The following is a 57,671-nucleotide window of genomic DNA, read 5'->3' as shown; positions in this document are numbered from 1 at the left end:
GGCGCAACAAGGACATGATCATCCGCGGCGGCGAGAACATCTATCCGCGCGAGCTTGAAGAGTTCTTCCATACCCACCCGGCGGTGGCCGAGGCGCAGGTGGTGGGGATCCCGTGCAGCAAGTATGGCGAGGAGGTGGTGGCGTGGATTCGCCTGCACCCCGGACGCAGCGCCACGGCGGATGAACTGCAGCAATGGTGCAAGGCGCGGCTGGCGCATTTCAAGGCGCCGCGGCATTTCCGTTTTGTCGATGAGTTTCCGATGACGGTCACGGGGAAGGTGCAGAAATTTCGGATGCGCGAGATCAGCATCGAGGCGTTGAAGGCGTCACCGCCCGGCGGGTGACGACGGGCACCTGCTCCACCAGTTCCTAGCAGGAGGTGTGCGGGCGAACGGCGAACGCTTTTTCGATCGGGTATTGCAGGTCGATGAGGTCTGCACTATCGGCATCCAGCTCGCTCAGTTCGAAGGCAGGTCCTGTACCGAGCGTGCCGGGCTGCAATGAAGACAAGGCCAGTGATGGATGCGCGTCATTCGGGTTCGAGCAGCATCACCCATTTCTCGACAGTGTTGGCTTTTTCAGCTTCTTCGTCCGAGACTTCGATGCCGAACTCTTCCTCGACGGCGCGCATGAGTTCCTCCCAGTCTTGCTGCGTGAGTTGCAGATCCAGATAGAAGTCCTTGCCTTCAAGGGCAGTGTCTGGTTCGAGCGCTAATGCGTCCTTGGCGACTTTCAGAAATCGTTGCTTGGTGTCTGACATGTCAGCGTGCTCCTGTGACGGTACCTGGAAGCAATTTTTTAATATGTGCTGCCAGCGCCCACAACTGGCAGAAATGCTAGGTACGGCAGGTATTGGTCAGGAGATGGATGAGCCCATTCGTGGGCTCGTCGTGGCTTATTTGCTGGTTTTGAAATCGAGCGCCGCGCAGGCGGCGCTAGGTGGCACAGGCGCAATATGTTTAATGGCGAACCCACTTTACCGACAGCGGGTCTACCCTTAAGCCTTCACTGGTGGCTCCTGGCTCGGTGGGTCCCCCACCGTCGGCGGTACGGTCGGCTTGATCGGCAGCTCGTCCGGATCTTCTTCCGGCACGGGCGGCGGCAGGCTGGGGTCGTCGATGTTGGGGTCTGGTGTTTCCGGTGGAATGGGAATGTTCATGGCCTGACCTCGCAGGGGGAATGAATACGCGGTATAGGCTTAGATGCGTATCTGCGCCGGTTGCTCAATTTTTTGGGCCTAAAGATGTGGTTGCTACGCTACGGGTGCCTGAAACCAGGCCCGGCGATGGGAGCAGACTGATCAAGTCCTTTGCCTCAATGGCAGAAGCGGGCGAAAACGCGAAGTGTCATTGTCAATAAATGAACATGGCCCTTTCAAAATTAGTCAGTATCCTCTGCTGCTCCGTCAAAATAGCTTGAATTCCAGTGCGTGAAGAGAAATCGATGCTCGAGGATAAGAGTTCGCGAACATGGGGTCGTAACTGCTTGGAGGGGGATCGAAGTTGTGTGTTCAAAAAGTCCAGTACTGAAACTTGATCGCTGCTTAATCTCCAGTCGCGATTATACTCCTTAGGGGTGCCGCGCATTATCGCGTCATGATGGGCAATCGTTGCGTTTACTGAATTATCTGTTGCCCATGCCGTGATTGATGGTTTCGGTCGACTGGCGGCGCGGGGTTCAAGCGCCGTAAATATATCGCCTGGATCAAGGTGGCGCACAATATTTCTATACGCAACGTCAACGTGTTCTATTTTTTTTAGCAATTCAACGCCACACATGCGTGCGCGAGCGTCTTCTGTTATTGCTCGTCCTGCCAGTGATACGTTACGGCTTCGTGCGGCAATTTCAATGTTGGCTTTTTGTGAGTGTACATTGACAGTTTTTTTATTGGAAAATAAATTCTTTAAACGATTTTGGCCGCGAGGGTCTGTGTAGTTAACAGGATCTCCGATGCAATAGCAGTACGCATTCACACCCCCGCGTCCGAATGGACTAACGCTGTCGGATGAGACGAATCTCATTAACGTCGTGCTGTAAGAGCGATGGCCAATCCCCAAATGATAATAGTCAGTGAGAATGTCTCGAAGCTCGCCATTGAAACCCAGCCCACACGGCATCATGGCCTGCTGTGCCGCGTACCCATAAGGGCTATAGCTCATCACCTGTGTTGATTGAGGAAGATGTTCTTCGATGACGGACTTGGCAAAATCAGTCTTAAGCAGTTTTTGGGCTTCTCCCTCCGCTCCGCGATTAACTTCGCTCACTGGGTCTTGCATTCCGTATGAGAAATGCTGGCTGCCCGCGTCATGTTGAACGGTTGCAATTCGTGCAGCGTGATAAAAAAAACGACGAAAGACCATTTGATACCTCTCACGTAACTAACCATGTAGATGGTTTAATGCTATTTGTTTGTAACGAGCGGCACATAAGATTTTGTGGCAGTTTGGCGCTTCTCGATACTGGCAGAAATAATAGGTGCAGCCCCTTATACGGGCGATGGGTTTGGCTATCTTTAGATCTTCATCGTAGGTAGGGGCGGTCGGGTTCCTGAATCGCTTCTTCTGCCGGGGTAGCTTCAGTGTCTGCCTGCGCCGCTCACTCCATTATTTTGAACCCTCAGCATGGGCGGTGGTTCTCAATCCGTACCCCCGACACCAACAGGGAGCAAGGTCCGATGTCACGAAACGAGCCCTTCGAAAGCGTGCCCATGGCAAACGACCACCCGGACCAGGCCGTGAGCCTGTCCCAGGCGCTGCTCGCGCCGCGCATCGTGGTCGAGGACACCCAGCCGGTGCTCGATGGCGGCACCTTCGCCGCCAAGGCCATCAGCGGCCAGCCGGTGGCGGTCAGCAGCAAGGTCTACAGCGACGGCCACGACCGCCTGGCGGTGGTGCTCAACTGGCGCCAGGCCAACAGCCGGCGCTGGCACTGCGTGCCGATGCATTCGCCGGGCAATGACCTGTGGCTGGCCGAGTTCACCCCCCTGGAGCTGGGCCCGCACCTGTTCAGCATCGAAGCCTGGATCGACCCCTTCGCCACCTACTGCTACGACCTTGAGAAGAAGTACCACGCCGGTGTCGAGGTCAAGCTCGAACTGGAGGAGGGCAGGCTGTTGCTGGGCCAGGGCGCGGCGCGCAGCGAAGGGGTATTGCGCGAGGAGATCGAGGCCTTGCAGGCGCGCCTGCCGGGTTTGCCGGTGGACGAGCAGGTGGCGCTGCTGCTGGGCGGCGAGGCCACGCGCCTGATGGTCGAGGCCGAGCACCGCAGCTACCTGACCCGCAGCGTCGAGTTCCCGCTCGATGTCGACCGCCCGGCGGCGCAGTTCGCCAGCTGGTACGAGCTGTTCCCGCGCTCGATCACCGACAGCCCCGAGCGCCACGGGACCTTCAACGACGTGCACGAACGCCTGCCGATGATCCGCGACATGGGCTTCGACGTGCTGTACTTCCCGCCGATCCACCCGATCGGCACGCAGTTTCGCAAAGGCCGCAACAACGCCCTGCGCGCCGAGCCCGGCGACCCCGGCAGCCCCTACGCCATCGGCAGCGCCGAGGGTGGCCACGACGCCATCCACCCGCAGCTGGGCACTCGCGAAGATTTTCGCCGCCTGGTCGCCGCCGCGGCCGAACATGGCCTGGAAATCGCCCTGGACTTCGCCATCCAGTGCTCCCAGGACCACCCCTGGCTCAAGGAGCACCCCGGCTGGTTCAGCTGGCGCCCCGACGGCACCATTCGCTACGCCGAGAACCCGCCGAAAAAGTACCAGGACATCGTCAACGTCGACTTCTACGCCGCCGAGGCCGTGCCCTCGCTGTGGCTGGCGCTGCGCGATGTGGTGGTCGGCTGGGTCGAGGAGGGGGTCAAGACCTTCCGCGTCGACAACCCGCACACCAAGCCGCTGCCGTTCTGGCAATGGCTGATCGCCAATGTGCGCAGCCAGCACCCCGAGGTGATCTTCCTCGCCGAGGCCTTCACCAAGCCTGCGATGATGGCGCGCCTGGGCAAGGTCGGCTACGCCCAGAGCTACACCTACTTCACCTGGCGCAACACCAAGCAGGAGCTGCGCGAGTATTTCGAAGAGCTCAACCAACCGCCGTGGAGCCAATGCTACCGGCCGAACTTCTTCGTCAACACGCCCGACATCAACCCGTTCTTCCTGCACACCTCGGGCCGCGCCGGCTTTCTCATTCGCGCAGCCCTGGCGACCATGGGCTCGGGCCTGTGGGGCATGTACTCGGGCTTCGAACTGTGCGAAGCCACGCCGCTGCCGGGCAAGGAGGAGTACATGGACTCGGAGAAGTACGAGATCCGCCCGCGCGATTTCACCCAGCCCGGCAACATCATCGCCGAGATCGCCCAGCTCAACCGCATCCGCCGGCAGAACCGCGCCCTGCAGACGCACCTGGGGGTGGCGTTCTTCAACTGCTGGAACGACAACATCCTGTACTTCGCCAAGCGTACTCCCGAGCGCGACAACTTCATCCTGGTGGCGATCAGCCTCGACCCGCACAACGCCCAGGAGGCGAGCTTCGAGTTGCCACTGTGGGAGCTGGGGCTGGACGACAACGCCGACACCCTGGGCGAAGACCTGATGAACGGCCACCGCTGGACCTGGCACGGCAAGACCCAGTGGATGCGCATCGAGCCCTGGCACCAGCCGTTTGGCATCTGGCGTATCGAGAAGGCCAGGTAGGGGCCGCAGCGCGGCCCATCGCCGGCAAGCCGGCTCCCACACCCACCGAGGGGGCAGGCGCTATTCGTGAAATCTGCACAGAACCTGTGGGAGCCGGCTTGCCGGCGATGGGCTGCCAAGCAGCCCCGCAGAACACCAAGGAGTCGCACATGGCCAAGCGTTCCCGCCCGGCAGCCTTCATCGACGACCCGCTGTGGTACAAGGACGCCGTGATCTACCAGTTGCACGTCAAGTCGTTCTTCGACGCCAACAACGACGGCATCGGCGATTTCGCCGGCCTGATCAGTAAGCTCGACTACATCGCCGAGCTGGGCGTCAACACCCTCTGGCTGCTGCCGTTCTACCCCTCGCCGCGGCGTGACGACGGCTACGACATCGCCGAGTACAAGGCCGTGCACCCCGACTACGGCAGCATGGCCGACGCCCGGCGCTTCATCGCCGAGGCGCACAAGCGCGGCCTGCGGGTGATCACCGAGCTTGTCATCAACCACACTTCCGACCAGCACCCCTGGTTCCAGCGCGCGCGCCACGCCAAGCGCGGCAGCAAGCTGCGCAACTTCTACGTGTGGTCGGACGATGAGCAAAAATACGACGGCACGCGGATCATCTTCCTCGACAGCGAAAAGTCCAACTGGACCTGGGACCCGGTGGCCGGCCAGTACTTCTGGCACCGCTTCTACTCGCACCAGCCGGACCTCAACTTCGACAATCCGCAGGTGCTCAAGGCCGTCATCGGCGTGATGCGCTTCTGGCTCGACCTGGGCGTCGACGGCCTGCGCCTGGACGCCATCCCCTACCTGATCGAGCGCGATGGCACCAACAACGAGAACCTCCCCGAAACCCACCAGGTGCTCAAGGCGATCCGCGCCGAAATCGATGCCAACTACCCCGACCGCATGCTGCTGGCCGAGGCCAACCAGTGGCCCGAGGACACCCGCCCGTATTTCGGCGAAGGCGATGGCGACGAATGCCACATGGCCTTTCATTTCCCGCTGATGCCGCGCATGTACATGGCGCTGGCCATGGAAGACCGCTTCCCGATCACCGACATCCTGCGCCAGACCCCGGAAATCCCGGCTAACTGCCAGTGGGCGATCTTCCTGCGCAACCACGATGAGCTGACCCTGGAGATGGTCACCGACCGCGAGCGCGACTACCTCTGGAACTACTACGCCGAAGACCGCCGTGCGCGCATCAACCTGGGCATCCGCCGCCGCCTGGCGCCCTTGCTGCAACGCGACCGCCGGCGCATCGAGCTGCTCACCAGCCTGCTGCTGTCGATGCCCGGCACGCCGACGTTGTATTACGGCGACGAACTGGGCATGGGCGACAACATCTACCTGGGCGACCGCGACGGCGTGCGCACCCCCATGCAGTGGTCGCCGGACCGCAACGGCGGGTTCTCCAGGGCCGACCCGCAGCGCCTGGTGCTGCCGCCGATCATGGACCCGCTGTACGGCTTTCAGACCGTCAACGTCGAGGCCCAGTCCCACGACCCGCATTCGCTGCTGAACTGGAACCGCCGCCTGCTGGCGGTGCGCAACCAGCAGAAGGCCTTCGGCCGCGGCAGCCTGCGCACGCTCACCCCGAGCAACCGGCGCATCCTGGCTTACCTTCGCGAATACACCGACGCCCAGGGCAACAGCGAAACCCTGCTGTGCGTCGCCAACGTCTCGCGCGCGGCGCAGGCGGCGGAGCTGGAATTGTCACAGTACGCCGGCAAGGTGCCGGTGGAGATGCTCGGCGGCAGCGCCTTCCCGCCGATCGGCCAGCTGCCGTTCCTGCTCACCTTGCCGCCCTATGCCTTCTACTGGTTCCTGCTGGCCGAGCACGACCGCATGCCCAGCTGGCACGTCCAAGCCACCGAGGGGTTACCGGAATTGACCACATTGGTACTGCGCAAACGCATGGAAGAACTGCTCGAAGCGCCGTCGCGCGACACCCTCGAAGGCTCGGTGCTGGCGCAATACCTGCCCAAGCGCCGCTGGTTCGCCGGCAAGGAAGGCCCGATCGACCAGGTGCGCCTGCGTTACGGCGTGCGCTTTGGCACCGCCAGCACGCCGGTGCTGCTCAGCGAGATCGAGGTGCTCGGCGATGGCGTGGCCAACCAGTACCAGCTGCCGTTCGGCTTCCTGCCCGAAGAGCAGATCAACACCGCGCTGCCACAACAGTTGGCATTGTCGCGGGTACGCCGCGGCCGCCAGGTTGGCCTGATCACCGATGCCTTCGTCCTCGAGCCGTTCATCCGCGCCGTGCTGCGCGCCTGCCAGGATGGCCTGCGCCTGCCGTGCGGCAACGGCCAGGGCGAGCTGCGCTTTGCCTGCACCGAACAACTGGCCCGGCTGGCGCTCGATGAGCAAAGCCCGGTGCGCTACCTGAGCGCCGAGCAGTCCAACAGCTCGGTGGTGGTGGCCGATCGCCTGGTGCTCAAGCTGATCCGCCGGGTCAATGCCGGCATCCACCCGGAGCTGGAGATGAGCGCCTACCTCACCGCCGCCGGCTTTGCCAACATCTCGCCGCTGCTGGCCTGGGTCAGCCGCGTGGACGAAAGCGAGGCGCCGCACCTGTTGATGATCGCCCAGGGTTACCTGAGCAACCAAGGTGATGCCTGGGCCTGGACCCAGAACACCCTGGAGCGGGCCATCCGCGACGAGATGGAGCCGCCTAGCAGCGACCCCGACGCGCACACCGACGCCCTGGCCGAGCTCGGCGCCTTCGCCGGCTTGCTCGGCCAGCGCCTGGGCGAGATGCACCTGCTGCTGGCCGCGCCCAGCACGGACCCAGCCTTTGCGCCGCGCGCCAGCGATGCCCAGGACAGCGCCCGCTGGAGCACGCAGATCAACGCCGAACTGGCCCACGCGCTGGACCTGCTGGCCCAGCACCGCGAGCACCTCGACAGCGACAGCCAGGCCTTGGTCGACGACCTGCAGCAACAGCGCGAAGGCCTCGCCCAGCACATCGACGAGCTGGCCCATCAGGCCCAGGGCGGCCTGCTGATGCGGGTGCACGGCGACCTGCACCTGGGCCAGGTGCTGGTGGTGCAGGGCGATGCCTACCTGATCGACTTCGAGGGTGAGCCGTCGCGCCCGTTGCAGGAGCGCCGGGCCAAGCACAGCCCGTACAAGGATGTCAGCGGCGTGCTGCGATCCTTCGACTATGCTGCTGCGATGATCCTGCGCAGCGCCTCGGCGGTAGACCTCTCCGAGGCCGCGCGGCAGGCTCGTCAGCGGGTCGCCCGGCAGTACCTGCACCAGTCGCGCCACGCCTTCGTCGAAGCCTATGGCCTGGCCACCGCGGCCATGCCCCATGCCTGGCAACAGGCCGAGGGCGAGCGCGCCGCGCTGGAGTTGTTCTGCCTGGAAAAGGCCGCCTACGAGATTACCTATGAAGCCGAGAACCGGCCTAGTTGGCTGGCCGTGCCTTTGCATGGCCTGCATGGATTGATCAGTACCTGGGGAGAGTCATAGATGAATGCAAGCACGCGTGACAACGGTGGCCTTCGGCAGCGGGAGCTCGATGCCCTTGCCCGCGCCGAGCACGCCGATCCGTTCGCAGTACTGGGCCCCCATGGCGATGGCGCCGGCGGCAGTTGGGTACGGGCCTTCCTGCCGGGTGCCCTGAGCGCGCAGGTGCTCGCCCGGGATGACGGGCGGGTGCTGGCCGAAATGGTGCAGGGCAGCCTGCCCGGGCTGTTCACCGCGCACCTGGACCAGGCGCAGGCGTATCGGCTGCAGATCGTCTGGGCCGGTGGCGAGCAGGTCACCGAAGACCCTTACAGCTTCGGCCCGCAACTGGGCGACATGGACCTCTACCTGTTCGCCGAAGGCAACCACCGCGACCTGTCCGGGCGCTTTGGTGCGCAGCCGACCCAGGTCGATGGCGTCGATGGCGTGTGCTTCTCGGTGTGGGCGCCGAATGCGCGGCGGGTGTCGGTGGTGGGCGATTTCAACAACTGGGACGGGCGCCGCCACCCCATGCGCCTGCGCCACAGCGCCGGGGTCTGGGAGCTGTTCATTCCGCGCCTGGGCGTGGGTGAAACCTACAAGTACGAAGTGCTGGGCAAGGACGGCATCCTGCCGCTCAAGGCCGACCCGCTGGCCCGCGCCACCGAGTTGCCGCCCAGCACGGCGTCGAAGGTGGCAGGCACCTTGAGCCACCAATGGCATGACCACGACTGGATGGAGCACCGCGCCCAGCGCCATGCCTACAGTGCGCCGCTGTCGATCTACGAGCTGCATCCTGGCTCCTGGCAGTGCGAGCTGGACGATGTGGGCGAAGTGTCGCGCTTCTACAACTGGCGTGAGCTGGCCGAGCGCCTGGTGCCCTATGTGCAGCAGCTCAACTTCACCCACATCGAGCTGCTGCCGATCATGGAGCACCCGTTCGGCGGCTCCTGGGGCTACCAGCCGCTGTCGATGTTCGCGCCGACCTCGCGCTATGGCAGCCCGGAAGATTTCGCGGCGTTCATCGACGCCTGCCACCAGGGCGGCATCGGCGTGATCCTGGACTGGGTGCCGGCGCATTTCCCCACCGACGAACACGGCCTGGCGCGCTTCGATGGCACCGCGCTGTACGAGTACGACAACCCGCTCGAGGGCTTCCACCAGGACTGGAACACGTTGATTTACAACCTGGGCCGCAATGAGGTGCGCGGCTTCATGCTGGCCTCGGCGCTGCACTGGCTCAAGCACTTCCACATCGACGGCCTGCGGGTCGATGCGGTGGCCTCGATGCTGTATCGCGACTATTCGCGCAAGGCCGGGGAGTGGGTGCCCAACCGCCATGGCGGGCGCGAGAACCTCGAAGCCATCGACTTCATCCGCCACCTCAATGGCGTGGCGGCCGTCGAGGCCCCGGGTGCGTTGATCATCGCCGAGGAATCCACGGCCTGGCCGGGCGTCAGCCAGCCGACCCAGCAGGGCGGCCTGGGCTTTGCCTACAAATGGAACATGGGCTGGATGCACGACACCCTGCACTACATCCAGAACGACCCGGTGCACCGCGCCCACCACCACAACGAAATGAGCTTCGGCCTGATCTACGCCTACTCCGAGCACTTCATCCTGCCGATCTCCCACGACGAGGTGGTGCACGGCAAGCACTCGCTGATCGACAAGATGCCCGGCGACCGCTGGCAGAAGTTCGCCAACCTGCGTGCCTACCTGACCTTCATGTGGACGCACCCAGGCAAGAAGCTGCTGTTCATGGGCTGCGAGTTCGGCCAGTGGCGCGAGTGGAACCACGACCACCAGCTGGACTGGTACTTGCTGCAGTACCCCGAGCACCAGGGCGTGCAGCGCCTGGTCGGGGACCTCAACCGGCTGTACCGAGACCTGCCGGCGTTACACGAGCAGGACTGCCAGCCCCAGGGTTTCCAGTGGCTGATCGGCGATGACGCGCACAACAGCGTGTTTGCCTGGCTGCGTTGGAGCAGCCAGGGCGAGCCGTTGCTGGTGGTGGCCAACTTCACTCCGGTGCCGCGCGAGGGGTATCGGATTGGCGTGCCGTTCGGCGAGCGCTGGCAGGAGCTGCTCAACAGCGATGCCGAGCTGTATGCGGGGTCGAATGTGGGCAACCTGGGGGCGGTGGAGAGTGACGAGGTCGCCAGCCATGGGCAGCCACTGTCGCTGGCCTTGAACCTGCCGCCGCTGGGGGTGCTGGTGATGAAGCCGGCTTGATTGGCTGCCTGTGCTGGCCCTATCGCCGGCAAGTCGGCTCCCACAGATATCCCAGGGCTGCTGGGGACCCTGTGGGAGCCGGCTTGCCGGCGATAGGGCCGCAACGGCCTACCAGCGCATCCGCACCCCGAGGCTGCCAATCAACCCGTTCAGGTCATTGTCATCCACATCGCTGCTGTAGTCGGCACTGACGAACAGCGCCACCGAAGGCGTCACCCGCGCCACCAGCCCCAACCCCAGTTCCACCGTGGTCGAGTACCGCGAGCTGGAGATCTTGTCCACCTGGTCCAGCTTGACCTCGTCGGCATTGCTGAAGTCGTACCACACGTTGGTTCGCACATAGGGCTCGATCGGCATGCCCTTGACCTCGTAGCGCCCGGACAACTTGGCGCCGACCCGGCCGCTCCAGGTCGGTTGGCTGTCGAAGGCCTGCAAGGTCTGCGCCTGCACCTGGTTGCCGGGGAAGAACTGCTGGTTGATCAACTGCGCCTGCGGCTCGACTACCCAGCCGCCGCCCAGGCTGATGGGGAACCCACCCTCCACGGAAAAGGTCATGGCATGGCCGCTGTCATCCAGGCGCTGGCCGTTGTCGCCGCGGCCCAGCACGTCGATGCGCGAACCCATGGCCACGGCATCCAGGTGCCAACCCTGGGCGTGGGTCATGCTCCAGTACACGCCCAGGCTCTCGCCGCTGAGGTTGACCGCATTGCGCTGCTTGTCGCCGAGCAGTGGGCGGGTGCCGTTCAGGCTGCTTTGCAGGTTGTTGTGGCCAACGAAGATCCCCGCCCGGTGCACGTTGCCGTCGGCGGTTTCACGCACGAACAGGTCCGGGCCGATCATCAGCTGCTGGCTGGGCGCTTCGAGCTGCTCTGGCGGTTGCGCGCCGGGCCGCGAGGTGGTGGGGAAGAACTGGCTCCAGGGGCTGGCCATCAGCATGGGAGCCACCAGGGCATGGCGCTCGCTCATCTGCTCGCCGAAGGCTGCCAGCGTGCCCAGGCTCAGGCCGCTGGCGCTGACCGGGTCGAGCGACAGTTGCTGGGGCTGCGCCGGCTGCTGCAGGAAGCCCGGGGACATGGGGTCGTCCTGCAGGTCGAAGGCGAAGGTTTCCACCGGGGTTGCCAGAAGCATCGACGTGGAAACCGCGTAGAAAATACGATCGAAGCGCAACGAGTTCGAGGTTCTTTTCATGGCGGATATCCTCTGGTTTCTTGTTGTACAGCCCAAGCACCTGGCCGGTTGTCACGAGCTGTACGGCAAGAACAGTGGACGAACCAAACCCTCGCGCCCGCTTTCGCGAGCACGCAGGAAGGCGCGAGCTAGAGGCCCGGCGCACGTTTTCAACGACTAGGTAATAGTTCAGCTAAGGTGAGGCGGGGGGCTGCGTCAAGAATGTGTTAAGCCATTGTCGAGGTTCTGTGAAAGGCATCAACGCATTGATTTTCGGGGTAAATGAGAGGGGGATAGTGGGGTTCGTTATTTGCCGCTGCGTGGCTATGCCGAATGATTGCTACAACCTGACTTCCACGGCAAGTGGCAGGTGATCGGAAAGGTGCGTCCAAGGCTTGTGGCTGAGGATTTTCGGTGCGTGGCTTTCGGCATTGCGCAGGTAGATGCGGTCCAGGGCCAGTAAAGGCAGGCGCGCCGGATACGTGCGCGCAAGCATGCCATGGTGGCGTTCGAACGCTTCGTGTAGGTCGCGCTGCTGGCGCAGGGTGCGGTTGCCGCGCAGTTTCCAGTCGTTGAAATCGCCGGCGATGATCACCGGGGCGCCTTCGGGCAGGCCGTCGAGCAGTTTGCGCAGCAGCTGCAATTGCTGCTGGCGGTGGCTCTCCAGCAGCGACAGGTGCACGCAGATGGCATGTACCTGGTGCTGGCCGGGTACGTCGAGGATGCAGTGCAACAGGCCGCGGCGCTCGGGGCCGGTGATCGACACGTCGAGGTTGCGGTGCTCGATGATCGGGTATTTGGACAACAGCGCGTTGCCGTGGTGGCCATCGGGGTACACGGCGTTGCGCCCGTAGGCGAAGTCGCTCCACATGCTGTCGGCAAGAAACTCGTACTGCGAGGTCTGCGGCCAGCCTGGGTAGCGCGCGGCATGGCGGTCGTGGCTGCCGAGCACTTCCTGGAGAAACACCAGGTCGGCCTGGGTGCTGCGCACCGCCTCGCGCAGTTCAGGCAGGATGAAGCGCCGGTTGAAGGCCGTGAACCCCTTGTGCGTATTCACCGTCAGCACCCGCAGCCGCTGCACGGCTGGGGCCTGGTCGACGCTGGCGAAACCTGGACGACCGGTTTCGGGGTTCACGGTGCCTCCTTGATGGTAGCTGGGGCTGCTGGCCCTATCGCCGGCAAGCCGGCTCCCACAAAGTCTTGGGACAGGCCCAGGCCGTCCCGGTTCAGTCTTCCTCGTGCTGCAACACCATCAGCAGGAACGAGCGCCCCTTGACCTCGAAGGTGCTGTCGAACTGCAGGTGCTGGGGTTTGCGCATCTCCGGCCGGTCGGTGTCGACCAGGCAGCTCCAGTACTCGCCCTCGGGCACGGTCGGCAACTGGAACGGCACCACATCATGGTGCGCGTTGACGATCAGCAGCATGGTCGCCTCCGACCCCGGCCGGGCAATGCCGCTGACCTGCGCGCGCCCGTCGATGAGCATGCCCAGGCAACGCCCGTGCGGGTCTTCCCATTGCTCCACGGTCATCTCGCTGCCATCGGGGGCCAGCCAGGTGACGTCCTTGACCCCGATCGCCTCGTTGTAGTCGCCGACCAGAAAACGCGAGCGGCGCAGCACTGGGTAGGCCAGGCGCAGGCGGGTCAGGCGCTTGACGAAGGCCAGCAGCTCCTTGCCGTTGTCATCCAGGTCCCAGTTGATCCAGCCGATCTCGCTGTCCTGGCAGTAGGCATTGTTGTTGCCATGCTGGGTGCGGCTGAACTCGTCGCCGGCGACGATCATCGGCGTGCCCTGGGCCAGCAGCAGGGTGGCGAAGTAGTTGCGCATCTGGCGCATGCGCAGGGCGTTGATCTCGGGGTCGTCGGTGGGGCCTTCGACGCCGCAGTTCCACGACAGGTTGTTGTCGGTGCCGTCCTGGTTGTTCTCGTCGTTGTCCTCGTTGTGCTTGCTGTTGTACGACACCAGGTCGCGCAGGGTGAAGCCATCGTGGGCGGTGACGAAGTTGACCGAGGCGTAGGGGCGCCGGCCGCGGTTGTTGAACATGTCGCCCGAGGCGGTCATGCGCGAGGCGAAGTCGGCCAGCTGGCCTTCGTCGCCTTTCCAGAAGGCGCGCACGGTGTCGCGGAAGCGGTCGTTCCATTCCGCCCAGCCTGGGGCGAAATTCCCCACCTGGTAGCCGCCCGGGCCGCAGTCCCAGGGCTCGGCGATCAGCTTGACCTGGCTGAGCATCGGGTCCTGGCGGCAGGCGACGAGAAAGCCGTGGCGCTCGCTGTAGCCGTCGTGGTAGCGGCCCAGAATGGTTGCCAGGTCGAAGCGGAAACCGTCCACGTGCATTTCGCCGGCCCAGTAGCGCAGCGAGTCGGTGACCAGCTGCAGCACGCACGGGTGGCTCAGGTCCAGGGTGTTGCCGGTGCCCGAATCGTTGATGTAGAAGCGCTTGTCGTCGGGCATCAGGCGGTAGTAGGAGGCGTTGTCGATACCGCGCATCGACAGGGTCGGACCACGCTCGTTGCCTTCGGCGGTGTGGTTGTAGACCACATCCAGAATCACCTCCAGCCCGGCGTCGTGCAGGTGCGCGACCATCTCCTTGAACTCGGCGATCTTGCCGCTGGCCAAGTAGCGCGGGTGCGGCGCGAAGAAGGCGATGCTGTTGTAGCCCCAGTAGTTGTTCAGGCCCTTGTCGAGCAGGTGCTGGTCGTTGACGAAGGCATGGATCGGCAGTAGCTCGATGCTCGACACGCCCAGGTCCTTGATGTGCTTGAGCAGCTCGTCGTTGGCAAGGCCGGCGAAGGTGCCGCGCAGCTCCTCTGGAACCGCCGGGTGGCGCATGCTGATGCCACGGGCATGGGCCTCGTAGAGGATGGTGCGCTCCCAGGGGATCTGCACGCGTTGGTCGCGGCCCCAGGTGAAGGCCGGGTCGATCACCTTGCACTTGGGCACGAAGGGCGCGCTGTCGCGTTCATCGAACGACAGGTCGCCGTCGGGGTGGCCGATGGTGTAGCCAAACAGCGCCTCGGACCATTTCAGGCTGCCGACCAGCTGCTTGGCGTAGGGGTCGATCAGCAGTTTGTTGGGGTTGAAGCGGTGGCCGTTCTGCGGCTCGTAGGGGCCGTGCACGCGGTAGCCGTAGATCTGCCCCGGGTGGGCGTCGGGCAGGTAGCCGTGGTAGATCTCGTCGGTGTATTCGGGCAGCTCGATGCGCTCGATTTCATGCTCGCCGGTGTCGTCGAACAGGCACAGTTCGACCTTGGTGGCGTTGGCCGAGAACAGGGCGAAGTTGACACCCAGGCCGTCCCAGGTGGCGCCGAGGGGGAAGGGCATGCCTTCGCGGATGCGCGACGGGGCGACGGAGCGGGTTTTCTTCGGGGTGCGGGGGCTCATGGCAGTCCTCGATTGGCCGGGGGGAGTGGGGTGTCAGTGAGGGCCCCATCGCCGGCAAGCCGGCTCCCACAAGCAGGCAGCATTGTTGCTGTGGGAGCCGGCTTGCCGGCGATGGGGCCGGGCCAGGCTTAGCCGGCAGTAGGCTTCTTCACCGCCCGCGGCTTCTTCGCCGCAGCCGGTTTAACCCCCGGCAGCGCTGCCGCCTTGGGTTCGGCAGGCGCCTTGGGCTTGGCCGCCGCCTTCTTGCGTGGCGCAGCCTTAGGCGCTAGCGCCTCGGCCTCGGCCAGCTTGCGCGCCATCTCCCAGTGGCGGTCTTCCTGCCCGGCAGGCTTACCCTCCGACTCCCAGATCTGATAGGCGAATTCGCGAACACGTTTTTCATCGACACTCATCATGACGCTCCTGATGCTCAAGATTGTTGTATCAACAGATTGACCGGAAACTCCGCCAGTACCGCGCGCAACATCAGTTCCTTTGAAGGGCTGACAGCGGCACTTGGGAAAAGTCCCGTCGAGTTGGCAGGTGACAAGGCAAACGGCAGGATCACCCGGGTGTCGTCCCAGTTCTGCGCCGGGATCAACGGTGTCGTGGCGCCGCCCAGCAGGCCACTGGCCAGGCGTGGGGCGACGATGATGGCGCGCTGGCCTTCACCCAGGCGGGCGAATGCCAGCACCTGGTCGGCATGCCGGCCCTGCACGGTCAGTGGCAGGTAGGCGCCGCGGCGGAACAGTTCGGCGTGGGCCTGGCGGCAGTCCAGCACGCGGGCCACCAGGGCCTGTTTGATGCGCCCGTCGCGCCAGTGCGCGAGCAGCTCGGCCGGCGTGCTGGCGTCGTCCAGGGTGCGCCGCCTGCAAGCGTAGTCCACCGGCTGGCGGTTGTCCGGGTCGACCAGGCTGAAATCCCAGTACTCGTTGCCCTGGTACAGGTCGGGCACCCCCGGCACGGTCATGCGCAGCAGTGTCTGCACCAGGCCGTTGAGTGCGCCGGGGCAGGCGATCAGCTGCGCGGCATCGGCCAGCGACTGGCGCAGTTGCTGGTTCTCGCGGGCGAGCAGCAGGCCATCGACATAGCCGGCGCAGGCTGCTTCATAGGCTTCGTTGGGGGCGTTCCAGCTGCTGCGCAGCTTGGCCTCGCGCAAGGCCTTCTGCTGCCACTGGCGGATGCGCGCGGCGTAGTGCTGCAGGGCGGGGCCATCGTTCAGGTCCAGGCCCAACGGCCAGCTGCCGAGCAAGGTCTGCAACAACAGCATCTCATCGCCCGGGCTCGGCGCCAGGCCATCGTCCAGTTGCTCGCGCAGCGGCGCGGCCAGCTCGCGCCAGTGCTCCATGCGGCTGGCCAGCCAGGGGCCGCGTTCGCTCAGCACCGCCAGGCGTGCGCGGGTGTCTTCGCCGCGCTTGTGGTCGTGGGTGGCGGTGGCCAGCAGGTTGTCGGGGAAGTCGCGCAGGCGGCGCTGGGCTTCGTTGTGGAAGTACTCCGGGCCGGCGCTGAAACGCTCGGCCTCGAAGCCCACATCGTTGCGCGACAACAGCCGCGCCGAGCGGTAGAAGGCGGTGTCTTCCACGGCCTTGGCCGCGCTCGGCGCGGTGAGCTGCTGGAAGCGCACGCAGGCGTGGCGCAGGTGCTTGCGCGGGCGGCCAGGCGGCAGCTGGCGCCAGGGTTGGCCACCGAGCCAGTGCGCCAGCTGTTCGAGCAGTGGCCAGTCGGCCTCGGCGAGGTCCTGGCGGGCATCGGCCAGGGCCTGCTGGAAGAACTTCTCGTCCTCGGCCGGGCGGCCACAGGCGTTGAAGTAGGTGCGGTACACCGGGTAATGCGCCACCAGCGCCTGCAGCGCCCGACGGATGGCGCCGAGGGTCAGGTCGCGGGTCATCAGGTCGTCGCGGGCCACTTGCAGCAGCGCCTGGGCCACCGATTCGCAGTCGCCGGCCAGGCTCGCGTTGAGCACCAGGTGGCGGGCCTGGCGCACTTCCTCGGCGAACGCCGGGCGCTCGCTCAGGGCGGCCCAGAGCTCGGTCAGCGGTGCCTCGCCGGCCGGGTCATGCTGCAGCAGCGACACCTGGTTCATGAACTCGTAGCCGGTGGTGCCGTCGGTGAGCCAGTCGCGGTGCAGGTGCTCGCTCTGGCCGAGGATTTTTTCCACGTAGATCGGGAAGTGCTCCAGCGCCGCCGACAGGGGCCGCCTGGCGAGCAGCCCGGTGACCCGCCGGCGCAACTTGCGGCAGTAGCCGCGCGGGTCGGCCAGGCCATCGATATGGTCGATGCGCAGGCCATCCACCAGGCCGCGCTCGATCAGCTCGAACAGCTTGGCGTGGGTGGCCTCGAACACCACCGCGCGCTCCACGCGCAGCCCGCCCAGCTCGTTGATGTCGAAGAAGCGCCGCCAGTTGATGTCGTCGGCGGCGGTACGCCAGCTGGCCAGGCGGTAGGTCTGGCGCTCAAGCAACAGGTGCAGGCGCTTGAAGCCGTTTTCACAGCGGCTGTCGAAGGCCACCAGGGCCGATTCCAGGTCTGCGCCTTCAGCCACCAGGCGCGCCAGTTCGGCGTGCAACGGCGCGGCGGCGGCCAGCGGCTCGGCGGCGTCGTTCAGGGCCGTGAAGTGCTCGGCCAGCGCCTGCAAGGTCGGCTCCGGGCTCAGGGAAAGGATCCAGCCGTAATCGACCGGGCAGATGGGGAAGCGGTGCTCGTGGTGGGCCACCTGCAACACGCCCTGCTGGGCGTCGAACTGCAGCGGCATCTCGCCATTCTTCAGCACCAGGCCATAGTCGTTGGCCAGGAACGGCAGCAACAGCTGGCCCGCCAGCAGCGGGTCGCTGGAGTGCCACTGGATGTCGAAGAACTCGGCATAGGGGCTGCGCCGGCCCCAGGCCAGCAGGCTCTGCCACCAGGGGTTGTCGGCGCCGCCGACGGCCATGTGGTTGGACACGGTATCGAGGATCAGCCCCATGCCGTGCTGGCGCAGGGCGGCCACCAGGCGCTGCAGCGCGGCTTCGCCACCGAGCTCCGGGTTGACCTGGGTCGGGTCGACCACATCGTAGCCATGGCGTGAGCCGGCGCGGGCCTTGAGGATCGGCGAGGCATACACATGGCTGATGCCCAGCTGGGCGAAGTAGGGCACCAGCGGCACGGCGTGGTCGAGGGTGAAGTCACTGTGAAACTGCAGGCGCAGGGTCGCGCTCAAGGGCTTCATCGGTCACGCTCCCAGGCTTGTTCGCGGGCCTGGGCCAACAGCTCCAGGCGGCGTGCGGCATCGTCATCGTCGAGCAGTTCGCGCACCGGCGCGGCGAAGCGCCGGCGCCAGTTGGGGTGGCCTTCGGTGGTGCCGGGCAGGTTGGGTTGCTCATCGCTGCCCAGCAGGTCTTCCAGCGGGATCAGCACCAGCGGCGCGCGGGTGTGGCCGACGTAGCGGATGGCGGCATCGATCAGCGCGTCGTTGTCCGCTTGCGGGCCGTAGTTGGCTTCCAGGGTGCGGCGCAGGCCGTCGCGCTCCTTCTGCCGCTCGTGGCGCCAGTGCAGTTCGGTGGCGGCGTCGATCAGCTTCAGGCGCTGGCTCCAGTCGATGTCGCGGCTTTGCAGCCAGCCGGCCAGCGGCGCCAGGTCGTGGGTGCCGGTGGTGGCCAGGGCATCGTCCGGCCAGTCGAGAATCGGCTTGAAGTGCCCAGGCTGGGTCTGCTCGAAGGGCAGCACGCGCATGCCCAGCACGTGCTTGGCGGCCAGCGCTTCACGCAGGCCTTCGGGCACCGTGCCAAGGTCTTCGCCGAGGATGATCGCTTGGTGGCGAGCCGACTCCAGGGCCAGCAGGCGCAGCAGGTCCTGCAGCGGGTAATGCAGGTAGGCGCCTTCGCTGGGCTTGCAGCCGCGGGGGATCAGCCACAGGCGGCGCAGGCCCATCACATGGTCGATGCGCAGGCCGCCCGCGTGCGCAAGGTTGGCCCGCAGCATCTCGATGAAGGCGCGGTAGCCATTGCGCCTGAGGCCTTCGGGGGAGAAGGCGCAGATGCCCCAGTCCTGCCCCGAGCGGTTGAGGATGTCCGGTGGCGCGCCGACCTTGAGGTTGGCCAACAGCTCGTCCTGGCGGCTCCAGGCCTGGCTGCCGGCACCGTCGGCGCCCACCGCCAGGTCGGCGATCAGGCCCACCGCCATGCCGTTGCTGCGCGCCGCTTCCTGGGCGCGTTGCAGGCTGCGGTCGGCCAGCCACTGGCAGAAGGCGTGGAACTCGACCTTGGCCGGGTAGGCGTTGGCGAAGGCTTCGACCTCGGGGTGGTAGGGGTCGTGCCAGGCGCTGGGCCAGTTGCGCCAGTCACCGCCCAGGCCGTGGTCCACGGCTTGCGCCTGCAGCACCTCGAAGCGGCAGTGGTGCTCCAGGGCCTGGCCGGCCGCGGCGCGGAAGCTGTCGAAGTCCTTGCGCAGCGGGTGGTCGCCCTGGCTGAAGTCCTGGTACAGCGCCTGCAGCAGGCTCAGGCGGGCGTTGGCGGCCCGTGGCCAGTCGACCAGCGGTTGCTGTTCCAGGTCTTCGAGGGTCTGCTCCAGGCCGCAGGCCTCGATGGCCATGCGCACGGCGCGCTCGCCGAGCACGGCGGCGGGGCTGGCATAGAGGGTGTTGAGCAGCAGGCGGCTGGAGGGCGAATAAGGGCTGTAGTGCAGCTGGTCAACCGCCGACAGGGCATGGATCGGGCTGATGGCCAGGGCATCGGCGCCGCGCTCGGCGGCGCTGCGTGCCAGTTGCTCCAGGGCCAGGCAGTCGCCGAAGCCGCCATCGCCGCTGCGGCGCAGGCTGTAGAGCTGCACGGCGAGGCCCCAGCAGCGTGGTGGTGGTTGCACCGCGTCTTCCAGGCTGTGGCAGCGCGCAGGCGCCACGGCCAGGGTGAAGCGCTGGCCTTCGATTTCCACCTGGTGGTAGCCGACGGGCAACACACCGGGCAGGCGCGCCTGACTGTCGAGGGCGACGTTGCGCTGGCTGCCATCTTCCAGGGTGCAACGCGCGGTGCTGGCGGGCTGGAAGTAGTGCGCCAAGGCCAGCGGCTCAGCCACGTCGGCGGTCAGCAGTGGCGGCAGGTGCTGGCTGTCCTCGGCGGTTTCCACCGCCTGCAGGCTGCTGTGCACCTCGTTGTCGTCGCCAGCCAGGTGGCCCAGGCCATCGAGGACCTTGCGCAGCACCTCGTCGCTGACCTGTTGTGGCCGGTTGTTGGCATCGACCCAATCGCGGGCAAGGCCCACGCGGGCGGCCAGGCGGTGCAGGGCGGTTTCGCTCATGGGCTCTCCTGGCCAGGGGCAAGCAGGCTGACCACGCAGCTGTAGGCCGACAGTGCGGTGTCTGGGTGCGTGGTGTCGCTGCTGTCGTAAAGGCGCTGTTCGGCGGCGGGCAAGGTGACTGCCTGGGGCGTGGGCGCAAGGTTCAGGTCGATGCGCAGGGTCTTGCCATCGCCCAGGCGCCAGCGTGCGGTCAGGGCCTTGTCGCCCAGCACATCGGCGCCCAGCGCGCGGCTGCCGGGCAAGTGCGGGATCACATGGATGCGGCGCAGCGCCAGCAGCTGTTGATAGAGGCCGTGCCAGCCGGCGATGACCTCCTGGCGCTGGGGCCGCGAAGCTTCGAAGGTCTGCTCGGCGTTGGGGTCGGGAATGCGTTCGCGCTGGGCCGGGTCGGCGAAGGCGTTGAAGTGGGCGAACTCGCCGCGCCGGCCTTCGCGCACGGCATCGGCCAGTTCGTCGTGGAAGTCGGTGAAGAACAGAAAGGGCCGGCAACTGCCGTCGTCGTCGCCCATGAACAGCAGCGGGATCATCGGCGCCAGCAGCAGCAGGCCGGTGGCTGCGCGCAGGGCCTGGGGCGGGCACAGGCGGGTGAGGCGCTCGCCCAGGGCGCGGTTGCCGATCTGGTCGTGGTTCTGCAGGAACAGCACGAACGAACTGGGCTCCAGGTGGCCGCTGGGCTCGCCGCGTGGCGTGCCGTGGCGGTTGGCCTGGCCCTGGAACACGAAGCCTTCGGCCAGGCAGCGGGCCAGCTTGTCGATCGGCCGCTGCTGGTAGTCGGCGTAGTAGCCTTCGGTTTCGCCGGTCAGCAATACGTGCAGGGCGTTGTGGCCATCGTCGTTCCACTGCGCATCGAAGCCCTGTTCGAGCAAGGATGCCTGGTTGTGCTCGTTCTCCAGCACCAGCCACACGTGCCGGCCTGGCTCGATGGCGGCGCGCACACGCTGCGCCAGTTCGACGAGAAAGTCCGGTGCATCGATGGCGTGCACAGCGTCCAGGCGCAGGCCGTCGCAGCGGTATTCGCACAGCCACATCAGGGCATTCTGGATGAAGAACTCGCGCACTTCGGCGCGGCGAAAATCGATGGCGGCGCCCCAGGGCGTCTGCCGGTCCTCGCGAAAGAACGCGCTGGCGTACTGGTGCAGGTAATTGCCGTCGGGGCCGAAATGGTTGTAGACCACGTCCACCAGCACCATCAGGCGCTGGCCGTGGGCTTGATCCACCAGCGCGCACAGCTGCTCGGGGCTGCCGTAGTTGTGCTGCGGTGCATAGGGCAGCACGCCGTCATAGCCCCAGTTGCGCTCACCGGGGAACTGCCCGATGGGCATCAGCTCGATGGCGCTGATGCCAAGCTCGGCCAGGCGCGGCAGCTGCCGGGCGACGCCGTCGTAGCCTTGCAGCACGCCGACGTGCAGCTCCTGGATCACCGCTTCGTGCCAGGGCCGGCCGTGCCAGGGGTGTTGCCAGGCATAGGCCTGGGTGTCGACCACCTGGCTTGGGCCCTGCACCCCTTCGGGCTGGTAGCGCGAGGCCGGGTCGGCCACCTGCAACTGGCCATCGATGCGGTAGTGGTAGCGGTCCCCGGCCTGGCAGGGCGCCACGCCGGTGAACCAGCCATTGTCTTCGCGCAGCAGCTCGATCGCCGGCTGCTGCTGCAACTCCAAGCTCACGCTGCGCGCATCGGGCGCCCACAGGGCGAAGCGCGCCGACGTGGCGTCCAGAAGGTGTGCGCCATGCCTGTGCATCTTCGAATCCCCGCTCAGTAGTGGCTGAACTGTGCCTGCTTGACCAGGTCCTCGTAGAGGCGGGCGTAGGGTTCGACCGCCTGGCACCAGTTGAACGGCTGGGTCATGGACAGGCAGCGCATGGCGTTGAGCAGGTTCTTCTTCTCATAGATATAGAAGGCCCGGCTCAGCGCCTCGCGGTAGCTTTCCACGGTCGATTCGTCGAACAGAAAACCCGTGACGCCGTTCTCGATGGTGTCGGCCAGCCCGCCGGTATTGCGCGCCACCGGCAACGAACCGAAGCGCTGGGCGTACATCTGGCTCAGGCCGCAGGGCTCGTAGCGCGACGGCATGAGCAGGAAGTCGCTGCCGGCGAACATGCGCCGGGCATCGGTTTCGTTGAAGCCGATGCGCACGCCGATGCGGCCCGGGTGGCGCAGCGCCAGTTCGCGCATGGCTTGTTCTTCTTCCGGCTCGCCGCGGCCGATGATGGCGATCTGGCCGCCTTGCTCGACGATGTAGTCGGCCACGCCCAGGGTCAGGTCCAGGCCCTTCTGGTACACCAGGCGCGAGACCACGGCGAACAACGGGCCGCTGGACGGTTCGAGTTCGAACAGGCGGCGCACCGCTTCGGCGTTGCGTGCCTTGCCCTCCCAGTCGTTGATGCTGAAATTGTGCTGCAGGTGGGTGTCGGTGGCCGAATCCCAGCTCTCGTCGATGCCGTTGGGAATGCCGCCGAGCAGCCCTTGCTGGGCCTTGCTGGCGAGGAAGCCGTGCAGGCCGCAGCCGAATTCCGGGGTGGTGATTTCACGGGCGTAGGTGGCGCTGACCGTGGTGATGTGGCTGGAGTAGGCAAGGCCGGCCTTGAGGAACGACAGCTTGCCGTAGAACTCCATGCCTTCCTGCTGCATGGCATGGTCGGGGATCGCCAGCTCCGGGCTGCAGGCGCGGCTGTACACACCCTGGTAGGCCAGGTTGTGGATGGTGAACAGGGTCGGGGTATTCAGGCCGCGCCAGTGCATGTAGGCCGGGGCCAGGCCGGCAGGCCAGTCGTGGGCGTGCACCACTTCGGGCTTCCAGTGGATCTTGCCTTCGCCGGCAGCGATTTCGGCGGCGGCCAGGCCCAGGCGGGCGAAACGGATGTGGTTGTCGGGCCAGTCGCGACCGTTGTTGGCACCATAGGGCGTGCCGTCGCGCTGGTACAGCTCGGGGCAGATGAGCACGTAGATGACCAGGCCGTCGGCCATGTCCATGCGGCCGATCTTGCACGGCGGCAGGGCGGCGTGGCCACCGAGTTCGCCGACGATATGGATGGGGTTGTCGCTTTCCATCACCTGGCTGTAGCCGGGGATCAGTACCCGCACATCGTGCAGGTGCGCAAGGGCCCGGGGCAGTGCGGCGGAGACGTCGCCCAGGCCACCGGTTTTCACAAGGTCGGCGATTTCCGAAGTGACGAACAGGATCTTGCGCTTGTTCGGGTTGTGCTGGCGCTGGGCGCCGGGTGCCTTGGCTGTCGTGGCGAAGCCCGGGGTGAGGGGTTCGCGGTTTTCCGGGTTGAATGAATCTACGTGAGGTTCGACAGCGGCACTGATCATACTTCTCTCCGTCCCTATGTTGTGGCCGGGTGCTGGCACCCGTTGCTCTTGTTTCGTTGTTGGTTTTCTCTGGTTCGTATCTTCGTAGTGCGGTCCTTGCCCCAGGGTCGTGCGCGCAGGCACGGCGCAATCGGCATTCCGGCCGAAGGCGATTGAGCGGGTTGGGGTGGGTGGGCTTTGGCGAGGGGTGCCCCTTTGCCATGGCCTACTTATGTTGCTGACCCGCCACCGTTTGCAAAAGTTCGACTTATTTCCGTCGCTTCTTCCCTGAGCAAATGGCGGGCCGGAAACTGAGTGTAGGAGAGCTGGAGCTAAAAAGGTGACCCACTGGTCACTTTCGTTATGACGCGGGCTAGACGCAAACGTTGGCGTGCGCAGTAGGTGCCGAGGCGGGGTAGAAAAGGGGCAGGTGAGCGAGGTGGGCGTGCTTCATTTTGCAGCGAGCGAGGGCCAGGTTTGCCCTGAAGCGGGGCATTGCGCCCCGCGCCAAGTTCAGGTCGAAGGCAGCAGCGAAGAGTGGTGATGGCTGATCAGCCATTGCTGGCCATCCCAGGCGTAAGTGAAGCTGTAGCGTGCAGCCACCTGCTTGCCCGTGGCGGCGAAATCGAAGGTATAGAGGCCGGCGAGGGTTGCCGTGTTGCAGGCGGCTTGAAAGTGGTGGCTGTCGAGCTTGCCGCTGGGCTGTTCGGCGAGGAAGTGCTCGAAGTAGTCGAGGCGTTCCTGCTGGCTCAGGCGCGGATGCTTGGACACCGTGGGCAGCAACAGCGCATCGTGCTGGTAGCGCTGCGCGACCCGCTTGGGGTCGCCGCTCTTGAGGCTGTCGTTCCAGGTTTCGAACAAGGCCAGGGCTTGTTGTTCGGTGACGGTTTCGCAGCTTTGGGCCGCAGCGTGCAAGGGCAGGGAGGCGAGGGCTATCGGCAGGCAGTATTTGGCGATGTTCATGCTAGCTCCGTTGGCGGGGCTCCTGGCTGGGCCCGTGACGGCGGCTACTGTAGAAAGCGCGACGTGGCGCAACTATCGGAAAAATCGTTTGGCTAGCACTGCTTTTGCGCAGCGCAGGGTGGGAGCGGGGAAGCTCCCACGCCAGGAGAGGGTCAGAGGCTGACGGATTTGTCGCCGGAACGTGCCTGCTCCAGCAGCATGTGCAATTGAGCGACCTGCTGGCGCAGCTGCTCGCGTTCGTCCTTCAACTTGCGCAGCTCATCGCGGCGCACGGAGACATAGAGGGTCTGGGTTGGAGTGGCTGGCATCAAGGTACCCATGAGTACACCTCGCGGTTCTGGCTGGTGACATTTAAAGCGTAGACGCTTCACGCGGCGCGCATTCTGAATTCTTTCGCAGCCGATGGGAACTTTTTTGTTTGACGTTGTCGCGCCGTTCGTCGCTGAACCCTTGGGGCGCGTGCTGGACTAATCTGTGAAGCTGAACTGCATTGTCATTCATTTTCGAAGGGGAGCATCGGCTCATGCAACTGGGAATCGTCGGGCTGGGCCGCATGGGCGGCAATATCGCAAGGCGCCTGATGCGCGCCGGACACCGCACGGTGGTCAACGACCGCAACCGTGAGGCCATCGTCGCCCTGGAAGGCGAGGGCGCCCAGGGTGCCCACGACCTCGGTGCGCTGGTGCAAAAGCTCAAGGCGCCGCGGGCGGTGTGGGTGATGCTGCCGGCGGGCGAGCCCACCGAGCAGACCATCGCGCAACTGGCCGAGCTGCTGGAGCCGGGCGATGCGATCATCGATGGCGGCAACACCTTCTACAAGGACGACATGCGCCGCGCCAGCGAGCTGGCCAAGCGCGGCCTGCACTACCTGGACGTCGGCACCTCGGGCGGGGTCTGGGGCCTGGAGCGCGGCTACTGCATGATGATCGGCGGCGAGAAGGACGTGTTCGAACGCCTGGAGCCGCTGTTCAAGGCGCTGGCCCCGGGCGTGGGCGATATACCGCGCACCCATGGCCGCGAGGGTGAGCACCAGCGCGCCGAGCATGGCTACATCCATGCCGGCCCGCCAGGCGCCGGGCACTACGTGAAGATGGTGCACAACGGCATCGAGTACGGACTGATGCAGGCCTACGCCGAAGGCTTCGACCTGCTGCGCAGCAAAGGCGGCACGGAACTGCCCGAAGACCAGCGCTTCGACCTGAATGTGGCCGAGATCGCTGAAGTGTGGCGACGCGGCAGCGTGGTTACCTCCTGGCTGCTCGACCTGACCGCCGATGCCCTGGTGGCCGACCCGCAGCTGGCCCAGTTCAGCGGTTCGGTGTCCGACAGTGGCGAAGGCCGCTGGACCATCGACGCCGCCGTCGAGCAGGCCGTGCCGGTGCCGGTGCTGTCCAGCGCGCTGTTCGCCCGCTTTCGCTCGCGCCAGCAGCAGGGCACCTATGGCGACAAGATCCTTTCCGCCATGCGCCTGGGCTTCGGTGGCCACGTCGAGAAGAAAGACGCATGACCAAACAGACCATACCGACTGCTCCGCCCTGCACCCTGTTCCTCTTCGGCGCCAATGGCGACCTGGTCAAGCGCCTGCTGATGCCGGCGCTGTACAACCTCAGCCGGGACGGCTTGCTCGACCGCAACCTGCGCATCGTCGGCGTCGACCACAACGCCGCCACGGCCACGGAATTCGCCGAGCGCCTGCACGCCTTCATGCTCGAGCGTGACAAGGGCGGCGAGGGCGCCAGCAAGTGCCTGGACGAGAAGCTGTGGGCGCGCCTGGCCAAGAACCTGGACTACCAGACCGGCGACTTTCTCGACCCGGCCACCTACACGGCCCTGGCCAAGCGCATCGACAAGACCAGCCATGGCAACGCCATTTTCTACCTGGCCACCTCGCCGCGCTTCTTCCCCGAAGTGGCCCAGCGCCTGGGCGCGGCCGGCTTGCTCGACGAGTCTGGCGGCAGTTTCCGCCGGGTGGTAGTGGAGAAGCCCTTCGGCACTGACCTGGCCAGCGCCGAAGCGCTCAATGCCTGCCTGTTGAAGGTGATGAGCGAGCGGCAGATCTACCGCATCGACCATTACCTGGGCAAGGAAACGGTGCAGAACATCCTGGTCAGCCGGTTTTCCAACGGGCTGTTCGAATCGTTCTGGAACAACCACTACATCGACCATGTGCAGATCACCGCCGCCGAAACCGTCGGCGTCGAAACCCGCGGCGCGTTCTACGACAACACCGGTGCCCTGCGCGACATGGTGCCCAACCACCTGTTCCAGCTGCTGGCGATGGTCGCCATGGAGCCTCCGGCGGCCTTTGGTGCCGATGCGGTGCGTGGCGAGAAGGCCAAGGTCATCGGCGCCATCCGCCCCTGGTCGGCGAAAATGGCCCTGCGCAACTCGGTGCGGGGCCAGTACAGCGAAGGCAAGCAGGGGCGCAAGCGCCTGCCGGGCTATCGCCAGGAAGACAAGGTGGCGCCAGATAGCCAGACCGAAACCTACGTGGCCCTGAAGGTGATGATCGACAACTGGCGCTGGGCCGGCGTGCCGTTCTACCTGCGTACCGGCAAGCGCATGAGCGTGCGCGACACCGAGATCGCCATCTGCTTCAAGCCGGCGCCTTACGCGCAGTTTCGCGAGTCGGAGCTGGAGCGGCCCAAGCCCAATTACCTGAAGATCCAGATCCAGCCCAACGAGGGCATGTGGTTCGACCTGCAGGCCAAGCGGCCGGGGCCGGAGCTGGTGATGGAGAATGTCGAGCTGGGCTTTGCCTACAAGGACTTCTTCAAGATGACCCCGGCGACCGGCTACGAGACCTTGATCTACGATTGCCTGACCGGCGACCAGACCTTGTTCCAGCGCGCCGACAACATCGAGAACGGCTGGCGTGCGGTGCAGCCGTTTCTCGATGCCTGGGCCCAGGATGGCGAGGTGCATGAGTACCCGGCGGGTGAGGATGGGCCGGAGGCTGGGGATGAGTTGCTGACCCGTGACAAGCGTGAATGGCACAAGCTGGGGTGACTGTACCGGCCTCATCGCCGGCAAGCCGGCTCCCACAGGCCTGTGTGTACCTGTGGGAGCCGGCTTGCCGGCGATGAGGCCGGTACAGGCAAACCTATAAGGAGTAGCAATGCCCGCCCACATCGAAGACTACGCCCTGCTCGGCAACTGCCGCAGCGCCGCTCTGGTCAGCCGCGACGGCTCCCTGGACTGGCTGTGCCTGCCGCGCTTCGACGCCCCCGCGGTGTTCGCCGCGCTGCTGGGCAACGAAGAAAACGGCCGCTGGCGCCTGGCCCCGACCGACCCGGTGCAACACAGCAGCCGCACCTACCTGGACGACACCCTGGTACTGGAAACCACCTGGGTCACTGCCAGCGGCCGCGCCCGCGTGCTCGATTTCATGCCGCTGGACGAGGTCAACTCGGTGGTGCGCATCGTCGAAGGCCTTTCGGGTGAAACCAGTTTCGAAATGGACCTGGTGATGCGCTTCGATTACGGGCGCAGCGTGCCCTGGGTAGAAAAACTCGACCCCCTGACCCTCAGCGCCGTGGCCGGCCCCGACCGCCTGATCCTGTGCAGCAGCGTGCCCTCGCACGCCCGCGACCACCACACGGTCGCGCGCTTTCGCGTCGGCGCAGGCGAACGCCACGTGTTCAGCCTGCGCCACCAGCCCTCGCATTTGCCGGTGCAGCCGGACTGCGACATCGACCAGGCCCTGGCGCACACCCTCGAGCACTGGCAGGCGTTCGCCGCCCGTTGCCCGGATGTCGGCCCTTACACCGCCCTGGTGCGGCGCTCGCTGCTGACCCTCAAGGCCATGACCTACGCACCCACCGGCGGCATCGTCGCCGCCGTCACCACCTCGCTGCCCGAGCGCGTGGGCGGCGAGCGCAACTGGGACTACCGCTTCTGCTGGCTGCGCGACGCCACCATGACCCTGCTGGCCTTCATGAACCTTGGCTACTTCGACGAAGCCCAGGCCTGGCGCGAATGGCTGTTGCGCTCGGTGGCCGGCAACCCCGAGCAGATGCAGATCATGTACGGCCTGGCCGGTGAACGCGACCTGCAGGAATACACCCTGCCGTGGCTGGCCGGCTACGAGCACTCGCAACCGGTGCGGGTCGGCAATGCCGCCTCCGAGCAGCGCCAGCTGGATATCTACGGCGAGCTGGCCGACGCCATGACCCAAGCGATCAAGGGCGGCCTGCCTCGCCTGCCGCGCAGCGCCGCGATCGCCCGCTTGATCCTGCCCTATGTGGAAAGCATCTGGCGCGAGCCGGACGAAGGTGTGTGGGAAGTGCGCGGCGGCCGCCAGCACTTCGTGCATTCCAAGGTCATGGCCTGGGTCGCCTTCGACCGCGCGGCGGGGCTGGCCGATACCACCGAGGAAGACCGCGAGCGCGGCCATCATTACCGCCAGGTGGCCGATGAAATCCACCGCGAAGTCTGCGCCCAGGGGCTCGATGCCAGCGGCGCGTTCTTCGTTCAGGCCTATGGCTCGAGCGAACTGGATGCCAGCCTGCTGCAGATTGCCCTGACCGGTTTTCTGCCCGCGACCGACCCGCGCTTCTTGCGCACCCTGGAGCAGATCGAACAGCGGTTGCTGAAAAATGGCCTGCTGCTGCGCTATGACAGCGACAGTTGCAGCGATGGGCTGACGCCGGGGGAGGGCACGTTCCTGGTGTGCTCGTTCTGGTTGGCCGATGTCTATGTGCTGCTCGGGCGCCAGCAGCAGGCGCAGGCGCTGTACGAGAAGCTGACCGGGCTGTGCAACGACCTGGGCCTGCTGGCCGAGCAGTACGACCCGGCCGGGCGGCGCATGCTGGGTAACTACCCCCAGGCGTTCAGCCATATCGGCATCATCAACACGGCGCTGAACCTGCACCGGGCGCAGTGCCCGGCGCGGGATCGGGCGAGCAGTGGGTGAAGGCCTCAGTTCACGGCATCTTTCAGATTCTTGCCGGGTTTGAAGGTGATTTTCTTGTGCGCGTTGATGGTGATTTCTTCAAGGGTGCGAGGGTTGCGCCCAACCCGCTTGGGCACGGCAGTCACGCCGAAATTGCCAAAGCCTACCAACGAGACGTCTTGGCCTTTGATCATGGTTTCGGTGATTGCATCAAGGAACGCTTTCAACACCAACCCTGCGTCAGCCTTGCTCAACTCGGCCCGCTTGGCGATGTCATCGATCAGTTTTTTCTTGTTCATCGGGTCATCCTGTCAATGAGGTGTTCAAGGCCCCGTCGGCCTGCTTGCAGGCTGGCGCGGTACACCGAGTTTCGGGGCTGCCCGGCAAGGCGCGCAACTGGCAAAAATATCAGGTCTGCGGTGCTGTAAAACTGTTAGCCTTGACGGGTTTCAGGCGTTTTGGACAGGCCATGGCCAACCACAAGATCGAGATTCGTCGGCGCAATGTAGAAAAGATTCTGCAGGCCGCCGAAAAGGTGTTCGCCGAGAAGGGTTTCGGTGCCACTTCCATGGGTGATATCGCCGAACAGGCCGAGCTGCCGCGTTCCAATCTGCACTACTACTTCAACACCAAGGACGACCTGTTCCGTGCGGTGCTGCAGGACCTGCTGGATGTATGGAAGCAGGACGCCCTGTGCTTCGAGAACTTCGACGACCCGCGGGTGGTGCTGACCAGCTACATCCGCGCCAAGATGGGCCATTCCCGGTCACGTCCGCTGGGTTCGAAGATCTGGGCCGAAGAGATGCTGCATGGCGCGCCGCTGCTGGGCGTGAACCTGGGCGAGAGCCTGGTGCCCTGGGCCAAGCTGAAGGAAGACAAGATTCGGCGTTGGGTGGATGAAGGGCGCATCCTGGCGGTGGAGCCTTCGGCGCTGCTGTACATGATCTGGGCATCGACCCAGCACTATGCCGACTTTGGTTATCAGGTGACGGTGCTCAATGGCGGCGAGCCGTTGTCGGACCCGGCGTTCGAGCGGGCGGTGCAGACGGTGACCAGTGTGATCCTGCGGGGGATTGGGTTGGAGCCCTAGGGCTGCGTTGCAGCCCAATCGCTGCGTTGCAGCCCTAGGGCTGCGTTGCAGCCCAATCGCCGGCAAGCCGGCTCCCACAGGGTGCAGTGCAGCGCTTGCCTGTGGGAGCCGGCTTGCCGGCGATGAGGCCACCACCGACTCAGCTCGCTTCGCGGTAGGGATTGCGCGGATCCTGCGTCCAGTTCAAATAAGGCTTGCCAGTCTCCTGCGCGACCATCTCGATGCAGCCCTCCACCGGGCAGGTGATCTGGCACAGGTTGCACCCCACGCACTCATCCTCGATCACGCTGTAGGCATGGGTCCCATCCGCCTTCAAGGTACTGGCAATCGCCTGGTGCGAGGTGTCTTCGCAGGCAATGTGGCAACGGCCGCAGCCAATGCACGCGTCCTGGTCGATGTGCGCCACCGACTTGTAGTTGATGTCCAGGTACTTCCAGTCGGTGGTGTGCGCCACCGCTTGGCCGCGGAAGGCCTCCAAGTTGCGGTGCCCGTGCTGGTCCATCCAGCGCGCCAGGCCGTCCTTCATGTCCTCGACGATACGAAAACCATGCAGCATCGCCGCCGTGCACACCTGCACCGCGCCACTGCCCAGGGCGATGAACTCGGCCGCGTCGCGCCAGGTGCCGATGCCGCCGATGCCGCAGATCGGCAGGCCATGGGTTTCCGGGTCGCGGGCGATTTCAGCGACCATGTTCAGGGCGATGGGTTTGACCGCCGAGCCGCAGTAGCCGCCGTGGGTACTCTGGTCGCCGACGATGGGGTGGGCGACCATGCGGTCGAGGTCGACGCTGGTGATCGAGTTGATGGTGTTGATCAGCGACACCGCATCCGCCCCGCCGCGGTGGGCGGCGCGTGCCGATTGGCGGATGTCGGTGATGTTGGGCGTGAGCTTGACGATCACCGGCAGGCTGCAGTGCTGCTTGCACCAGCGGGTGACCATCTCCACGTACTCGGGCACCTGGCCCACGGCCGCGCCCATGCCGCGCTCGGGCATGCCGTGGGGGCAGCCGAAGTTCAGCTCGATGCCATCGGCGCCGGTGGCTTCCACCAGCGGCAGGATGAACTTCCACGACTCCTCCACGCACGGCACCATCAGCGACACGATCAGCGCGCGGTCGGGCCAGTCCTTCTTCACCTGGGTGATTTCGCGCAGGTTGATTTCCAGCGAGCGGTCGGTGATCAGCTCGATGTTGTTGATGCCCTGCACCTGGCGGTTGGCGCCGAAATGCGCCGAGTAGCGCGACGACACGTTGACCGCCGCCGGGTCCTCGCCCAGGGTTTTCCAGACCACCCCGCCCCAGCCGGCCTCGAAGGCGCGGACCACGTTGTAGGCTTTGTCGGTCGGCGGCGCGGAGGCCAGCCAGAACGGGTTCGGCGCCTTGATGCCGGCGAATACGATGGACAAGTCGGCCATTACGCTGCCTCCACATTGAGCATGAGTTGGGCATGGATGGCTTCGGCGGCCAACTTGCCATGTTGCACGGCTTGTACGGTGAGGTCCTGGCCCAGGGCTGTGCAGTCGCCGCCGGCGTATACGCCGGGCAGGCTGGTGCGCATGCTGGCGTCGACGCGGATGCGCTCGCCGTCGCGGGCCAACTGCGCGGCCACGGGGTCGCCCAGGCTCTGTTCATCGAAGCGTTGGCCGATGGCCTTGAAGATGGCGTCGGCGGGCAGCTCGAAGGTTTCGCCGGTGTCGCGCAGGCGGCCGTCGGCCAGTTCGGTGCGGGCGAAGCGCATGCCGCGCACCTTGCCGTGATCGTCCAGCAGCACCGCATCGGGGCGCGCCCAGGTGTGCAGGCGTACCTGGTTGGCCTTGGCGATGTCCTGCTCGTGGCCGGTGGCGCCCATGTCGGCGTGGCCGCGGCGGTACACCAGGTTGACGTCGCGCGCGCCCAGGCGGCTCATCTGCACGGCCATGTCGATGGCGGTGTTGCCGGCACCGATGACCAGGCAGCGCTCGGCCAGTGGCAGTTGCGTGAGGTCATCGGCCTGGCGCAGTTCGCGGATGTAGTCGGTGGCCGCGAGCATGCCCGCAGCCTCTTCGTCGGCAAGGCCCAGTTGGCGCACCGCATTCAGGCCAAGGCCGAGGAACACCGAATCGTACTGCTCACGCAGCTCGGCAAGGCTCAGATTGGCGCCCAGGCGCTGGCCATGGCGGATCTCGATGCCGCCGATGCCCAGCAGGAAGTCCACTTCGCGCTGGGCGAAATCATCCACCAGCTTGTAGCGGGCGATGCCGTACTCGTTGAGGCCACCGGCCTTTTCACTGGCCTCGAACACCACCACGTCATGCCCGTGCAGGGCCAAGCGGTGGGCGCAGGACAACCCGGCCGGGCCTGCGCCGACCACGGCAATGCGTTTGCCGGTGGCGGGGGAGCGCTGGAACGGGTGTTCGCTGAAGCCTGCGTTGTCCAGCGCATAGCGCTGCAGCTGGCCGATCAGCACCGGGGCGCACTCCTGGGCGTTGTTGCGCACGCAGGCTTGCTGGCAAAGGATTTCGGTCGGGCACACGCGGGCACAGCTGCCGCCGAGGATGTTGGCCGAGAGAATGCGTTCGGCGGCGCCTTGCAGGTTCTCGTCGCTGATGCGGTGGATGAACGAGGGGATGTCGATTTCGCTCGGGCAGGCATTCACGCAGGGGGCGTCGTAGCAGTACAGGCAACGGGCGCTTTCCACGGCAGCCTGGCGGGCGGTGAGGGGCGGGGCGAGGTCGCTGAAGGCCTCGGCCAACGCATCGTTGCCGGCGCGGGGGCGCGGCAGGTGGTTCAGGGCATCGATCACGGTTGTAGCCTCTCTTTTTTTATGGGGCTTGGTGTGGGCCCAATCGCCGGCAAGCCGGCTCCCTCAGGTACGCAGATGTCCTGGAGAGCGGTGCTGCCCTTGTGGGAGCCGGCTTGCCGGCGATGGCCTCAGCGCTGCACGGGCGTCGGGCGCTGCTGCTCGGCGCGGCGGCCCAGGACCTCGTACACCGAGGGGTAGGCCGGGCGCTCCACGTAACGGCCTGCGCCGGGTTCGGCGCGCAGGTCGCCATCGGCCCAGACCACGCGGCCCTGGCTGATGGTGTGGCTGGGAATGCCGCGCACGGTGCGGCCTTCGAAAATGTTGAAGTCGACGCGCTGGTGGTGGGTCTGCGCCGAGATCGTGCGCGTGCCCTGTGGGTCCCACAGCACCAGGTCGGCATCGGCGCCCACGCGGATGGCGCCCTTGCGCGGGAACAGGTTGAAGATCTTCGCGGTGTTGGTGGAGGTCAGCGCGACGAATTCGTGCATCGACAGGCGCCCGCTGTTGACCCCGGCATCCCACAGCACCGCCATGCGGTCCTCGATGCCGGCGGTGCCGTTGGGGATGCGGCTGAAGTCGTCGCGGCCCATGGCTTTCTGTTCGGCGCAGAAGCAGCAGTGGTCGGTGGCGGTGGTGTGCAGGTTGCCCGACTGCAGGCCGCGCCACAGCGCCTCCTGGTGCTCGCGCGGGCGGAACGGTGGGCTCATCACGTAGCCGGCGGCGGTGGACCAGTCGGGGTGGCGGTAGACGCTGTCGTCGATCAGCAGGTGGCCGGGCAGCACCTCACCGTACACCGGCTGGCCCTTGGCCCGGGCGTAGCTGATCTCGTCCAGCGCTTCGCGGCTGGAGATGTGCACCACGTACAGCGGCGTGCCGATGGTTTCGGCGATGCGGATGGCGCGGCTGGCGGCTTCGCCTTCGACTTGCGAGGGGCGTGACAGCGGGTGCGCTTCCGGGCCAGTCAGGCCCTGGGCCAGCAGTTTGCGCTGCAGGTGATAGACCAGCTCGCCGTTCTCGGCATGCACGGTGGGCACCGCGCCCAGCTGCAGGCAACGCTCGAAGCTGGCCACCAGGGTGTCGTCGGCGGCCATGATGGCGTTCTTGTAGGCCATGAAGTGCTTGAAGCTGTTGACCCCGTGCTGGCTCACCAGCTCGCCCATTTCTTCGGCCACCTGCTCGCTCCACCAGGTGATGGCGACGTGAAAGCCGTAGTCCGAGGCGCTTTTCTGCGCCCAGCCGCGCCAGGTATGGAAGGCTTCGAGCAGCGACTGCTGGGGGTTGGGGATGACGAAATCGATGATCGAGGTGGTGCCGCCGGCCAGCCCCGCGGCGGTGCCGCTGAAGAAGTCTTCGCTGGCCACGGTGCCCATGAAGGGCAGTTGCATGTGGGTGTGCGGGTCGATGCCGCCGGGCATCAGGTACTGGCCTGTGCCGTCGAGGATTTCGCAATCGGTAGGGGGTTCGAGGTCTTTGCCAATGGCGCGGATCTGGCCATCGACACACAGGACATCAGCGGGATAGCTCTCTTCGTGGGTGACCACGGTGGCGCCACGGATCAACAGGGACATGCCGTCTTCCTCGCAGGCTGACCGGTCTGGGCCGGTTCTTGGAATTGTTATGTGCCAGTGGCTGGAGGACCGATCTCAATCCTGTCAGGCCTGACAAGAATGGAATCTAGTTGGGGATTTTGGATTATTCAAGAAAAAATTTCATGAGCTTATATCTTTTATAACTTATTGATTTTTAACGTTTTATATAAGGAATCACCAAAATGGGGAGGCCCTTCACCATTTTGACGCACTTGACAAGATGCCAAATTGGTCAAGATTTTCCATGCAAAATCAGCTGCTTGAAACCTGGCTTCGAGGCGCTGGCCGCGCCACTGAAAAACCAGGTTGCACCAAGTTGAAACCCGGTGCGCGGGCCAGGGCCGGCCCACAGCGGCATGAATACCCGGCGAAGGCACCCGTGTGCCTGCGCCTGGCGCAATCGAAAGCCTTGCAGATCAGTTGATTACCTCCGGCCGGCGGCGGCCGTGCGGGCAGGCTCCGGCCAACCCGGCACGCAATTTGAGTACGGCCCAACCGCCAGGCCGGGCCGGAGGTGCAGTACTGGTGGTGTAGACACTCCGGCCATCGCATTAGCCCGATGAGCGAACAATTAGAAAAATCTGGAGAAGGCCCCATGCAACAGAGCAGATCGCAAGTGATCGAGCAGGCTGGCCTGTTCGAGCTGTCGGCGGGCACTGACGTGCTCGACAGCCCGCGCTACAACCACGACATCGCGCCGACCAAGGTGCACCAGCGCACCTGGAACAAGTGGCACATCACCGCGCTGTGGGTGGGCATGTCCATCTGCGTGCCCACCTACACCCTGGGCGGTGTGCTCACCGCCTACTTCGGCCTGAGCGTGGGCGAGGCGCTGCTGGCGATCCTGCTGGCCAACCTCATCGTGCTGATCCCGCTGACGCTCAATGCCTTCCCCGGCACCAAGTACGGCATTCCGTTCCCGGTGCTGCTGCGCTCCTCGTTCGGCATCATCGGCTCCAACGTGCCGTGCCTGATCCGCGCGGTGGTCGCCTGCGGCTGGTTCGGCATCCAGACGATGTTCGGCGGGCTGGCCATCCACCTGTTCCTGGGCTCGATCTTCCCCGACTGGAAAGCCCTGGGCGGCACCGGCGAGGTGATCGGTTTCATGGTGTTCTGGGCGCTCAACCTGTGGGTGGTGCTGCGTGGTGCGGAGTCGATCAAGTGGCTCGAAACCCTGTCGGCGCCATTGCTGGTGGCGGTGGGCTTCGGCCTGCTGTTCTGGGCCTTGCCGCACATGTCGATGACCGAGTTGCTGGCCCAGCCGCCCAAGCGCCCAGAAGGGGCGAGCGTGGTCAGCTACTTCTGCGCCGGGCTCACGGCGATGGTCGGCTTCTGGGCCACGCTGTCGCTGAACATCCCGGACTTCAGCCGCTACGCCAAGAGCCAGAAGGACCAGATTCTCGGGCAGATCTTCGGCCTGCCGCTGACCATGTTCCTGTTCGCAGCGCTGGGGGTGGTGATGACCGCCGCCTCGGCCTCGCTGGTGGGGGAAACGGTGTCGGACCCGGTGAGCCTGATCGGCAAGATCCACAGCCCAGGCTGGGTGGCGCTGGCCATGGCGCTGATCATCATCGCCACGCTGTCGACCAACACGGCGGCCAACATCGTCTCGCCCACCAACGACTTCCAGAACATCGCCCCGCGCCTGATCGGGCGTAGCCGCGCGGTGTGGCTGACCGGTTTGATCGGGTTGGCGCTGATGGGCCACGAGCTGCTCAAGAAGCTTGGCTGGATCGTCTCCGACCTGAGCCTTGAGAGTGTCTATTCCAACTGGCTGCTGGGTTACTCGAGCCTGCTCGGGCCGATTGCCGGGATCATGGTGGTGGACTACTTCCTGATTCGCCGGCAGAAGCTCGACCTGGCCGGGCTGTACCGGGACGACGTGTACCCGGCGTGGAACTGGGCCGGCTTTGGCGCCTTCGCGGTGCCCGTGGCGCTGACCGTGATGGCGATTGGCAACAGCAGTTTCAGCTGGTTCTACGACTATGGCTGGTTCACCGGCTCGCTGCTCGGGGGCGCGCTGTACTACGCCCTCGGCGGCGTGGCGGTGCGTGGGGCGGCGCGGCTGGCCAAGCCGTTGCCCTGACACCGCGGCGGCCTCATCGCCGGCAAGCCGGCTCCCACAGGTACACACAGGCCTGTGGGAGCCGGCTTGCCGGCGATGAGGCCCGACCCGACAGCGCAAGACTCAACCTGCATGCAGATAACAAAAACGCCTGAGGAGAAACCCCAATGACCCCCGCCCAGAACGTCCTGCAATCCACCGACCAGCACGTCGACAGCGCCCGCCTGTGGCAATCGCTGATGGACCTGGCGCGCCTCGGCGCCACGGCCAAGGGCGGGGTCTGCCGCCTGGCCCTGACCGACCTCGACCGCCAGGCCCGCGACCTGTTCGTCGGCTGGTGCGAGGCCGCCGGCTGCACCGTCAGCGTCGACGGCGTCGGCAACATCTTCGCCCGCCGCCCGGGCCGCAACCCCAAGCTACCCCCGGTGATGACCGGCAGCCATATCGACACCCAGCCCACCGGCGGCAAGTTCGATGGCTGCTTCGGCGTGATGGCGGGCCTGGAAGTCATCCGCACCCTCAACGACCTGGGCATCGAAACCGAAGCGCCGCTGGAAGTGGTGGTGTGGACCAACGAAGAAGGCTCGCGCTTTGCCCCCTGCATGATGGGTTCGGGGGTGTTCGCCGGCAAGTTCACCCTGGAGCAGACCCTGGCCAAGCGCGACGCCCAGGGCGTGAGCGTGGGCGAGGCGCTGAACGCCATCGGCTATGCCGGCCAGCGGGCGGTGCTCGGCCACCCGGTGGGGGCCTATTTCGAAGCGCACATCGAGCAGGGCCCGATCCTCGAAGACCAGGCCAAGACCATCGGCGTGGTGCTGGGGGCACTGGGCCAGAAGTGGTTCGACCTGACCCTGCGCGGTGTCGAAGCCCATGCCGGCCCGACGCCGATGCACCTGCGCAAGGACGCCCTGGTCGGCGCCGCCGCGGTGGTCGAGGCGGTCAACAAGGCCGCGCTCGGCCATCAACCGCATGCCTGTGGCACCGTCGGTTGCCTGCAGGCCTACCCGGGTTCGCGCAACGTCATCCCCGGCGAGGTGCGCATGACCCTGGATTTTCGCCACCTGGAAGGCGAACGGCTGGATTCGATGATCGCCGACGTGCGCGCGGTGATCGAAGCCACCTGCGCCAAGCACGGCCTGAGCCATGAACTGGTGCCCACGGCCGATTTCCCGGCGCTGTACTTCGACCGTGGCTGCGTCGATGCCGTGCGCGACTCGGCGCGCACGCTGGGCCTGGCGCACATGGACATCGTCAGCGGGGCCGGGCACGACGCGATCTTCCTGGCCGAGCTCGGGCCGGCGGGGATGATCTTCGTGCCGTGCGAGAACGGCATCAGCCACAACGAGATCGAGAACGCCACGCCGCAAGACCTGGCGGCCGGTTGCGCGGTGTTGCTGCGGGCGATGCTGGCGGCCTCCGAGGCGATCGCCAGCGGGCGCCTGGCGGCGTAACGCCAGGGGGTCAAGGGTGCCGGGTCAGGCCGGCTGCAGGCACCCGTCACGGCCGATGTGGTAACGCTGCAGGTCCTGGGCCAGGGTCAGGTGGCCGCTGTAGTGGGCCTGCGCTTCCACGCGCACCTCCTCGATGCATGGGCTGCGCCGTGGGTCGGGCTGGTAGCGGGCGCTGAAGTGGGTCAGCACCAGGTTGCGCACACCTGCCGTTTCGGCGAAGCGCGCCACCGCCGCTGCGCTGCTGTGGCCGAACGTGGCCCCGGTGCGCTCGATGAGCGCCTGGGTAAAGGTCGCTTCATGCACCAGCACGTCCACGTCCCTGGCCACCTCGGCCAGCAGCTCGGGGCTGTCGTTGTCGCCGCAGACGATCACCCGCCGCGCCGGCCGCGAGGCGCGCAGGTAGTCGCGCCCGTGCAGCAGCCGGCCGCCATGTTCCACCGCCTCGCCCTTGGCCAGCGCGCCCCACAGTGGCCCGCGCGGGATGCCTTCGGCTTCCAGGCGCGGCACGTCCAGGCGCGGCTCGGGGTTGAACTCGCTGAACACGTAACCCACGCTCGGCACCCGGTGCGACAGGGCTACGCTGTCGACCCTGACGCTGTCGCTGACCCAGCCCTGGAAGGTTTCCACGGCGTGCAGGCGCAGCTCGAACGGCAGGAAGGTGTCGCTGGCGGCCAGGCCCAGGCGCACCCACTCATGCAGCGCGGCGGGCAGGATCAGCTCGAGCGGTTGCTGGCGCCCGCTCATGCCGGCGCTGGCCAGCAGCCCCGGCAGGCCGAAGCAGTGGTCGCCGTGCACGTGGGTGATGAAGATGGCGCGCAAATCGCGCACCGACAGCGAGGTGTGCAGCAACCGGTGCTGGGTGCCTTCGCCGCAGTCCACCAGGTACCAGTGGCTGCCGCTGGCTTCGATGACGGCGGTGGCGCTGACGTTGCGCGCCTTGGTCGGCACCCCGGCCGAGGTGCCTAGAAACTGCAGGTCCAAAGCCGGGCTCCAGAAGTTGGGGGGCTACACAGTAGCCCGGTTGTCAGGGCTTGGCGAGGTCATCCTGGCGCCAGATCAGCTTGCTGGTGTCGTAGCCTTGCTTGTGGGCGATGGCCAGCAACTGCTCGCGTGTCTGGTCGGTGATCGCCGGGGTGCGCGACAGCAGCCACAGGTACTCGCGGTTGGGGTGGCCGACCAGCGCCACGCGGTAATCCTTGTCGTGGTACAGCACCCAGTACTCACCCTTGGTCAGCCCGGGCGCCAGGCGGCTGAACCAGTTGTCGAAGCGCACCCAGAGCTTGTCGGTCTTGCCCGGCTGTTGTGCTTCGGCGATGCCTTTGGCCTCGTTCCACTGGCCGTCCTTTTCCTTGCAGCGGTTGGTCACGTCGATGCGGCCATCCTCGCGCAAGCCATAGTGCGCCTCGGACTGCACGCAGTTGCGCTGGAAGAACATCGGCAGGCGCGCCAGCTCGTACCAGATGCCCTGGTAGCGTTGCAGGTCGACCTGCTCGGTGGTGGGGGGCGAGCGGTCTTCATCGCCCGACCCGGCGCAGCCGGCAATGGCCAGGGTCATGCAGGAAACGATCAGGGCTGTGCGCAGCACCATGGCAAACCTCCTGGAAGCGGATGTGGGCTTACCTGTGTTTCGATGCGCGGGCGCGGCAAAAGTTGTATCGGATCAGGCCTGCTCGGGCGGCAGCTCGAACGACCCGGTCTGCACTTCGCCGGCACGCACGTAACGGGCGATCAGCACGCCTTTGGGGGAAACCTGGGCATGTTGCAAGGTGAACGCCGCGGCGGCGGCATCGCTGCCGAACAGGCGTTTGCCGTGGCCGAGCAGCAGTGGCTGGGTCAGCAGCTGCAGTTCATCCACCAGGCCTGCCGCCAGCAGTTGCTGCACCAGCTCGGCGCTGCCCTGGGTCAGCAGCGTTGGGCCGTCCTGCTGCTTGAGCGCGCGCACGGCGCCGGTCACATCGCTGCCCAGGGCGTGGCTGTTGTGCCAGGCGAGGGTGTCGGGCGAGTGGGTGGCGACGTACTTGGGCACGCTGTTGAACAGGTTGGCGATGGAGAAGTCTTCGCCGTCGTCTTTCACCTTCGGCCAGTAGCCGGCGAAGATGTCGTAGGTGCGCCGCCCCAGCAGCAGCGCGAAGGGCTGGCTGAACAGTGCCTGCATGGCCTGGCCGAACACTTCGTCGGCGTAGGGCACGATCCAGCCGCCATGGCTGAAGCCGCCGCTGGTGTCTTCCTGCGGGCCGCCGGGGGCTTGCATGACGCCGTCGAGGCTGATGAAGGCGGCAACGATGAGCTTGCGCATGGTGGGTGCTCCAGGGGTGGCCTGCAGTGCGCAGGCCTTGTCCCTGGTCGAACGGCGCGGCGGCGTTTCGACAGCGCCGGCGCATTTACAGCCAGTAGGTCACCGCCCACCAGCCCAGGCCGCCCATGACCACGGTGTAGGGCAGGGCCATCCACACCATGCGGCCATACGACAGGCGGATCAGCGGCGCGATCGCCGAGGTCAGCAGGAACAGGAACGCTGCCTGGCCATTGGGCGTTGCCACGCTGGGCAGGTTGGTGCCGGTGTTGATCGCCACCGCCAGGGTCTCGAAGTGCTCGCGGCTCATGCCGCCGTTGACGAACGCCTGCTTGACCTCGGTGATGTAGATGGTGGCGACGAACACGTTGTCGCTGATGGCCGAGAGCAGGCCGTTGGCCAGGTACAGCATGCCCGGCTGTTGCTCGGCAGGCAGGGCCAGCACCCAGGCGATCAGCGGGCTGAACAGCTGCTGCTGGTGAATGACCGCGACCACCGCGAAAAACACCACCAGCAGGGCAGTGAACGGCATGGCGTCCTGGAATGCCCGGCCCAGGCGGTGCTCGTCGGTGATGCCGGTGAAGGCGGTGATCAGCACGATCACCAGCAGGCCGATCAGGCCGACCTCGGCGATGTGCAGGCCCAGGCAGACGATCAGGATCAATGCGGCGATGCCTTGCACCCACAGCGCCACCCGCTGCGCCTGGGTGCGCGCGGCATCATCCTCGGCGGCGTAGCTGGCCAGCACCTGGCGCACGCGCTCGGGCATCAGCGTGCCGTAGCCGAACAGGCGCAGTTTTTCCAGCAGCACGCAGGTCACCAGGCCGGCGACCAGCACCGGCAGCGACACCGGCGCGACCTTGTGGAAGAAGTCGGCGAAGTGCCAACCCATCTCGTGGCCGATCAGCAGGTTCTGCGGCTCGCCCACCAGGGTACACACGCCGCCCAGGGCGGTGCCCACCGCGCCGTGCATGAGCAGGCTGCGCAGGAAGGCGCGGAACTGGTCGAGGTCTGCGCGGTGCAGTTGCTCGATCTGCTGGTCGCTGTCCAGCGCGCTGTCCTCGCGCGGGTTGGCGTTGGAGGCGACGCGGTGGTAGACCGCGTAGAAGCCCACGGCCGCGCTGATGATCACCGCCGTCACGGTCAAGGCGTCGAGAAACGCCGAGAGAAACGCCGACAGCACGCAGAACAGCAAGGCCAGCAGCGCCTTGGAACGCACCCCCAGCAGAATTCGCGAGAACAGGAACAGCAGCAGCTCTTTCATGAAGTGGATGCCGGCCACCATGAACATCAGCAGCAGGATCACCGGGAAGTTGTGCAGCAGCTCGTCGTACAGGGCCTGGGGCGTGGTCATCTTGAGCAGCAAGGCCTCGACCAGCAGCAGGCCACCCGGCATCAGCGGGTAGCATTTCAGGGCCATGCCCAAGGTGAAGATGAACTCGATCACCAGGGCCCAGCCCGCGGCTACCGGGCCGACGCTGACCAGCAGCAAGGGGTTGAGGATCAGAAACAGGCAGATGACCGCCTTGTACCAAAGCGGCGACTGGCCGAGAAAGCCTTGGGCCAGGGCGCCGGTCAGGGAGCGTGACATGTAATTTGTATCCTTATGATTCGGCGAGCGCGCAAGGTGCCCCATCGAGGCGCAGGAGGCAAGGCCGGGAGTCCCGTTTTTGGCACAAGTGCGGGCACCTGGCTGGGTTACCATCCTGCGCTGACAACCCATTTGCCCACAGGAGTGCCGCCCGTGACCGAGTACAGCGCATTCAAGGTCGAACTGACCGACAACATCGCCCACGTTCAAATCAACCGCCCGGAAAAGATCAACGCGATGAATGCCGCGTTCTGGGAGGAGATCGTCGCCATCTTCCAGTGGATCGACGACACCGATGCCGTGCGCGCGGTGGTCATCAGCGGCGCGGGCAAGCATTTCTCCTCGGGCATCGACCTGATGATGCTGGCCTCGCTGGCCGGCCAGATGGGCAAGGACGTGGGCCGCAACGCCCGCCTGCTGCGGCGCACCATCCTGCGCATGCAGGCCTCGTTCAATGCCGTGGACAACTGCCGCAAGCCGGTGCTGGCCGCCATCCAGGGCTACTGCATCGGCGGCGCCATCGACCTGGTCTCGGCCTGCGACATGCGTTACTGCAGCGCCGACGCGCAGTTCTCGATCAAGGAAATCGACATGGGCATGGCCGCCGATGTCGGCACCCTGCAACGTTTGCCACGCATCATCGGCGACGGCATCATGCGCGAGCTGGCCTACACCGGGCGCCATGTCGAGGCGGCGGAAGCGCTGCGCATCGGCCTGGTCAACCGGGTCTATGATGATCAGGCCGCCTTGCTCGACGCGGTCTTTGCCATCGCCCGGGAAATTGCCGCAAAATCGCCGATCGCCGTGGCCGGCACCAAGCAGATGCTCAGCTACATGCGTGACCACAGCATCGATGATGGCCTGGACTACATCGCCACCTGGAACGCCGCGATGCTGCAGTCCGAAGACCTGCGCGTGGCCGTGGCGGCGCACATGAGCAAACAGAAACCGACGTTCGCCGACTGACCGGGCGGGGGACGCGCAGTCAAGGAACCCCCGACATGTCAGCACGCTGGACTACCGCAGTACTCGACCCGCAGATCACCGGTGGCTGGGCCGTCGCCCGCAGCTCGGAAGGGTTTCTGGTGGACGCCAACGGCGCGCTGTTCGCTCGCGACTGGCTCAAGCGCCAGGACCTGGACGTGCTGTGCGAGCACGGCATCGGCCACTTCGATGGCCAGCCAGTGTTCCTGCTCGAACTGCGCAGCGCCGCCGCGCTGCCAGGCTGCAGCTGGCGCGGCCTGCGCAGCTTCATGCTCGAAGGCGACTTCGACACCTACAAGGTGCTTGGCTACGCCGCGCAGATCGGCACCTGGGCCCGCGAGCACCGCTTCTGCGGCAGCTGCGGCCAGCCGATGACGCAGATCCGCTGGGAGCGGGCGATGTACTGCCAGCCCTGCGAACTGCGCAGCTACCCGCGCATCTCGCCGAGCATGATCGTGCTGGTGACCCGCGGCGACGAGGTGCTGCTGGCGCGCTCGCCGCGCTTCGTCACCGGTGTCTACAGCACCCTGGCCGGCTTTGCCGAGCCGGGCGAGTCGGCCGAGGACTGCCTGGTGCGCGAGGTGCGCGAAGAGGTGGCAATCGAGGTGCGCAACATCCAGTACGTGGGCAGCCAGTGCTGGCCTTTCCCGCATTCGATGATGCTGGGCTTCCATGCCGAATACGCCGGGGGCGATATCGTCATGCAGCCGGACGAGATCGAGGACGCCAAGTGGTTCAGCGTGCACGACCTGCCGCCGCTGCCGGCCGGGCGTTCCATTGCCCGTTACCTGATCGACTTGTATGTGGCTCGCCGTTTAGGCCTGCCCGAACCAGTGCTGCCACGCTAGGCGCACGGTCAACGCCAGCACCACGGTGATGAACACCGGGCGGATGAACTTGCTGCCGCCGCTGATCGCCGTGCGCGCGCCGAAGAAGGCGCCGACCATCACCGACAGGCCCATGCACAGGCCGACGATGTAATCCACCTGCCCGGAAATGATGAACACCGTCAGCGCCGCGATGTTGCTGACGAAGTTCATGCTGCGCGCCACGCCGCTGGCGCGCACCAGGTCGATGGGGTAGAGCAGCAGCGTGCTCACGGTCCAAAACGCGCCGGTGCCGGGGCCGGCCACGCCGTCGTAGAAGCCCAGGCTGAAGCCCTGCGGCAACTGCCATTTCTTCTTGATGGGCGCGTCGGCATCCAGCGGCGCCTTGGGCGTGCCGCCGAACAGCAGGTAGACGCCGCAGGCGAAGACGATCACCGGCAGCATCTTGTTCAGCCACTCGGCTGGCAGGTAGTGGGCGATGGTCGCACCGAGCAGGGCGCCGATCAGCGTGCCCAGCACCGCCAGGCGCCATTGCGCAGGGTGGAACAGCTTGCGCCGGTAGTAGGTGAAGCCGGCAGTGGCCGAGCCGAAGGTCGAGCTGAGCTTGTTGGTGCCCAGGACCAGGTGTGGCGGCATGCCGGCGGTGAGCAGTGCCGGGGTGGTGAGCAGGCCGCCACCGCCGGCGATGGCGTCGATGAAACCGGCGACGAAGGCGACCAGGGCGAGGATCAGCAGGGTGAGGGGTTCTACGGTGAGTTCGAAGGGCATTGGCGTCTGGCAGGCTGGAAGGCAGGGGGTGCGGCAAACTGCCGCGCTAGAGGTTGGCATGGTAATGCCGGGAGGTGTGGGTTGTCAGTTCCGGCCTCTTCGCGGGGCAAGCCCGCTCCCACAGTGATGTACCTGTGGGAGCGGGCTTGCCCCGCGAAGAGGCCGGAACTGACAAAGGCTTAGCTACGAATGAACGCCAGCAAATCCGCATTGATCACATCGGCATGGGTGGTCGGCATGCCATGCGGGAAGCCCTTGTAGGTCTTCAACGTGCCATTGGGCAGCAACTTGGCCGACAACGGCCCGGAGTTTTCATACGGCACGATCTGGTCATCGTCGCCATGCATCACCAGCACCGTCTGCTGGATCTTCTTCAGGTCTTCGGTGAAGTCCGTCTGGGAAAACGCCACCACCCCGTCGTAATGGGCCTTGGCACTGCCGATCATGCCCTGCCGCCACCAGTTGCCGATGACGCCTTCCGAGGCTTTGGCGCCCGGGCGGTTGTAGCCGTAGAACGGCCCGCTCGGCACATCGCGATAGAACTGCGCGCGGTTGGTCGCCACTTGCACCTGGAAATCGTCGAACACCGATTTTGGCAGGCCGCCGGGGTTGCCCGGGGTTTGCACCATCAGCGGTGGCACCGCGGCAATCAGTACGCCCTTGGCCACCTTGTCGTTGGGGTAGCGGGCCATGTAGCGCACCACTTCGCCGCCACCGGTGGAGTGGCCCACATGCACTGCACCCTGGGTGCCCAAGTGCTCGACCACCGCGGCCACATCGTCGGCGTAGTGGTCCATGTCGTGGCCGTCCGAGACCTGGCTGGAGCGGCCATGGCCGCGGCGGTCGTGGGCGACTACGCGAAAGCCCTGGCCGAGGAAGAACAGCATCTGCGCGTCCCAGTCGTCGGCACTGAGCGGCCAGCCGTGGTGGAAGTGGATGACCGGCGCATCGCGCGGGCCCCAGTCCTTGTAGAAGATCTGAACGCCATCTTTGGTGGTCACGTAGCTCATGGACGCGTCTCCTCTGTGCGGGGGGATTACCAAGTGAGCTATTGAGAATAGGAGAGATTGCTGGGTTGTCAGTTCCGGCCCTATCGCCGGCAAGCCGGCTCCCACAGGTATGGACTGCCCCACCAATCCAACCCTTGGGGGCAGTCCAGGTAATCCACTGACAGTGTGGGAGCCGGCTTGCCGGCGATAGGGCCGAAACAGTCCCCTAAGCGCCCTCAGGCACGATCACGCATCCGGTACCACGCCTTGGCCGCCGCCTCCAGCGGCGCAGCCAGCAGGTCGCCGCCCGGGAACCGCCCGTTGTCGATGCCCTGGTACAGGCTCAGCAGTTCGTCGTCACCCAGGATCGCATCGCTGACCGCCCGCGCCGCGGCCAGGGTCGGCAGCACGCCATGGCCGGAAAAGCCCTGCAGCCAGTAACGTTGCCCCTCGCGGCCAACGTCCGGGGTGCGCTGCATGCTGCAGTCGATGTGCCCGCCCCAGGCGTAGTCGATGGCCACCCCGGCCAGTTGCGGGAAGACCCGCTCCAGGAACGGCCGGGTGGCGCTGGCGACATCCTTGGGGATACCCCCCAGGTAGGTGCAGCCCCCGCCGAACAGCAGGCGGTGGTCCGGGGTGAGGCGGAAGTAGTCGGGCACGAACTGGTTGTCGATCACGCAGCTGTTGCGCGGCAGCAGCGAGTGGGCGACTTCGGCATCCAGCGGGGCGGTGGCGACCTGGTACGATCCGACCGGCAGCAGGCGCCGCGAGAGGCTGCGGTCGAGGCGGTCGATGTAGGCGTTGCAGGCCAGCACCAGCACCTCGCCGTGCACCTCGCCGTGGGCGGTGCGGGCGACATGGCCGTTGGCGGTCTTGTGCAGTTCGAGCACCTGGCTCTGTTCGAAGATGCGCCCGCCATGGGCTTCGATCGTGGCGGCCAGGCCTTGGGCCAGTTTCAGCGGGTTCAGGTGCGCACCCTTGGCGTCATACAGCGCGGCCTGGTAGCGCGGGCTGTCGATCCACTGGCGCATCTCGTCGCGGCCGATCAGGCGCAGCGCGTCGTAGCCCCACTTGTGTTCGGCCTCGTGCAGGGCTTCTTCGAGCAGCTTCACCCGGCGTGGCAGCACCGCCGTCCACAGGCTGCCCAGGCGGTAGTCGATGTCGAAGCCATGGCGCTGGGGCAGTTCGCGCAGCTCGTCGGCCGCCCAGCACATGCTTTGCCACAGGCGCCGGGTGCGCTCCACGCCCAGGGCCTTTTCCAGCGGCGGCATGTCGCACGACCAGCCCAGCAAGGCCTGGCCGCCATTGCGCCCGGACGCCGCCCAGGCCACCCGGCTGGCTTCCAGCAGGGTCACGCGCTTGCCGGCCAAGGCCAGGCGCAAGGCGGTGTGCAAGCCGCTGAAGCCGGCACCGACGATCAGCACGTCGGTATGCTCAGGGCCTTGCAGGGTGGGGCGCAGGGGGATGCTGGCGGGGTAGGTCTGGGCGTAGTAGCTGGCGACGTGCTGGGCGGATTGCTTGAACATGCAGGGTCCTCGTGAAATTTGTTTTGATTATTTTCATGAAAACTTAGCATGAATTTTTCACGCTGCCAGCAGGGTTTTGTTGGCTGTATGATCTTGGGGCCGCTGCGCGGCCCATTCGCGGGGCAAGCCCGCTCCCACAGGGACTTCACCAGGTTCAAATCACTGAAACTTCCGTGGGAGCGGGCTTGCCCCGCGAATGGGCTGCACAGCAGCCCCCCATGCACCCGACAGGACTCCCTATGCGCCGCCTGCCTTCCCTGACTGCCCTGCGCACCTTCGAATGCGCCGCCCGCCATGGCCACTTCGGCCGCGCCGCCGCCGAGCTGTGCGTCACCGACAGCGCCGTCAGCCACCAGATCCGCCAGCTCGAAGAGCAACTGGGGGTGGCCCTGTTCGAGCGCGTCGGCCGCCAGGTGCGCCCCAGTGTCGAGGCCGAGCGCCTGCTGCATCACCTGCAGCAGGCCTTCGAGCTGATCGGCAAGGCCTGCGACGAACTGCGCGACCCTTCTTCCCAGGCCGTGCTGCGGGTGGCCGTGACCGCGGAGCTGGCGCAGAAGTGGCTGGTGGCCAGACTCGCCGACTTCAGCAGCCGCTACCCGCACATCACCCTGCACCTGCACGATCAGCCCATCGATGCCGGCGCCCCGGCGCTGGATGTGGACCTGGCCATCACCTATGGCACCAGTGCGCTGGATGCCAGTACCCATTTCGTGCGGCCGCTGCCGCTGTTGCAGTTCTTCCCGGTGTGCAGCCCCAGCCTGTTCAACCAGGGCAGCCTCAAGCGCCCGCGCGACCTGGTGCGCCACTGCCTGCTGCATGACGACCAGGACGGCCGCACCTGGACCACCTGGCTGGCCACCCATGCCGAAGACGCCTTGCCCTCGCGCCAGCTGTACTTCCCCCACGCGGCCCTGGCCCTGGAGGCGGCGTTGCTGGGGCAGGGGGTGGCCATGGGCGACAACCTGACCTGCCAGGCCGACCTGCAGAGCGGGCGGCTGATCCGCCCGTTCGCGGCCACGGTCACCGCCCAGGGGCAATACGCGCTGGTGTGCGAGCGGCTGCGCCTGGAGCGCGCTGCGGTGGCGCAATTCATCGAATGGTTCATCGAACAGCTGGGCGATAGCTGAATTCAATTCACCTATCTCTGAGTTTTCATCGTTGGAACCGGCCAACGCCCCGGCGTAGCGTGCAGTCATCACTCACCGATACGAGGTTGACCCATGGCACGTTCGCTGACCACCACCCCAAAAGCCGATGGCTTCCGCCTGCCCGGCGAATTCGAGCGCAAGGCCGGTTGCTGGCTCGGCTGGCCCGAGCGGCCGGACGTATGGCGCAACGGCGCCAAGCCTGCGCAAAAGGTCTGGGTGGAGATCGTCACCGCCATCGCCTCCAGCGAACCGGTCACCGTGTGCGCCTCCGCCGCCCAGTACGCCAACGCCCGGCGCCTGCTGCCGGCGCAGGTGCGGGTGGTGGAAATGACCTGCAATGACACCTGGTTTCGCGACAGCGGCGCGTGTTTCGTGGTCAACGACGCCAGCGGCGAAGTGCGCGGCGTGGATTTCGAGTTCAACGCCTACGGCGGGCTCGACGGCGGCCTCTACTACCCGTGGGACAAGGACGACCAGATCGCGCAGAAGATCCTCGAAATCGAAGGCCTGGACCGCTACCGCGCGCCGCTGATCGCCGAGCTTGGCGGCATCCAGAGCGATGGCCAGGGCAGCCTGCTGACCACCGAGCAGTGCCTGCTCAACCGCAACCGCAATGCGCACCTGGGCAAGCAGGAGGTCACCCGCCGGCTGGAGGACTACCTGGGCGCCGACCAGGTGATCTGGCTGCCCCGGGGCTGCAAGTTCGATGAAACCGACGGCCATGTCGATGACCTGGCCTGCTTCGTGCGCCCCGGTGAAGTGGTGCTGCAGTGGACCGACAACCGCGACGACCCACAGTGGGAAATCTACCAGGAGGCCTACGACATCCTGCGCAGCACCCGCGACGCCCGGGGCCGCGAGCTGAAGGTGCACAAGCTGCCGCAGCCCGATGTGCTGCAGTGGACCGCCGAGGAGGCCGCCGGGCTGGACCAGGTCGAGGGCACGCACCTGCGCGAGGCCGGTACCCGCATCTGCGCTTCGTACATCAACTACTACGCCGGCAACTCGGCCATCGTCGTGCCGCTGTTCGGCGACCGCAACGACCAGGTGGCCCAGGCGACCCTGGCCGAACTGTTCCCCGAGCACCGCATCATCGGCATCGAGAACTCCCGCGAGATCCTGCTCGGTGGCGGCAACGTCGCCTGCATCACCATGCCGCAATACGCCGGAGGTCGTCGCTGATGAAGCTCACCTTGCTGGCCGCCGCGCTCGGCCTGGGCTGCGCGGCGGCGGGGGCCCTGGCAGCCGACGCACAACAGCCGACCGTGAACCTGTACATCTGGGGCGAGTACCTGGCCCCGGACACCTTGAGCAACTTCGAGAAGGAAACCGGTATCCGCGTGGTCGCCGACCACTTCGACTCGCTGGAAACCGCCGAGACCAAGCTGCTGACCGGCGGCAGCGGCTACGACGTGGTGCTCAGCGCCGGCCAGCACCTGAGCCGGGCCATCGCCAGCGGCGCCCTGCAGCCGCTGGACAAGGCCCAGCTGCCGCACCTGGCGGGGGTGGGCGAGGAGTTTCGCCAGCACATGGCCTTGTTCGACCCGGGCAACCGCTATGCCGGCACCTATGCCTGGGGCACCACCGGCGTGGGTTACCAGCAGCAGGCGGTGGCCGCGCGCATGGCCGATGCGCCGGTGGACAGCTGGGCGATGCTGTTCGACCCGCAGGTGGTGGCGAAATTTGCCGACTGCGGGGTGAGCCTGCTCAACGACCCCAACGAGGTGTTCGCCGCGGTGATGCGCTACATGGGCCTGGACATCAACCAGCAACGCCTCGAAGACCTCAAGGCCGCCGAGGTGCAGCTGCGCAAGATCCGCCCGTACATCCGCTACTTCGACAATGACCGCAACATCAACGACCTGGCCAATGGCGAGACCTGCGTGGCGATGTCGTGGAATGGCAACGTGGCGATTGCCCAGGGCCAGGCGCAGCAGGCGGGCAAGGCGTTTGCGCTGGACTACCGCATCCCCCGGGAAGGCACGCTGATCTGGCTCGATGCGCTGGTGGTGCCCAAGGATGCGCCGCATCCCCAGGCAGCGTGGCAGCTGATGGATTACCTGATGCGGCCTGAGGTGATTGCGCCGATCACCGACACCATTCATTACGCCAATGCGATCACGGCGGCGGACGGGTTGGTGGAGGCGAGCATTCGCAATGCGCCGGGGACTTATCCGCCGGAGGAAGTGAAGGCGCGGTTGTATGGCAAGAATGACAATGGCAAGGCCTTCAACCGGGAGCTTACCCGGGCGTTCAGCCGGTTGAAGAGCGGGACATAGACTCGAGCCGTGTGTTGTCTGTGCCGGCCTCTTCGCGGGGCAAGCCCGCTCCCACAGGTTCGCCTCCAGCCTGTGGGAGCGGGCTTGCCCCGCGAAGCGGCCGGCACAGACAGCCCATCAGCTGGAGCTTTTACGCCTGGCCTGCTTCGGTTTGCTGCCGGCTGTTTTGCTTCCCGCACTGGCAGCCTTGCCCCTGCGCTTCTTCTTCCAAGGCGCCGCCTTGCCCACCGCCGGCCCGGTGATGCTCATGCGCATCCCCCGGCAGCGCTCCACCAGCTTGCCCATCCACGCCGACTGGCGCGCGACGAACTCTTCCAGGCTCATTTCCCCGCTCTGCACCATGTCCAGCGCCTGTTCCCAGATGGCGGTGGTGCCGGGGTCGGCGATGGCACGCGGCACTGCGTCGATCAAGCTGAACGCCGCCGCAGTGGCGGCCAGGGCCTTGCCGTTCTTCACCAGGTAACCGCGGTCGAGCAGGCCCTGGATGATGCTGGCGCGGGTCGCCTCGGTGCCGATGCCGGTGGTTTCCTTGAGCTTCTGTTTCAGCCGCGGGTCGTCCACCAGCTTGGCGACGTTCTTCATGGCCTTGATCAGGTCGCCTTCGGTGAACGGCTTGGGCGGCTGGGTCCACAGGTCTTTGAGTTGCAGGCCCTGCACGTTGCAATCCTGGCCCTCGCGCAAGGCGGGCAGCACTTGGGCTGGCGCGGCCTCGCGGCCTTTGGCGGGGGCCAGCGCCTCAGGCAGGGCGCGGCGCCAGCCGGGCTCGACGATCTGCTTGCCGACGGCGCGCAGGGCGTGGCCGGCGCAGTCGAACTCGGCCTGGGTGCGGTCGTATTCGTGGTTGGGCAGAAACTGCGCCAGGTAGCGGGCGCGGATCAGGGTGTACACGGCCTTGTGCTTGGGCGGCAGGCGCGCCGGGTCACTGGCCGCCGCCGTGGGGATGATTCCGTGGTGGGCGCTGACCTTGGCATCGTTCCAGGCCCGCGAGCGGCGCTGGGGCTCGAGGTGCGCCTGCAAGGGCGCAAGGCTCGTGTCGGCGCGCTGCAGTGCGGCGAGAATGCCCGGCGCCTCGCTGTGCTGGCTGACGGGCAGGTAGCCGCAGTCGCTGCGCGGGTAGGTGATCAGCTTGTGGGTTTCGTACAGGGCCTGGGCGATGTCGAGGGTTTCCTGGGCGCCGAGGCCGAACTTCTTCGAGCACAGCTCCTGCAGGGTGCCCAGGTCGAAGGGCAGCGGCGCGGCCTCGCGCACCCGCTCGGTGGCAACCTTGAGCACCCGCGCCGTGCCGGCGCTGCCGATATCGCTGGCGGCCTGTTGCGCCAGCGCCTGGTTCAGGCAGCGGCCCTGGTCGTCGCAGGCATCTTCCGGGGCGCGCCACTGGGCGTTGAAGGCTTGGCCGGCCTGCGCAAGCTGCACCTCGATGGCCCAGAACGGCACCGGCACGAAGTCGGCGATGCTACGGTCGCGGTCCACCACCAGGCGCAGGGTCGGGGTTTGCACCCGGCCCACCGGCAGCACGCCCTGGTAGCCGGATTGGCGGCCCAGCAGGGTGAACAGCCGGCTCATGTTCATGCCGATCAGCCAGTCGGCGCGCGAACGGCCGAGCGCCGAGTGGTAAAGGTTGAAGGTTTGCTGGCCCGGCAGCAGGCGGGCCAGGGCCTTGCGGATGGAGGCGTCGTCCAGTGCCGACAGCCACAGGCGCTGGATCGGGCCGCGGTAGCGGCAGTGCTCGACCAGCTCGCGGGCGATCATCTCGCCCTCGCGGTCGGCGTCGGTGGCGATCACCAGCTCGCGGGCCTCGCCAAGCAGGCGCTTGACGGCCTTGAACTGGCTGGCGGTCTTGGGCTTGACCTGCATCTTCCACTGTTGCGGGATGATCGGCAGGTCGGCCAGGTTCCAGCGCTTGTAGCGTTCGTCGTAGCTGTCGGGCGGGGCGGTTTCGAGCAGGTGGCCGATGCACCAGGTCACGCACACGTCGGTGCCTTGCCAGCAGCCGTCGCCCTTGCGCTGGGCGCCGAGCACCTTGGCGATGTCTTTGGCCTGGGAAGGTTTTTCGCAGAGGAACAGGCGCATGGCCGGGGACGCTTCATCGGGAATGATGGGCACTAGGATGCGCAAGCGGGGGCGCAGAGGCAAGTTTTATCTGGATGGATGTACAGCTTTTATTTGCCTGTGCCGGCCTCATCGCTGGCAAGCCAGCTCCTACAGGGGCCCTGTGGGAGCCGGCTTGCCGGCGATGGGTTCAACGCCGATGTATCAGGCAGTCTCGCGGGAGTCGCGGACCATGTCCACATGCGGGATGCCGGCTTCGAGGAACTCTTCGCTGACTACGCGAAAGCCCAGGCGCTCGTAGAACGGCGTGGCATGCACCTGGGCGCTGAGCATCTGCTGCTTGAGGTCGCGGTTCTGCGCCTCGACGATCACCGCCTTGACCAGCGTGTCGCCGACCTTCAACCCGCGCCAATCCTTGAGCACCGAGATGCGGCCGATGGTGCCGTCGGCCAGCAGGCGCGCGGTGCCGATCGGGTAGTCACCTTCCAGGGCCAGGAAGTGCAGGGCGTCCTGGTCTTCGGAGTCGAACTCAAGCTCCGGCGGAATGTGCTGTTCGGCGACGAACACGGCTTCGCGAATGCGGCGGATGTCCGCGTTGTCTTTCTGCCAGTCGGCGAGGCGCACACGAATCTTATTCATTGGCGAATCCCAGGCTTCCTTGTTTGATCAGTTGCTGTACCAGCATAAGGCCATCTTCATCCTGCAGCCATTCACCGAGGTTGTCGATGTGCAGGGCGTCGGCGGCACACACCAGTTTCAGCAGTTCGCGCAGCTTGGCAGGCAGCGGGCAGCTGCGGCCGCTGGCGAACAGCATCAGGTCGTCGTTGAGCTCGGACCAGGCCATGCGTGCGCTTGGGTTGCGGATCAGGATCGCGCCATCTTCGAGGGCCTCGACCAGCTCTTCCTCGCTCAGCTCTTCGCCGACCACCTGCTCCGGGTAGCGTGGCTCGGTCATGAACTGGCCGAACCAGGTCAGCAACAGGTCCTTGTCGTTCATGTGCTTGTCGAGCAGCGCCTTGAGGCGGTCGAGGGCGTCGTGCTGGATCTGGTGCGGGTCGCTGACCGGCTGCGCGTCGGCATCGCTGTAGCGCTCTTCGTCGGGCAGGAACTGGCCGAGGAAGTCGGTGAAGTGGGTCAGCACTTCGGCGGCGCTTGGCGCGCGGAAGCCGACCGAGTAGGTCAGGCAATCGTCCACGGCCACGCCGTAGTGGGCCAGGCGCGGCGGCAGGTAGAGCATGTCGCCGGGCTCCAGGGTCCATTCGCCGCTCTGTTCGAATTCGGCGAGGATGCGCAGGTCGGCGTGGGGCAGCAGCGGGCTGTCGCTGTTGCACATCTGGCCGACTTTCCAGTTGCGCTGGCCGTGGCCTTGCAGCAGGAACACGTCGTAGTTGTCGAAGTGCGGGCCGACGCTGCCACCGGGGGCGGCGAAGCTGATCATCACGTCATCGATACGCCAGCTTGGCAGGAAGCGGAACTGCTCGAGCAGCTCGGCCACTTCCGGCACGAACTGGTCGACGGCCTGCACCAGCAGGGTCCAGTCCTTTTCCGGCAACTCGGCGAAGGTCTCTTCGTTGAACGGGCCGCGGCGCAGTTCCCACGGGTGGGCGCCGTGCTCGAGCACGATGCGCGACTCGACTTCCTCTTCCAGGGCCAGGCCGGCCAGCTCGTCGGGGTCGATCGGGCTTTCGAAGTCCGGGAAGGCCTGGCGCACCAGCAGGGGTTTTTTCTGCCAGTAGTCGCGCATGAATTCGCGGGCCGAGATGCCGCCGAGCAGCTGCAGTGGAGTATCAGGATTCATGTTCAACCTATTGAAAAAACGTAATTTTCGTCCGGGAATAAAAACGCCCGGCTAGGCCGGGCGTTGAACGCGACGGTCAGCTTAGATGCGTTTTGCCTGGGCTGCCGCGTTACCGATGTAGGTAGCGGGGGTCAGCAGCTTCAGTTCGGCCTTGGCGTCGGCTGGCATGTCCAGGCCGTCGATGAAGGTCAGCAGCGCTTCAGGGGTGATGCCCTTGCCACGGGTCAGCTCCTTGAGCTTCTCGTAGGGGTTCTCGATGTTGAAGCGGCGCATCACGGTCTGGATCGGCTCGGCGAGGACTTCCCAGCAGGCGTCCAGGTCGGCGGCGATGCGTGCGGCGTTGACTTCCAGCTTGCCGATGCCCTTGAGGCTGGCTTCGTAGGCGATGACGCTGTGGGCGAAGCCCACGCCCAGGTTGCGCAGCACGGTGGAGTCGGTCAGGTCACGCTGCCAGCGCGAGATCGGCAGCTTGCTGGCCAGGTGCTGGAACAGCGCGTTGGCGATGCCCAGGTTGCCTTCGGAGTTCTCGAAGTCGATCGGGTTGACCTTGTGCGGCATGGTCGAGGAGCCGATTTCGCCGGCCACGGTCTTCTGCTTGAAGTAGCCCAGCGAGATGTAGCCCCAGACGTCGCGGTCGAAGTCGATGAGGATGGTGTTGAAGCGGGCGATCGCGTCGAACAGCTCGGCGATGTAGTCGTGCGGCTCGATCTGGGTGGTGTAGGGGTTGAACACCAGGCCCAGCTCGTCTTCGATGAAGGCGCGGGCGTTGGCTTCCCAGTCGATCTGCGAGTAGGCCGACAGGTGGGCGTTGTAGTTGCCCACGGCGCCGTTGATCTTGCCCAGCAGCGGCACGGCGGCAACCTGGGCGATCTGGCGCTCCAGGCGGTACACGACGTTGGCCAGCTCTTTGCCCAGGGTGGTCGGCGAGGCCGGCTGGCCGTGGGTGCGCGAGAGCATCGGCACGTCGGCGTGGGCGTGGGCCAGGGCGCGGATGGCCTCGGCGATCTGGCGCATCAGCGGCAGCAGCACGTCGTCACGGCCAGCGCGCAGCATCAGGGCGTGGGACAGGTTGTTGATGTCCTCGCTGGTGCAGGCGAAGTGGATGAACTCGCTGACCTTGGCCAGCTCAGGCAGCTGGGCGGCCTGCTCCTTGAGGAGGTATTCGATCGCCTTGACGTCGTGGTTGGTGGTGCGCTCGATTTCTTTCACGCGTTCGGCGTGCTCGAGCTTGAAGTCGGTGGCCAGGCTGTCCAGCACGGCGTTGGCTTCGGCGGAAAACGCCGGCACTTCGCCGATCTGTGGGTGAGCGGCCAGGCGCTGCAGCCAGCGCACTTCGACCAGGGCGCGGAAACGGATCAGGCCGAATTCGCTGAAGATGGGGCGCAAGGCCTGGGTTTTGCCGGCGTAACGGCCGTCTACAGGGGAAACCGCAGTGAGCGAAGAAAGCTGCATGGGGTGTTCTCGGACAGTCAGGCTTTTGGAAGGGCGCATATCATACATGAAAATTGCGCCCGAGTCGGGTGGCTGACCAAAGGTCGGGCCAATCTGCTTGGGCCTCATCGCCGGCAAGCCGGCTCCCACGGGAGGGGCACTGTAGCCATGGCTTGTGCTGTGCCTGTGGGAGCTGGCTTGCCGGCGATGAGGCCGAAATGGTCAACCCCCCATCAGGAGGGGCTGCGCATCATGTCGTACAGCTCGTTGAGCAGCTTGCGCCGGCTGAATACCAGCTGCCAGCGGTGCCCGCCCAGCTGGCGCCACAGGCGCGCGGCGCGGATGCCGGCGAGCAGCAGGGCGCGGATCTTCGAAGCGTTGCTGGCCTGCTGCAGGAAGCGCATGTCGCCATGCACCTGGATGCGCTGGCGCAGGGTGCTCAGGGTGTCCTGGTACAAGGCTCCACTGGAAGCGATGACGTTTTCGTGAACCAGGCCGAAATGCTCGGCCTGCGACTGGATCTGCGGCAGGCGGTTGCCGATGGTCTCGAGCAGGTCGCCGCGCTTGTTCAGCTGGCGCTCCAGGCCCAGCATCGACAGGGCATAGCGCAGGGGCTCGCGCTGCAGGCTGTTGGGGTCGCGCTCCAGGGCGCCGACCAGCGCCCGGTAGCCGTCGCGCAGGTTGAGGTCGTCGCCACCGAACACCTCCAGGGTGTCCTTGGGGTCGCGCACCAGAAGGCTGCCCAGCATGCAGCCGATATTGGCCTCGCTGGCCTGGCCGGTGCGGGCGATGCGATCGACCAGCACGGCGGCCTGGAATACACCACCCAACGCTACCAATTGCTCGCGCAGGTCGCTCATGCGCGCGGGCTCCACGGCTCGGCGCTTTCGATCACGCCGCCGCCCAGGCACACTTCGCCGTCGTAGAACACCACCGACTGGCCGGGGGTGACCGCGCGCTGCGGCTCGTCGAACACGGCGCGGTAGCCGCTTTCGGTCAGCTCCAGCGTGCATTGCTGGTCGCTCTGGCGGTAGCGCACCTTGGCGGTGAGGCGGCGCGGGCTGCTCAGGTCGATCGGGTTGACCCAGAAGATCTGCGAGGCGAGCAGGGCGCGGGAGAACAGCCACGGGTGTTCGTTGCCCTGGCCGACCACCAGCACATTGCGCACCAGGTCCTTGTGCAGCACGTACCACGGCTCGTCGCCGGCGTCCTTCAGGCCGCCGATGCCCAAGCCCTGGCGCTGGCCGATGGTGTGGTACATCAGGCCGTGGTGGCGGCCGATCACTTCACCTTCGGTGGTTTCGATGTTGCCCGGTTGCGCGGGCAGGTACTGCTTGAGGAAGTCGCTGAAGCGGCGCTCGCCAATGAAGCAGATGCCGGTGGAGTCTTTCTTCTTGGCGGTGGCCAGGCCGTGTTTTTCGGCGATGGCGCGTACTTCGGGCTTTTCCAGCTCGCCCACGGGGAACAGCGTGCGGGCGATTTCCTTGCCGCCGACGGCGTGCAGGAAGTAGCTCTGGTCCTTGTTCGGGTCCAGGCCTTTGAGCAGTTCGGTGAGCTCGCCGGTGTCGCGGCGGCGCACGTAGTGGCCGGTGGCGATCAGGTCGGCGCCCAGCGACAGGGCGTAGTCGAGGAACGCCTTGAACTTGATTTCGCGGTTGCAGAGGATGTCCGGGTTCGGCGTGCGGCCGGCCTTGTATT

The 57,671-nt window shown here is 65.9% G+C and carries 45 protein-coding genes (1 of these 45 only partly in view); 15 read left to right on the top strand and 30 right to left on the bottom strand.

Features of this window, described 5'->3' with window-relative positions; all coding sequences use genetic code 11:
* Positions 1 to 344, top strand: partial view of an AMP-binding protein gene (locus B3E94_RS23390; protein ID WP_286915408.1) — the 3' portion only. Its footprint begins 1,342 nt before the window's first position; 344 of the gene's 1,686 nt are visible here — the last part of the coding sequence; its start codon lies beyond the left edge, outside the window; its stop codon occupies positions 342 to 344.
* Between the two features lie 185 nt (positions 345 to 529).
* Here the strand turns inward: B3E94_RS23390 and B3E94_RS23385 are convergent, their stop codons facing one another.
* From B3E94_RS23385 to B3E94_RS23375, 3 genes are all read right to left on the bottom strand, one after another.
* Positions 530 to 760 carry an acyl carrier protein gene (locus B3E94_RS23385; protein WP_286915406.1) on the bottom strand — a complete coding sequence of 77 codons (231 nt, stop codon included), beginning with the start codon at positions 758 to 760 and terminating at the stop codon, positions 530 to 532.
* Positions 761 to 997: 237 nt separating this feature from the next.
* Positions 998 to 1,159: a hypothetical protein gene (locus tag B3E94_RS23380; RefSeq protein WP_003251307.1), complete on the bottom strand. Its 162-nt coding sequence runs from the start codon at positions 1,157 to 1,159 to the stop codon at positions 998 to 1,000.
* Between the two features lie 193 nt (positions 1,160 to 1,352).
* Positions 1,353 to 2,360 carry an RHS repeat-associated core domain-containing protein gene (locus B3E94_RS23375; RefSeq protein ID WP_286915404.1) on the bottom strand — a complete coding sequence of 336 codons (1,008 nt, stop codon included), beginning with the start codon at positions 2,358 to 2,360 and terminating at the stop codon, positions 1,353 to 1,355.
* 314 nt (positions 2,361 to 2,674) lie between these two features.
* Here B3E94_RS23375 and B3E94_RS23370 point away from each other — a divergent pair, with 314 nt between their 5' ends.
* From B3E94_RS23370 to glgB, 3 genes are all read left to right on the top strand, one after another.
* Complete coding sequence (locus B3E94_RS23370; RefSeq protein ID WP_286915403.1) at positions 2,675 to 4,693, top strand: alpha-1,4-glucan--maltose-1-phosphate maltosyltransferase; 2,019 nt, start codon at positions 2,675 to 2,677, stop codon at positions 4,691 to 4,693.
* Between the two features lie 149 nt (positions 4,694 to 4,842).
* Positions 4,843 to 8,160 carry a maltose alpha-D-glucosyltransferase gene (gene treS, locus B3E94_RS23365; protein ID WP_286915402.1) on the top strand — a complete coding sequence of 1,106 codons (3,318 nt, stop codon included), beginning with the start codon at positions 4,843 to 4,845 and terminating at the stop codon, positions 8,158 to 8,160.
* Positions 8,161 to 10,371, top strand: a complete 2,211-nt coding sequence (glgB, locus tag B3E94_RS23360) for a 1,4-alpha-glucan branching protein GlgB (protein WP_176517989.1) — start codon at positions 8,161 to 8,163, stop codon at positions 10,369 to 10,371.
* 108 nt (positions 10,372 to 10,479) lie between these two features.
* Here glgB and B3E94_RS23355 read toward each other — a convergent pair whose 3' ends face one another.
* The 10 genes from B3E94_RS23355 to B3E94_RS23310 all read right to left on the bottom strand — a co-directional run bounded on the left by B3E94_RS23355 (position 10,480) and on the right by B3E94_RS23310 (position 24,740).
* Positions 10,480 to 11,559, bottom strand: coding sequence for an autotransporter domain-containing protein (locus B3E94_RS23355; RefSeq protein ID WP_286915401.1), 1,080 nt, complete (start codon positions 11,557 to 11,559; stop codon positions 10,480 to 10,482).
* 319 nt (positions 11,560 to 11,878) lie between these two features.
* Positions 11,879 to 12,673, bottom strand: coding sequence for an endonuclease/exonuclease/phosphatase family protein (locus B3E94_RS23350; protein ID WP_286915400.1), 795 nt, complete (start codon positions 12,671 to 12,673; stop codon positions 11,879 to 11,881).
* A gap of 91 nt (positions 12,674 to 12,764) precedes the next feature.
* Complete coding sequence (gene glgX / locus B3E94_RS23345; RefSeq protein WP_176517986.1) at positions 12,765 to 14,918, bottom strand: glycogen debranching protein GlgX; 2,154 nt, start codon at positions 14,916 to 14,918, stop codon at positions 12,765 to 12,767.
* A 128-nt stretch (positions 14,919 to 15,046) separates the two neighbouring features.
* Positions 15,047 to 15,313: a DUF2934 domain-containing protein gene (locus B3E94_RS23340; RefSeq protein ID WP_236235479.1), complete on the bottom strand. Its 267-nt coding sequence runs from the start codon at positions 15,311 to 15,313 to the stop codon at positions 15,047 to 15,049.
* A gap of 14 nt (positions 15,314 to 15,327) precedes the next feature.
* A complete protein-coding gene (locus B3E94_RS23335; protein ID WP_286915398.1) occupies positions 15,328 to 18,102 on the bottom strand; it encodes a malto-oligosyltrehalose synthase in 2,775 nt (924 codons plus the stop codon).
* Positions 18,099 to 20,165 (bottom strand): 4-alpha-glucanotransferase, encoded by a 2,067-nt coding sequence (malQ, locus tag B3E94_RS23330; protein ID WP_286915397.1) that lies wholly within the window; start codon positions 20,163 to 20,165, stop codon positions 18,099 to 18,101. The genes B3E94_RS23335 and malQ overlap by 4 nt, the downstream gene beginning before the upstream one ends.
* A complete protein-coding gene (gene treZ, locus B3E94_RS23325) occupies positions 20,162 to 21,904 on the bottom strand; it encodes a malto-oligosyltrehalose trehalohydrolase (RefSeq protein WP_286915396.1) in 1,743 nt (580 codons plus the stop codon). Before treZ ends, malQ begins: the two co-directional genes overlap by 4 nt.
* A 14-nt stretch (positions 21,905 to 21,918) precedes the next feature.
* Positions 21,919 to 23,478 (bottom strand): glycogen synthase GlgA, encoded by a 1,560-nt coding sequence (glgA, locus tag B3E94_RS23320; RefSeq protein WP_286915395.1) that lies wholly within the window; start codon positions 23,476 to 23,478, stop codon positions 21,919 to 21,921.
* Between the two features lie 492 nt (positions 23,479 to 23,970).
* Entirely contained in the window at positions 23,971 to 24,420 is a 450-nt protein-coding gene (locus B3E94_RS23315) for an SgcJ/EcaC family oxidoreductase (RefSeq protein ID WP_286915394.1), read from the bottom strand.
* Positions 24,421 to 24,572: 152 nt separating this feature from the next.
* Complete coding sequence (locus B3E94_RS23310; RefSeq protein WP_236193566.1) at positions 24,573 to 24,740, bottom strand: DUF6026 family protein; 168 nt, start codon at positions 24,738 to 24,740, stop codon at positions 24,573 to 24,575.
* A 203-nt stretch (positions 24,741 to 24,943) separates the two neighbouring features.
* Here B3E94_RS23310 and gnd point away from each other — a divergent pair, with 203 nt between their 5' ends.
* The 3 genes from gnd to B3E94_RS23295 all read left to right on the top strand — a co-directional run bounded on the left by gnd (position 24,944) and on the right by B3E94_RS23295 (position 29,335).
* Positions 24,944 to 25,927, top strand: coding sequence for a phosphogluconate dehydrogenase (NAD(+)-dependent, decarboxylating) (gene gnd / locus B3E94_RS23305; protein WP_236235474.1), 984 nt, complete (start codon positions 24,944 to 24,946; stop codon positions 25,925 to 25,927).
* A complete protein-coding gene (zwf, locus tag B3E94_RS23300) occupies positions 25,924 to 27,429 on the top strand; it encodes a glucose-6-phosphate dehydrogenase (protein WP_286915393.1) in 1,506 nt (501 codons plus the stop codon). Before gnd ends, zwf begins: the two co-directional genes overlap by 4 nt.
* A 109-nt stretch (positions 27,430 to 27,538) precedes the next feature.
* The gene (locus B3E94_RS23295; RefSeq protein WP_286915391.1) at positions 27,539 to 29,335 is read left to right on the top strand and encodes a glycoside hydrolase family 15 protein; all 1,797 of its coding nucleotides are present in this window, start codon (positions 27,539 to 27,541) and stop codon (positions 29,333 to 29,335) included.
* 5 nt (positions 29,336 to 29,340) lie between these two features.
* Here B3E94_RS23295 and B3E94_RS23290 read toward each other — a convergent pair whose 3' ends face one another.
* On the bottom strand, positions 29,341 to 29,613 hold the full coding sequence (locus B3E94_RS23290; RefSeq protein WP_286915390.1) for an HU family DNA-binding protein: 273 nt from the start codon (positions 29,611 to 29,613) through the stop codon (positions 29,341 to 29,343).
* A 170-nt stretch (positions 29,614 to 29,783) separates the two neighbouring features.
* Between B3E94_RS23290 and B3E94_RS23285 the strand changes: the two genes are divergently transcribed.
* Complete coding sequence (locus B3E94_RS23285; protein WP_176517301.1) at positions 29,784 to 30,404, top strand: TetR/AcrR family transcriptional regulator; 621 nt, start codon at positions 29,784 to 29,786, stop codon at positions 30,402 to 30,404.
* Between the two features lie 139 nt (positions 30,405 to 30,543).
* On the opposite strand, the gene preA is transcribed toward B3E94_RS23285, so the two are convergent.
* From preA to hydA, 3 genes are all read right to left on the bottom strand, one after another.
* Complete coding sequence (gene preA / locus B3E94_RS23280) at positions 30,544 to 31,818, bottom strand: NAD-dependent dihydropyrimidine dehydrogenase subunit PreA (protein WP_286915389.1); 1,275 nt, start codon at positions 31,816 to 31,818, stop codon at positions 30,544 to 30,546.
* Positions 31,818 to 33,185: an NAD(P)-dependent oxidoreductase gene (locus tag B3E94_RS23275; protein ID WP_236235469.1), complete on the bottom strand. Its 1,368-nt coding sequence runs from the start codon at positions 33,183 to 33,185 to the stop codon at positions 31,818 to 31,820. Before B3E94_RS23275 ends, preA begins: the two co-directional genes overlap by 1 nt.
* Positions 33,186 to 33,313: 128 nt before the next feature.
* Positions 33,314 to 34,753 carry a dihydropyrimidinase gene (gene hydA / locus B3E94_RS23270; protein WP_286915388.1) on the bottom strand — a complete coding sequence of 480 codons (1,440 nt, stop codon included), beginning with the start codon at positions 34,751 to 34,753 and terminating at the stop codon, positions 33,314 to 33,316.
* Between the two features lie 616 nt (positions 34,754 to 35,369).
* Here hydA and B3E94_RS23265 point away from each other — a divergent pair.
* Together B3E94_RS23265 and B3E94_RS23260 are read left to right on the top strand one after the other, a co-directional pair.
* Positions 35,370 to 36,860 carry an NCS1 family nucleobase:cation symporter-1 gene (locus B3E94_RS23265; RefSeq protein WP_176517305.1) on the top strand — a complete coding sequence of 497 codons (1,491 nt, stop codon included), beginning with the start codon at positions 35,370 to 35,372 and terminating at the stop codon, positions 36,858 to 36,860.
* Between the two features lie 146 nt (positions 36,861 to 37,006).
* A complete protein-coding gene (locus B3E94_RS23260; RefSeq protein ID WP_176517306.1) occupies positions 37,007 to 38,290 on the top strand; it encodes a Zn-dependent hydrolase in 1,284 nt (427 codons plus the stop codon).
* A 24-nt stretch (positions 38,291 to 38,314) separates the two neighbouring features.
* Here the strand turns inward: B3E94_RS23260 and B3E94_RS23255 are convergent, their stop codons facing one another.
* The 4 genes from B3E94_RS23255 to nhaB all read right to left on the bottom strand — a co-directional run bounded on the left by B3E94_RS23255 (position 38,315) and on the right by nhaB (position 42,174).
* A complete protein-coding gene (locus tag B3E94_RS23255) occupies positions 38,315 to 39,271 on the bottom strand; it encodes a ribonuclease Z (protein ID WP_286915387.1) in 957 nt (318 codons plus the stop codon).
* A 43-nt stretch (positions 39,272 to 39,314) separates the two neighbouring features.
* Positions 39,315 to 39,878, bottom strand: coding sequence for a lipocalin family protein (locus B3E94_RS23250; protein WP_286915385.1), 564 nt, complete (start codon positions 39,876 to 39,878; stop codon positions 39,315 to 39,317).
* A gap of 72 nt (positions 39,879 to 39,950) precedes the next feature.
* Entirely contained in the window at positions 39,951 to 40,586 is a 636-nt protein-coding gene (locus B3E94_RS23245) for a dihydrofolate reductase family protein (protein ID WP_286915383.1), read from the bottom strand.
* 85 nt (positions 40,587 to 40,671) lie between these two features.
* The gene (gene nhaB, locus B3E94_RS23240; RefSeq protein ID WP_236235462.1) at positions 40,672 to 42,174 is read right to left on the bottom strand and encodes a sodium/proton antiporter NhaB; all 1,503 of its coding nucleotides are present in this window, start codon (positions 42,172 to 42,174) and stop codon (positions 40,672 to 40,674) included.
* A 153-nt stretch (positions 42,175 to 42,327) separates the two neighbouring features.
* Here nhaB and B3E94_RS23235 point away from each other — a divergent pair, with 153 nt between their 5' ends.
* Both B3E94_RS23235 and nudC read left to right on the top strand, forming a co-directional pair.
* Positions 42,328 to 43,140 (top strand): crotonase/enoyl-CoA hydratase family protein, encoded by an 813-nt coding sequence (locus B3E94_RS23235; RefSeq protein ID WP_286915381.1) that lies wholly within the window; start codon positions 42,328 to 42,330, stop codon positions 43,138 to 43,140.
* 35 nt (positions 43,141 to 43,175) lie between these two features.
* Complete coding sequence (gene nudC, locus B3E94_RS23230) at positions 43,176 to 44,006, top strand: NAD(+) diphosphatase (protein WP_286915380.1); 831 nt, start codon at positions 43,176 to 43,178, stop codon at positions 44,004 to 44,006.
* Here nudC and B3E94_RS23225 read toward each other — a convergent pair.
* The 3 genes from B3E94_RS23225 to B3E94_RS23215 form a co-directional block, all read right to left on the bottom strand.
* A complete protein-coding gene (locus B3E94_RS23225; protein ID WP_286915378.1) occupies positions 43,974 to 44,753 on the bottom strand; it encodes a TSUP family transporter in 780 nt (259 codons plus the stop codon). The two genes, nudC and B3E94_RS23225, sit on opposite strands and share 33 nt — an antisense overlap.
* Positions 44,754 to 44,932: 179 nt before the next feature.
* Positions 44,933 to 45,763, bottom strand: coding sequence for an alpha/beta fold hydrolase (locus B3E94_RS23220; RefSeq protein ID WP_286915377.1), 831 nt, complete (start codon positions 45,761 to 45,763; stop codon positions 44,933 to 44,935).
* A 215-nt stretch (positions 45,764 to 45,978) separates the two neighbouring features.
* Complete coding sequence (locus B3E94_RS23215) at positions 45,979 to 47,268, bottom strand: NAD(P)/FAD-dependent oxidoreductase (protein ID WP_286915376.1); 1,290 nt, start codon at positions 47,266 to 47,268, stop codon at positions 45,979 to 45,981.
* 239 nt (positions 47,269 to 47,507) lie between these two features.
* On the opposite strand from B3E94_RS23215, the gene B3E94_RS23210 reads away from it, so the two are divergent.
* The 3 genes from B3E94_RS23210 (at position 47,508) to B3E94_RS23200 (ending at position 50,695) form a co-directional block, all read left to right on the top strand.
* Positions 47,508 to 48,395, top strand: a complete 888-nt coding sequence (locus tag B3E94_RS23210; protein WP_286915375.1) for a LysR substrate-binding domain-containing protein — start codon at positions 47,508 to 47,510, stop codon at positions 48,393 to 48,395.
* Between the two features lie 93 nt (positions 48,396 to 48,488).
* A complete protein-coding gene (gene aguA, locus B3E94_RS23205) occupies positions 48,489 to 49,598 on the top strand; it encodes an agmatine deiminase (protein WP_176517356.1) in 1,110 nt (369 codons plus the stop codon).
* On the top strand, positions 49,598 to 50,695 hold the full coding sequence (locus tag B3E94_RS23200; RefSeq protein WP_286915374.1) for an extracellular solute-binding protein: 1,098 nt from the start codon (positions 49,598 to 49,600) through the stop codon (positions 50,693 to 50,695). Before aguA ends, B3E94_RS23200 begins: the two co-directional genes overlap by 1 nt.
* A gap of 117 nt (positions 50,696 to 50,812) precedes the next feature.
* On the opposite strand, the gene B3E94_RS23195 is transcribed toward B3E94_RS23200, so the two are convergent.
* From B3E94_RS23195 to mnmA, 6 genes are all read right to left on the bottom strand, one after another.
* A complete protein-coding gene (locus B3E94_RS23195) occupies positions 50,813 to 52,765 on the bottom strand; it encodes a DNA topoisomerase III (RefSeq protein WP_286915435.1) in 1,953 nt (650 codons plus the stop codon).
* Between the two features lie 183 nt (positions 52,766 to 52,948).
* Positions 52,949 to 53,383: a GNAT family N-acetyltransferase gene (locus tag B3E94_RS23190; RefSeq protein ID WP_176517354.1), complete on the bottom strand. Its 435-nt coding sequence runs from the start codon at positions 53,381 to 53,383 to the stop codon at positions 52,949 to 52,951.
* Entirely contained in the window at positions 53,376 to 54,542 is a 1,167-nt protein-coding gene (locus tag B3E94_RS23185) for a cupin domain-containing protein (protein WP_176517353.1), read from the bottom strand. The genes B3E94_RS23190 and B3E94_RS23185 overlap by 8 nt, the downstream gene beginning before the upstream one ends.
* An 81-nt stretch (positions 54,543 to 54,623) precedes the next feature.
* Positions 54,624 to 55,994, bottom strand: a complete 1,371-nt coding sequence (gene purB, locus B3E94_RS23180) for an adenylosuccinate lyase (RefSeq protein ID WP_176517352.1) — start codon at positions 55,992 to 55,994, stop codon at positions 54,624 to 54,626.
* Between the two features lie 212 nt (positions 55,995 to 56,206).
* Positions 56,207 to 56,833, bottom strand: a complete 627-nt coding sequence (hflD, locus tag B3E94_RS23175; RefSeq protein ID WP_286915372.1) for a high frequency lysogenization protein HflD — start codon at positions 56,831 to 56,833, stop codon at positions 56,207 to 56,209.
* On the bottom strand, positions 56,830 to 57,671 hold an 842-nt coding region (mnmA, locus tag B3E94_RS23170), incomplete at its 5' end, for a tRNA 2-thiouridine(34) synthase MnmA (protein ID WP_286915371.1). The genes mnmA and hflD, both read right to left, overlap by 4 nt.

It is taken from the genome of Pseudomonas sp. UBA6315, assembly GCF_002438125.1.
Taxonomy (GTDB): domain Bacteria; phylum Pseudomonadota; class Gammaproteobacteria; order Pseudomonadales; family Pseudomonadaceae; genus Aquipseudomonas; species Aquipseudomonas faucium.
This window is presented reverse-complemented; position numbering and strand designations above follow the sequence as displayed.

Excerpts from the sequence above, each read along its gene's own strand:
- B3E94_RS23335 (WP_286915398.1), bottom strand. The coding sequence starts at position 18,102 with ATGAAGCCCTTGAGCGCGACCCTGCGCCTGCAGTTTCACAGTGACTTC.
- glgA (WP_286915395.1), bottom strand. The coding sequence starts at position 23,478 with ATGATCAGTGCCGCTGTCGAACCTCACGTAGATTCATTCAACCCGGAA.
- zwf (WP_286915393.1), top strand. The coding sequence starts at position 25,924 with ATGACCAAACAGACCATACCGACTGCTCCGCCCTGCACCCTGTTCCTC.
- B3E94_RS23185 (WP_176517353.1), bottom strand. The coding sequence starts at position 54,542 with ATGAATCCTGATACTCCACTGCAGCTGCTCGGCGGCATCTCGGCCCGC.
- glgB (WP_176517989.1), top strand. The coding sequence starts at position 8,161 with ATGAATGCAAGCACGCGTGACAACGGTGGCCTTCGGCAGCGGGAGCTC.
- treZ (WP_286915396.1), bottom strand. The coding sequence starts at position 21,904 with ATGCACAGGCATGGCGCACACCTTCTGGACGCCACGTCGGCGCGCTTC.
- B3E94_RS23380 (WP_003251307.1), bottom strand. The coding sequence starts at position 1,159 with ATGAACATTCCCATTCCACCGGAAACACCAGACCCCAACATCGACGAC.
- B3E94_RS23340 (WP_236235479.1), bottom strand. The coding sequence starts at position 15,313 with ATGATGAGTGTCGATGAAAAACGTGTTCGCGAATTCGCCTATCAGATC.
- B3E94_RS23215 (WP_286915376.1), bottom strand. The coding sequence starts at position 47,268 with ATGTTCAAGCAATCCGCCCAGCACGTCGCCAGCTACTACGCCCAGACC.
- B3E94_RS23265 (WP_176517305.1), top strand. The coding sequence starts at position 35,370 with ATGCAACAGAGCAGATCGCAAGTGATCGAGCAGGCTGGCCTGTTCGAG.
- B3E94_RS23295 (WP_286915391.1), top strand. The coding sequence starts at position 27,539 with ATGCCCGCCCACATCGAAGACTACGCCCTGCTCGGCAACTGCCGCAGC.
- B3E94_RS23285 (WP_176517301.1), top strand. The coding sequence starts at position 29,784 with ATGGCCAACCACAAGATCGAGATTCGTCGGCGCAATGTAGAAAAGATT.
- B3E94_RS23260 (WP_176517306.1), top strand. The coding sequence starts at position 37,007 with ATGACCCCCGCCCAGAACGTCCTGCAATCCACCGACCAGCACGTCGAC.
- hydA (WP_286915388.1), bottom strand. The coding sequence starts at position 34,753 with ATGTCCCTGTTGATCCGTGGCGCCACCGTGGTCACCCACGAAGAGAGC.
- purB (WP_176517352.1), bottom strand. The coding sequence starts at position 55,994 with ATGCAGCTTTCTTCGCTCACTGCGGTTTCCCCTGTAGACGGCCGTTAC.
- glgX (WP_176517986.1), bottom strand. The coding sequence starts at position 14,918 with ATGAGCCCCCGCACCCCGAAGAAAACCCGCTCCGTCGCCCCGTCGCGC.
- aguA (WP_176517356.1), top strand. The coding sequence starts at position 48,489 with ATGGCACGTTCGCTGACCACCACCCCAAAAGCCGATGGCTTCCGCCTG.
- treS (WP_286915402.1), top strand. The coding sequence starts at position 4,843 with ATGGCCAAGCGTTCCCGCCCGGCAGCCTTCATCGACGACCCGCTGTGG.
- nudC (WP_286915380.1), top strand. The coding sequence starts at position 43,176 with ATGTCAGCACGCTGGACTACCGCAGTACTCGACCCGCAGATCACCGGT.
- B3E94_RS23370 (WP_286915403.1), top strand. The coding sequence starts at position 2,675 with ATGTCACGAAACGAGCCCTTCGAAAGCGTGCCCATGGCAAACGACCAC.
- B3E94_RS23355 (WP_286915401.1), bottom strand. The coding sequence starts at position 11,559 with ATGAAAAGAACCTCGAACTCGTTGCGCTTCGATCGTATTTTCTACGCG.
- B3E94_RS23310 (WP_236193566.1), bottom strand. The coding sequence starts at position 24,740 with ATGGGTACCTTGATGCCAGCCACTCCAACCCAGACCCTCTATGTCTCC.
- malQ (WP_286915397.1), bottom strand. The coding sequence starts at position 20,165 with ATGAGCGAAACCGCCCTGCACCGCCTGGCCGCCCGCGTGGGCCTTGCC.
- gnd (WP_236235474.1), top strand. The coding sequence starts at position 24,944 with ATGCAACTGGGAATCGTCGGGCTGGGCCGCATGGGCGGCAATATCGCA.
- B3E94_RS23385 (WP_286915406.1), bottom strand. The coding sequence starts at position 760 with ATGTCAGACACCAAGCAACGATTTCTGAAAGTCGCCAAGGACGCATTA.
- B3E94_RS23190 (WP_176517354.1), bottom strand. The coding sequence starts at position 53,383 with ATGAATAAGATTCGTGTGCGCCTCGCCGACTGGCAGAAAGACAACGCG.
- B3E94_RS23200 (WP_286915374.1), top strand. The coding sequence starts at position 49,598 with ATGAAGCTCACCTTGCTGGCCGCCGCGCTCGGCCTGGGCTGCGCGGCG.
- B3E94_RS23375 (WP_286915404.1), bottom strand. The coding sequence starts at position 2,360 with ATGGTCTTTCGTCGTTTTTTTTATCACGCTGCACGAATTGCAACCGTT.
- B3E94_RS23290 (WP_286915390.1), bottom strand. The coding sequence starts at position 29,613 with ATGAACAAGAAAAAACTGATCGATGACATCGCCAAGCGGGCCGAGTTG.
- nhaB (WP_236235462.1), bottom strand. The coding sequence starts at position 42,174 with ATGTCACGCTCCCTGACCGGCGCCCTGGCCCAAGGCTTTCTCGGCCAG.
- B3E94_RS23195 (WP_286915435.1), bottom strand. The coding sequence starts at position 52,765 with ATGCGCCTGTTCCTCTGCGAAAAACCTTCCCAGGCCAAAGACATCGCC.
- B3E94_RS23250 (WP_286915385.1), bottom strand. The coding sequence starts at position 39,878 with ATGGTGCTGCGCACAGCCCTGATCGTTTCCTGCATGACCCTGGCCATT.
- B3E94_RS23220 (WP_286915377.1), bottom strand. The coding sequence starts at position 45,763 with ATGAGCTACGTGACCACCAAAGATGGCGTTCAGATCTTCTACAAGGAC.
- B3E94_RS23245 (WP_286915383.1), bottom strand. The coding sequence starts at position 40,586 with ATGCGCAAGCTCATCGTTGCCGCCTTCATCAGCCTCGACGGCGTCATG.
- preA (WP_286915389.1), bottom strand. The coding sequence starts at position 31,818 with ATGGCCGACTTGTCCATCGTATTCGCCGGCATCAAGGCGCCGAACCCG.
- hflD (WP_286915372.1), bottom strand. The coding sequence starts at position 56,833 with ATGAGCGACCTGCGCGAGCAATTGGTAGCGTTGGGTGGTGTATTCCAG.
- B3E94_RS23225 (WP_286915378.1), bottom strand. The coding sequence starts at position 44,753 with ATGCCCTTCGAACTCACCGTAGAACCCCTCACCCTGCTGATCCTCGCC.
- B3E94_RS23210 (WP_286915375.1), top strand. The coding sequence starts at position 47,508 with ATGCGCCGCCTGCCTTCCCTGACTGCCCTGCGCACCTTCGAATGCGCC.
- B3E94_RS23315 (WP_286915394.1), bottom strand. The coding sequence starts at position 24,420 with ATGAACATCGCCAAATACTGCCTGCCGATAGCCCTCGCCTCCCTGCCC.